Source organism: Pleionea mediterranea (assembly GCF_003148745.1).
Classification (GTDB): domain Bacteria; phylum Pseudomonadota; class Gammaproteobacteria; order Enterobacterales; family Kangiellaceae; genus Pleionea; species Pleionea mediterranea.
On the sequence record NZ_QGGU01000007.1, the window covers coordinates 1 to 57,671 of the forward strand.

General features: G+C 41.6%; 50 protein-coding genes, 2 tRNA genes and 2 pseudogenes (1 of these 54 running past the window's edge). 42 read left to right on the top strand and 12 right to left on the bottom strand.

Annotated features, from left to right (window positions below):
- From C8D97_RS09945 to C8D97_RS09975, 7 genes and pseudogenes are all read left to right on the top strand, one after another.
- A pseudogene (locus C8D97_RS09945) lies at nt 1-87 on the top strand (IS5/IS1182 family transposase); the annotation flags it as partial.
- Nucleotides 88-451: 364 nt separating this feature from the next.
- Nucleotides 452-3,058, top strand: a complete 2,607-nt coding sequence (alaS, locus tag C8D97_RS09950; RefSeq protein WP_109763633.1) for an alanine--tRNA ligase — start codon at nt 452-454, stop codon at nt 3,056-3,058.
- A gap of 412 nt (nt 3,059-3,470) precedes the next feature.
- On the top strand, nt 3,471-3,662 hold the full coding sequence (gene csrA / locus C8D97_RS09955; protein WP_109763634.1) for a carbon storage regulator CsrA: 192 nt from the start codon (nt 3,471-3,473) through the stop codon (nt 3,660-3,662).
- A 57-nt stretch (nt 3,663-3,719) separates the two neighbouring features.
- Nucleotides 3,720-3,811, top strand: a tRNA-Ser gene (locus C8D97_RS09960).
- 186 nt (nt 3,812-3,997) lie between these two features.
- Nucleotides 3,998-4,074, top strand: a tRNA-Arg gene (locus tag C8D97_RS09965).
- A gap of 163 nt (nt 4,075-4,237) precedes the next feature.
- Complete coding sequence (locus C8D97_RS09970; protein WP_109763635.1) at nt 4,238-5,701, top strand: DNA recombination protein RmuC; 1,464 nt, start codon at nt 4,238-4,240, stop codon at nt 5,699-5,701.
- 160 nt (nt 5,702-5,861) lie between these two features.
- Complete coding sequence (locus tag C8D97_RS09975; protein ID WP_170115208.1) at nt 5,862-7,250, top strand: HDOD domain-containing protein; 1,389 nt, start codon at nt 5,862-5,864, stop codon at nt 7,248-7,250.
- A gap of 9 nt (nt 7,251-7,259) precedes the next feature.
- Here C8D97_RS09975 and C8D97_RS09980 read toward each other — a convergent pair whose 3' ends face one another.
- Nucleotides 7,260-8,492 (bottom strand): GNAT family N-acetyltransferase, encoded by a 1,233-nt coding sequence (locus tag C8D97_RS09980; protein WP_109763637.1) that lies wholly within the window; start codon nt 8,490-8,492, stop codon nt 7,260-7,262.
- A 302-nt stretch (nt 8,493-8,794) separates the two neighbouring features.
- Here C8D97_RS09980 and C8D97_RS09985 point away from each other — a divergent pair, with 302 nt between their 5' ends.
- From C8D97_RS09985 to C8D97_RS10030, 10 genes are all read left to right on the top strand, one after another.
- Nucleotides 8,795-9,073, top strand: a complete 279-nt coding sequence (locus C8D97_RS09985; protein ID WP_109763638.1) for a PepSY domain-containing protein — start codon at nt 8,795-8,797, stop codon at nt 9,071-9,073.
- Nucleotides 9,074-9,084: 11 nt separating this feature from the next.
- On the top strand, nt 9,085-9,759 hold the full coding sequence (locus C8D97_RS09990) for a response regulator transcription factor (protein WP_109763639.1): 675 nt from the start codon (nt 9,085-9,087) through the stop codon (nt 9,757-9,759).
- 4 nt (nt 9,760-9,763) lie between these two features.
- Nucleotides 9,764-11,143 carry an ATP-binding protein gene (locus tag C8D97_RS09995; protein ID WP_109763640.1) on the top strand — a complete coding sequence of 460 codons (1,380 nt, stop codon included), beginning with the start codon at nt 9,764-9,766 and terminating at the stop codon, nt 11,141-11,143.
- Nucleotides 11,144-11,189: 46 nt separating this feature from the next.
- Nucleotides 11,190-12,248 carry a DNA polymerase IV gene (dinB, locus tag C8D97_RS10000; RefSeq protein ID WP_109763641.1) on the top strand — a complete coding sequence of 353 codons (1,059 nt, stop codon included), beginning with the start codon at nt 11,190-11,192 and terminating at the stop codon, nt 12,246-12,248.
- Between the two features lie 176 nt (nt 12,249-12,424).
- Entirely contained in the window at nt 12,425-12,646 is a 222-nt protein-coding gene (locus tag C8D97_RS10005; protein WP_109763642.1) for an OadG family protein, read from the top strand.
- Between the two features lie 38 nt (nt 12,647-12,684).
- Complete coding sequence (gene oadA / locus C8D97_RS10010; RefSeq protein ID WP_109763643.1) at nt 12,685-14,493, top strand: sodium-extruding oxaloacetate decarboxylase subunit alpha; 1,809 nt, start codon at nt 12,685-12,687, stop codon at nt 14,491-14,493.
- A gap of 122 nt (nt 14,494-14,615) precedes the next feature.
- Nucleotides 14,616-15,914, top strand: coding sequence for a sodium ion-translocating decarboxylase subunit beta (locus C8D97_RS10015; RefSeq protein WP_109763644.1), 1,299 nt, complete (start codon nt 14,616-14,618; stop codon nt 15,912-15,914).
- Between the two features lie 145 nt (nt 15,915-16,059).
- Entirely contained in the window at nt 16,060-16,398 is a 339-nt protein-coding gene (locus tag C8D97_RS10020) for a pentapeptide repeat-containing protein (protein ID WP_109763645.1), read from the top strand.
- A gap of 196 nt (nt 16,399-16,594) precedes the next feature.
- Nucleotides 16,595-18,262 (top strand): alanine/glycine:cation symporter family protein, encoded by a 1,668-nt coding sequence (locus tag C8D97_RS10025; RefSeq protein ID WP_109763646.1) that lies wholly within the window; start codon nt 16,595-16,597, stop codon nt 18,260-18,262.
- A gap of 99 nt (nt 18,263-18,361) precedes the next feature.
- Nucleotides 18,362-20,119: an acyl-CoA dehydrogenase family protein gene (locus C8D97_RS10030; RefSeq protein WP_109763647.1), complete on the top strand. Its 1,758-nt coding sequence runs from the start codon at nt 18,362-18,364 to the stop codon at nt 20,117-20,119.
- A gap of 133 nt (nt 20,120-20,252) precedes the next feature.
- Here the strand turns inward: C8D97_RS10030 and C8D97_RS10035 are convergent, their stop codons facing one another.
- The 3 genes from C8D97_RS10035 to bufA2 all read right to left on the bottom strand — a co-directional run bounded on the left by C8D97_RS10035 (nt 20,253) and on the right by bufA2 (nt 22,446).
- Nucleotides 20,253-21,029 carry an HvfC/BufC N-terminal domain-containing protein gene (locus tag C8D97_RS10035; protein ID WP_109763648.1) on the bottom strand — a complete coding sequence of 259 codons (777 nt, stop codon included), beginning with the start codon at nt 21,027-21,029 and terminating at the stop codon, nt 20,253-20,255.
- A complete protein-coding gene (gene bufB / locus C8D97_RS10040) occupies nt 21,026-21,904 on the bottom strand; it encodes an MNIO family bufferin maturase (RefSeq protein WP_210204911.1) in 879 nt (292 codons plus the stop codon). Before bufB ends, C8D97_RS10035 begins: the two co-directional genes overlap by 4 nt.
- Nucleotides 21,905-21,987: 83 nt before the next feature.
- The gene (bufA2, locus tag C8D97_RS10045) at nt 21,988-22,446 is read right to left on the bottom strand and encodes a BufA2 family periplasmic bufferin-type metallophore (RefSeq protein WP_109763650.1); all 459 of its coding nucleotides are present in this window, start codon (nt 22,444-22,446) and stop codon (nt 21,988-21,990) included.
- Nucleotides 22,447-23,197: 751 nt separating this feature from the next.
- On the opposite strand from bufA2, the gene C8D97_RS10050 reads away from it, so the two are divergent.
- The 3 genes from C8D97_RS10050 (at nt 23,198) to C8D97_RS10060 (ending at nt 27,858) form a co-directional block, all read left to right on the top strand.
- Nucleotides 23,198-24,460, top strand: coding sequence for a GspE/PulE family protein (locus C8D97_RS10050; protein ID WP_109763651.1), 1,263 nt, complete (start codon nt 23,198-23,200; stop codon nt 24,458-24,460).
- A gap of 415 nt (nt 24,461-24,875) precedes the next feature.
- Nucleotides 24,876-26,069 carry an FAD-dependent oxidoreductase gene (locus C8D97_RS10055; protein ID WP_109763652.1) on the top strand — a complete coding sequence of 398 codons (1,194 nt, stop codon included), beginning with the start codon at nt 24,876-24,878 and terminating at the stop codon, nt 26,067-26,069.
- Entirely contained in the window at nt 25,999-27,858 is a 1,860-nt protein-coding gene (locus C8D97_RS10060; RefSeq protein WP_210204912.1) for a flavin monoamine oxidase family protein, read from the top strand. Before C8D97_RS10055 ends, C8D97_RS10060 begins: the two co-directional genes overlap by 71 nt.
- A 713-nt stretch (nt 27,859-28,571) precedes the next feature.
- Here C8D97_RS10060 and C8D97_RS10065 read toward each other — a convergent pair.
- The 4 genes from C8D97_RS10065 to C8D97_RS10080 are packed head-to-tail and all read right to left on the bottom strand — an operon-like array spanning nt 28,572 to nt 30,631.
- The gene (locus C8D97_RS10065; RefSeq protein ID WP_109763654.1) at nt 28,572-29,141 is read right to left on the bottom strand and encodes an NUDIX domain-containing protein; all 570 of its coding nucleotides are present in this window, start codon (nt 29,139-29,141) and stop codon (nt 28,572-28,574) included.
- Entirely contained in the window at nt 29,134-29,412 is a 279-nt protein-coding gene (locus C8D97_RS10070) for a hypothetical protein (protein WP_109763655.1), read from the bottom strand. The genes C8D97_RS10065 and C8D97_RS10070 overlap by 8 nt, the downstream gene beginning before the upstream one ends.
- 17 nt (nt 29,413-29,429) lie before the next feature.
- Nucleotides 29,430-30,098, bottom strand: a complete 669-nt coding sequence (locus tag C8D97_RS10075) for an NUDIX hydrolase (RefSeq protein ID WP_109763656.1) — start codon at nt 30,096-30,098, stop codon at nt 29,430-29,432.
- Nucleotides 30,095-30,631: a nicotinate-nicotinamide nucleotide adenylyltransferase gene (locus C8D97_RS10080; protein WP_109763657.1), complete on the bottom strand. Its 537-nt coding sequence runs from the start codon at nt 30,629-30,631 to the stop codon at nt 30,095-30,097. Before C8D97_RS10080 ends, C8D97_RS10075 begins: the two co-directional genes overlap by 4 nt.
- A 159-nt stretch (nt 30,632-30,790) precedes the next feature.
- Here C8D97_RS10080 and C8D97_RS10085 point away from each other — a divergent pair, with 159 nt between their 5' ends.
- The 7 genes from C8D97_RS10085 to C8D97_RS10115 are packed head-to-tail and all read left to right on the top strand — an operon-like array spanning nt 30,791 to nt 37,961.
- Nucleotides 30,791-31,429 carry an isochorismatase family protein gene (locus tag C8D97_RS10085; RefSeq protein WP_109763658.1) on the top strand — a complete coding sequence of 213 codons (639 nt, stop codon included), beginning with the start codon at nt 30,791-30,793 and terminating at the stop codon, nt 31,427-31,429.
- 8 nt (nt 31,430-31,437) lie between these two features.
- The gene (gene pncB, locus C8D97_RS10090) at nt 31,438-32,619 is read left to right on the top strand and encodes a nicotinate phosphoribosyltransferase (protein WP_210204913.1); all 1,182 of its coding nucleotides are present in this window, start codon (nt 31,438-31,440) and stop codon (nt 32,617-32,619) included.
- An 11-nt stretch (nt 32,620-32,630) separates the two neighbouring features.
- Nucleotides 32,631-33,461 carry an ammonia-dependent NAD(+) synthetase gene (gene nadE / locus C8D97_RS10095; RefSeq protein ID WP_109763660.1) on the top strand — a complete coding sequence of 277 codons (831 nt, stop codon included), beginning with the start codon at nt 32,631-32,633 and terminating at the stop codon, nt 33,459-33,461.
- A 25-nt stretch (nt 33,462-33,486) separates the two neighbouring features.
- Nucleotides 33,487-34,506, top strand: coding sequence for an SPFH domain-containing protein (locus tag C8D97_RS10100; RefSeq protein WP_109763661.1), 1,020 nt, complete (start codon nt 33,487-33,489; stop codon nt 34,504-34,506).
- The gene (locus tag C8D97_RS10105) at nt 34,506-35,435 is read left to right on the top strand and encodes a sugar kinase (RefSeq protein ID WP_210204914.1); all 930 of its coding nucleotides are present in this window, start codon (nt 34,506-34,508) and stop codon (nt 35,433-35,435) included. The genes C8D97_RS10100 and C8D97_RS10105 overlap by 1 nt, the downstream gene beginning before the upstream one ends.
- A 37-nt stretch (nt 35,436-35,472) precedes the next feature.
- Entirely contained in the window at nt 35,473-36,333 is an 861-nt protein-coding gene (locus C8D97_RS10110; protein WP_109763663.1) for a phosphatase domain-containing putative toxin, read from the top strand.
- A complete protein-coding gene (locus C8D97_RS10115; protein ID WP_109763664.1) occupies nt 36,330-37,961 on the top strand; it encodes an isochorismatase family protein in 1,632 nt (543 codons plus the stop codon). Before C8D97_RS10110 ends, C8D97_RS10115 begins: the two co-directional genes overlap by 4 nt.
- Nucleotides 37,962-38,336: 375 nt before the next feature.
- Here the strand turns inward: C8D97_RS10115 and C8D97_RS10120 are convergent, their stop codons facing one another.
- Nucleotides 38,337-39,119: a SprT-like domain-containing protein gene (locus C8D97_RS10120; RefSeq protein ID WP_109763665.1), complete on the bottom strand. Its 783-nt coding sequence runs from the start codon at nt 39,117-39,119 to the stop codon at nt 38,337-38,339.
- A 280-nt stretch (nt 39,120-39,399) separates the two neighbouring features.
- Here C8D97_RS10120 and C8D97_RS10125 point away from each other — a divergent pair, with 280 nt between their 5' ends.
- The 10 genes and pseudogenes from C8D97_RS10125 to C8D97_RS18030 all read left to right on the top strand — a co-directional run bounded on the left by C8D97_RS10125 (nt 39,400) and on the right by C8D97_RS18030 (nt 50,977).
- Nucleotides 39,400-42,474 carry a Tn3 family transposase gene (locus tag C8D97_RS10125; RefSeq protein WP_109763666.1) on the top strand — a complete coding sequence of 1,025 codons (3,075 nt, stop codon included), beginning with the start codon at nt 39,400-39,402 and terminating at the stop codon, nt 42,472-42,474.
- Nucleotides 42,475-42,718: 244 nt separating this feature from the next.
- Nucleotides 42,719-43,054, top strand: a complete 336-nt coding sequence (locus tag C8D97_RS10130; RefSeq protein WP_109763667.1) for a hypothetical protein — start codon at nt 42,719-42,721, stop codon at nt 43,052-43,054.
- Between the two features lie 76 nt (nt 43,055-43,130).
- Complete coding sequence (locus tag C8D97_RS10135) at nt 43,131-43,325, top strand: hypothetical protein (RefSeq protein ID WP_109763668.1); 195 nt, start codon at nt 43,131-43,133, stop codon at nt 43,323-43,325.
- On the top strand, nt 43,322-44,560 hold the full coding sequence (locus C8D97_RS10140; RefSeq protein ID WP_245411427.1) for a TolC family protein: 1,239 nt from the start codon (nt 43,322-43,324) through the stop codon (nt 44,558-44,560). Before C8D97_RS10135 ends, C8D97_RS10140 begins: the two co-directional genes overlap by 4 nt.
- A 15-nt stretch (nt 44,561-44,575) precedes the next feature.
- Nucleotides 44,576-45,886 (top strand): efflux RND transporter periplasmic adaptor subunit, encoded by a 1,311-nt coding sequence (locus tag C8D97_RS10145; protein WP_109763669.1) that lies wholly within the window; start codon nt 44,576-44,578, stop codon nt 45,884-45,886.
- 15 nt (nt 45,887-45,901) lie between these two features.
- The gene (locus C8D97_RS10150) at nt 45,902-49,099 is read left to right on the top strand and encodes an efflux RND transporter permease subunit (RefSeq protein WP_109763670.1); all 3,198 of its coding nucleotides are present in this window, start codon (nt 45,902-45,904) and stop codon (nt 49,097-49,099) included.
- An 80-nt stretch (nt 49,100-49,179) separates the two neighbouring features.
- On the top strand, nt 49,180-50,076 hold the full coding sequence (locus C8D97_RS10155) for a cation diffusion facilitator family transporter (protein ID WP_109763671.1): 897 nt from the start codon (nt 49,180-49,182) through the stop codon (nt 50,074-50,076).
- Nucleotides 50,077-50,084: 8 nt separating this feature from the next.
- Entirely contained in the window at nt 50,085-50,453 is a 369-nt protein-coding gene (locus C8D97_RS10160; RefSeq protein WP_109763672.1) for a DUF3703 domain-containing protein, read from the top strand.
- 2 nt (nt 50,454-50,455) lie between these two features.
- A pseudogene (locus C8D97_RS10165) lies at nt 50,456-50,774 on the top strand (YnfA family protein).
- Nucleotides 50,771-50,977, top strand: coding sequence for a hypothetical protein (locus C8D97_RS18030; RefSeq protein ID WP_146196130.1), 207 nt, complete (start codon nt 50,771-50,773; stop codon nt 50,975-50,977). The pseudogene C8D97_RS10165 and the gene C8D97_RS18030 overlap by 4 nt, the downstream one beginning before the upstream one ends.
- Nucleotides 50,978-51,138: 161 nt before the next feature.
- On the opposite strand, the gene C8D97_RS10170 is transcribed toward C8D97_RS18030, so the two are convergent.
- The gene (locus tag C8D97_RS10170) at nt 51,139-51,318 is read right to left on the bottom strand and encodes a hypothetical protein (RefSeq protein ID WP_170115210.1); all 180 of its coding nucleotides are present in this window, start codon (nt 51,316-51,318) and stop codon (nt 51,139-51,141) included.
- 217 nt (nt 51,319-51,535) lie between these two features.
- On the opposite strand from C8D97_RS10170, the gene C8D97_RS10175 reads away from it, so the two are divergent.
- From C8D97_RS10175 to C8D97_RS10185, 3 genes are read left to right on the top strand one after another with little or no spacing between them, the layout of a single operon-like run.
- Nucleotides 51,536-52,105 (top strand): hypothetical protein, encoded by a 570-nt coding sequence (locus tag C8D97_RS10175; RefSeq protein ID WP_109763674.1) that lies wholly within the window; start codon nt 51,536-51,538, stop codon nt 52,103-52,105.
- Nucleotides 52,102-52,515, top strand: coding sequence for a hypothetical protein (locus C8D97_RS10180; RefSeq protein WP_109763675.1), 414 nt, complete (start codon nt 52,102-52,104; stop codon nt 52,513-52,515). Before C8D97_RS10175 ends, C8D97_RS10180 begins: the two co-directional genes overlap by 4 nt.
- Entirely contained in the window at nt 52,508-53,287 is a 780-nt protein-coding gene (locus C8D97_RS10185) for an ImmA/IrrE family metallo-endopeptidase (RefSeq protein ID WP_109763676.1), read from the top strand. Before C8D97_RS10180 ends, C8D97_RS10185 begins: the two co-directional genes overlap by 8 nt.
- Nucleotides 53,288-53,329: 42 nt before the next feature.
- On the opposite strand, the gene C8D97_RS10190 is transcribed toward C8D97_RS10185, so the two are convergent.
- Nucleotides 53,330-54,472 carry a tyrosine-type recombinase/integrase gene (locus tag C8D97_RS10190; RefSeq protein ID WP_109763677.1) on the bottom strand — a complete coding sequence of 381 codons (1,143 nt, stop codon included), beginning with the start codon at nt 54,470-54,472 and terminating at the stop codon, nt 53,330-53,332.
- Between the two features lie 187 nt (nt 54,473-54,659).
- Between C8D97_RS10190 and C8D97_RS10195 the strand changes: the two genes are divergently transcribed.
- Entirely contained in the window at nt 54,660-55,640 is a 981-nt protein-coding gene (locus C8D97_RS10195) for a DNA-binding protein (RefSeq protein WP_109763678.1), read from the top strand.
- Between the two features lie 256 nt (nt 55,641-55,896).
- Here C8D97_RS10195 and C8D97_RS10200 read toward each other — a convergent pair whose 3' ends face one another.
- Nucleotides 55,897-56,973, bottom strand: coding sequence for a Vgb family protein (locus C8D97_RS10200; RefSeq protein WP_109763679.1), 1,077 nt, complete (start codon nt 56,971-56,973; stop codon nt 55,897-55,899).
- A 277-nt stretch (nt 56,974-57,250) separates the two neighbouring features.
- Between C8D97_RS10200 and C8D97_RS10205 the strand changes: the two genes are divergently transcribed.
- Nucleotides 57,251-57,671 carry the 5' portion of a hypothetical protein gene (locus tag C8D97_RS10205; RefSeq protein ID WP_146196131.1) on the top strand. It continues 194 nt past the right edge of the window, so 421 of the gene's 615 nt are visible here — the first part of the coding sequence; its start codon is at nt 57,251-57,253; the stop codon falls past the right edge of the window.

A 57,671-nucleotide genomic window follows, 5' to 3' on the forward strand; every position in this document is an offset into this window, starting at 1 on the left:
GCTACTCGATACGACAAGTTGGCAAGAAATTATCACAGTATGGTCGCTTTGGCATTTGTTATGGTCTGGTTGCCTATCTATTGTTGAGCAAATTACAAACAAAGATCAACACGCTCTAGGTCTCTTAATAATAGGTTACTGAAAATACTAGGCCATTTAAATTACAAGCCACCACTGGTTTCGCCGACAGAACAACTCCTAAACTCTGCTTTTTACGGCCTTTATCCGCTTGATAAACCAAATAATGCCCAGAAATATGGAAAGTGGTTATTAAACGCGGCAAAATCACTCAACAAATGTGTCAAAAAACGTATAATGCGATGCCTTGTAGCTGGGTTAGTCAGTAGCTATGCGTTAAATTACTCAACTTAAAGTGCATAGATTAAAAGCAGACAGAAAATAACCAGTCATCTGGTTAAGTGTTAAACAAATCGGTCAGATAAGGTGAATCATGACATTCATGACGAGCAATGAGATAAGAGAAACATTTATATCCTTTTTCGAAAAGAGAGGGCACCGTCGTGTAACCAGTGGTTCACTGATCCCATCAAATGATCCAACCTTATTATTCACCAATGCCGGAATGGTGCCGTTTAAAGACTGCTTTTTGGGCACCGATAAGCGTGATTATGTACGTGCAACGTCATCGCAGCGTTGTGTTCGAGCCGGTGGAAAACATAACGATTTGGAAAATGTCGGCTATACCGCCAGACACCATACCTTTTTTGAAATGCTGGGTAACTTCAGCTTTGGTGACTATTCAAAGCGCCAGGCCATCGAGTTTGCCTGGGAGTTTTTAACCAAAGAGTTAAAGCTACCGCAAGAGAAGCTTTGGGTGACTGTTTATAAAGATGACCAGGAAGCGGAAGACATCTGGTTTAATGAAATCGGTATTAACCAGCAACGGTTTTCACGACTGGGTGAAGAGGATAATTACTGGTCCATGGGCGATACAGGACCATGCGGACCTTGCTCTGAAATATTTTATGATCACGGTGACGATGTAGAAGGAGGCCCACCAGGCTCACCGGAAGAAGACGGTGATCGTTACATCGAAATCTGGAATTTGGTCTTTATGCAATTTAATAAAAATAAAGACGGAACCATGGAGCCTTTACCTAAGCCTTCAGTTGACACAGGTATGGGACTTGAGCGTATCGCCGCAGTGATGCAGCAGGTCCACAGTAACTATGAAATTGACCTGTTTGATGCTCTTATTAAAAATATCGCAAAAATTTTGAATGTTACCGACATTAACAATAAATCACTGAGAGTGATTGCCGATCACATTCGGTCCACTGCCTTTTTGATCATAGACGGTATTGTACCGGGTAATGAAGGCCGGGGTTATGTGTTAAGACGCATTATGCGTCGTGCGATCCGCCATGGTCATAAGCTCGAAGCTAAAGGCAGCTTTTTCCATAAGCTAATTGCGCCTTTGATCGAACAAATGGGCGATGCCTATCCAGAATTAAAACAACGTCAGTCTGAATTGGAGTCCACCATTATCCGCGAAGAAGAACAGTTCGCTCGCACTCTGGATAAAGGCATGAAGATTCTTGAGCAAGATTTAAAATCCCTGTCTGGCTCTGTCATTTCTGGCGATACCGTATTTACACTTTATGATACCTATGGCTTTCCGGTCGATTTAACCGCAGATATTGCCAGAGAAAATAATCTGTCTATTGATGAAGAAGGTTTTGATCAGCGTATGCAAGAACAAAAGCAGCGCTCTCAAGCGGCAGGAAAATTTGGCGTCGACTACAACGAAAACCTGGCCATCGACAGTGAAACTCAGTTTGTGGGTTACGACTCGCTTAAAAACAGCAGTAAGGTTGAAAAGCTGTTCAAAGAATCCAATCCCGTAGAACAACTCAATGAAGGTGAGCAGGGTACTCTGGTTACTGAAAGCACCGCCTTTTACGCAGAAGGCGGTGGTCAGGTGGGTGATAAAGGTATCATTCGTAGCGCCCAAGGTGAAGCAGAGGTTCTGGACACGGTTAAAGTTAATCAGGCGTTTGTTCATACGGTTAAAGTAACATCTGGTGTGTTTAAAACCGCTGATCAGGTTGAAATGCTGGTCGATACCGAAAAACGTGAATCTACGGCAGCTCACCACTCGGCAACGCATCTGTTACATGCCGCGTTACGAGAAGTTCTGGGCAGTCATGTGATGCAGAAAGGCTCTTACGTGGATCATGAACGTTTACGATTTGATTTTTCAAGCCCGGAAGCGGTCAGTCAGAATCAGTTAGATATTGTTGAGCAGCGGGTTAACGACGAAATACGACGAAATCACCTAGTTTGTGCAGAAAATATGAGTATGGATGAGGCTCAAAAGCAAGGTGCCATGGCATTGTTTGGTGAAAAGTATGGTGACAATGTACGCGTGTTGTCCATGGGACCATTTTCGGTAGAGCTTTGCGGCGGAACACACGTAGAGCGCACTGGTGATATCGGCAGCTTTAAGATCATTCAGGAATCTGGTATTGCTTCCGGCGTTCGCCGAATTGAAGCCCTGGCTGGTAAAAGGGCTACCGATTACATTCAGTCACAGAATGCTTTATTAAATAATCTGGCCAAGCAGTTAAAATCTGAGCCTGCAAAAGTTGATGAAAAACTTGAGCAGCTTATTAATAAAAGCAAAGAGCTCGAAAAGCAAGTATCCCAATTGACTGGCAAATTAGCGTCAAGTCAGGGCGCTGACTTGCTCAATGAGGTTGTTGAAATTGCAGGTGTTAAAGTGATTGCGAAATTGCTCACTGGTGTTGAGTCTAAATCATTACGTGACCTGATGGATCAAATCAAAAATAAACTGGGTTCGGGCATTGTTGTACTTGGCGTAGAAAATCAGGGAAAAGGAAGCTTGATTGCTGGTGTCACTAAAGATCTGGTTGGATCTATAAAAGCGGGGGATCTGGTTAAACACGCGGCCAGTCATATAGGTGGTAAGGGAGGTGGCCGACCGGATATGGCACAAGCGGGCGGACCGGATGCGGATAAACTTCCTCAAGCCATAGAATCCGTCGCACCTTTTATTAAACAAACGCTTTCTTAAGCTATAAAGTCAAAAATATAAGTCAATAAATTGCTTTAAGTAATATAGCTAACTTATTGACTTATATGTATTCTTTATTCCGTTACAATTAAAGTTTGCGAGCATCGGTAGTTCGACTACTCTATAAGATAGGTCGATTATCTAACGGAGCCTCTGAGAGCAGATGAATTATCCCTACCTTTATAATCCTCTTTTGGTGAATAAATAGGCAGCTGCTCCCATAGAGTTTGCGCAGTTTAAGATGACTAAATTTTATACAAAACAGTGATCTATTCTCTGTAAAAGCTGGTTCCTGAACAGGTATCGACAAAAATTAAACAATATTAAAAGTTGCTGCTATAATGCGGCGCCTCATATCAAGTGCTGAAAAATAACTCTTTCTTATTAAGAGTGAGATTAAGGAGAAAATTGGATGTTAATATTAACTCGACGAGTTGGTGAAACTCTTATGATCGGTGATGAAGTAACCGTGACTGTTTTAGGAGTAAAAGGTAACCAGGTTCGTATAGGTGTAAACGCACCAAAAGAAGTTTCTGTTCACCGTGAAGAAATTTATCTAAGAATACAGCGTGAAAAAGAAATGTCTGGAAATTCAGCAGAATAAGTTTCAGATAGGGCTTGCATTTTAATTCTAATAAGGTAATATTTGCCGCCGCTGAGAGGAGAGATGGCCGAGCGGCTGAAGGCGCTCCCCTGCTAAGGGAGTATACGGTTTATCCCGTATCGAGGGTTCGAATCCCTCTCTCTCCGCCATTATTTTTTGCAACAATATTTAATGGCTAAAATTACTTTTAAGTAATTGAGAATGCTCAGTAAATGACTCGCTAGAGTGCATCGAAATTTGTTGACAAGTAATTTAGGTGTACGCATAATAGCGCCCCTCTTCACGGAGGCCGATAAGAAAGAATTTAAATTTTAAATTGTTACTTATCACACAACGCGCACGTAGCTCAGCTGGATAGAGTACCTGGCTACGAACCAGGCGGTCGGAGGTTCGAATCCTTCCGTGCGCGCCATATTAAAAAAACCGCTTTTAAGCGGTTTTTTTATGCCTGTAATTTACTGACAGTCTCTGTTCCCGAGTTTAATTTTATTGCTCTATTGACCTTATATGGTTTACATTCGTAAGCCTTATTGATCATATCCTTCATTCATCGGATTAATTTTATAATCGACATTATGATACTTGCTGATTACCACATACAGATCACTCTTGCTGCTTTAGTCTTGTTGTTTATAGTACTTGTTTTATTAATCGTTGTGTTCAGACAATTAAAACAGTTAACTACTAATGAGCTGAATCGAAATCAAATGGAAGAAAAAGTCTCTTTACAGCTTTCTCAGTTGCGTGAGTTTCAAGTTGAAAAGTTTAGTGAGTCAAATCATCAGGCGGATAAAGCAGCAGCATCAACCAAAGAAGTTTTGATAACGGCGTTTAATGAGCTAAAAGAATCAATTATTAATCAGCAAAATCAGTTTCAATCTGTAATCAGTGGTAAGTTTGAACAAAATAAACAAGCGCTGGCTGATAAACTATCTGATGCGCGTTTTGCTCAGCAATCCTCATTATCGGAGTTTAAAGAAAGTTTATTAAATTCATTAAAGAAAATTGATGAACAAAACAAACAGGCGCAATTAGAATTACGCGACAAGTTGATTCAGGAGTTGAGACAGTCTATTAAAGATATTCGTCAGGAGCTAACACAAACGCTCACGCAAAACTCGGAAAACCTTTTAAAAGGAATAAACAGTTTAACGCAATCCACCGATGAACGACTTAAAGATATTAGCGGGCAAGTTGAAAAACGATTAAGTGATGGTTTTGAAAAAACCACTCAGACATTCAATGATGTTTTAAAACGACTGGCACTGATCGACGATGCGCAGAAAAAAATCACCGAGTTATCGTCTAATGTGGTCAGTCTGCAGCAAGTGTTAGCCGACAAACGTTCAAGAGGAGCTTTTGGAGAGGTACAGCTCAATGCATTAATAAAGAATGTGCTACCTGAAAACAACTTCTCTATTCAACATCGACTATCGAATGAAAAAATTGCTGATTGTATTTTATTTCTACCGGATCCCACGGGTAATGTGGTCATCGATGCAAAGTTTCCGTTAGAGTCGTACCAACGTATGACCGATTTTGAAACATCTGATTTGGACAGAGTCGCTGCTTCCAAACAATTTAAACAAGATATTAAAAAACACATCAAAGATATTAAATCGAAATACATTATAGAAGGCGAAACAGCGCCCGGCGCCATGATGTTTATTCCGGCAGAAGCGGTGTTCGCTGAAATTCATGGGCATTTTCCTGAGCTGGTTGAGCTGGCGCATAAAGAAAAAGTATGGATGGTGTCGCCAACCACTATGATGGCAATCTTAACAACGGCAAGTGCTGTAATAAAAGATGAAGCGACCCGAAAGCAGGTACATATTATCCAGGAGCATCTTGGGTATTTATCGGAAGACTTTGGTCGATTTAAAGTGCGTATGGATAATTTATCTAAACATATAGGCCAGGTCAGTAAAGATGTGGATCAAATTAACACGTCGGCGCAAAAAATAACCAGTCGCTTTAAGAAAATTGAGCGGGTCGATCTTCCAGAAGAAAAAGCGCCTGAACTGCTTAACAGGGAGTAATTTTGATTATCCTGTTTTGTTCAACCTGTATAGCCAACTTTATTCATAATAATCTCAACGGTTAATTTTATGGGACCTATGTCTAGCTTTTATAAAGTGGTTAGGTGTATCTCATATATTTGGCTATAGTTAAAGCAATGATTTTTATTTGGAGTACTGCGTGACTATACCTTCGTCATTAAAAACATTATTGAGTGAACAAAATATCGCCTATGAAACTATAGAGCATGAAGAAGCTCACTCTCTGAAGCAGGTGGCAAGCGAATTGAACCTGTCTGAAGCAAGTATTTTGCGGTGTGTTTTATTAAAAGGCCCATCACAGAAATTTATGGCTGTATTGCCCAGTCATTTTTTACTCGATTTTGAGGTGCTTAAACGGCTAAAAGATCAGGCGTTTGAAATCATTTCTGCGCGTGACGCAGATAAGCTGTTTAATCATTGTGAACCTTGCTGTCATCCTCCCATTCCTGCTTTTATCAAAGTAAATGGTCTTATTGATGAGTCAGTTTATAAACTGGACGAACTGTATCTTGAATCGGGTAATCCAAAAATTCTGTTGAAGATAGCAAAAGCAGACATTGCTAAACTGTATGTTAATGAGGAGCGTTTATCCTTTGCTTGTGGCCCAGAACGACTCTATTCGGGACGCAATGCTCAGCAAGATTTAACGGAAGCTGTTAATCAATTTACCCCCATTCGGATCAAACAACGGATCGATGAGACCTTTGATCTACCGGCAATGCCAGAAATTGCACAAGATATAATGAAACTCAGAGTCGATCCCAGTGCCGATGCGAAAAAACTGGGCGCCATTGTTGCCAAAGATCCAAGTCTGGCTGCGCAAATCATAAGTTGGGCAAGTTCGCCTTATTACGGCTATAAAGGCACCATCGATTCTGTTGAAACGGCTATTTCAAGAGTTCTCGGTTTCGATCTGGTCATGAATCTCGCACTTGGTATATCCATCGGAAAATCCTTAAATGTGCCAGAAGAGGGGCCTTTAGGCGTGCATAACTTCTGGCGGCAAGCGGTTTATTGCGCCAGTCTGGTAGAAAAACTGTGTCTAATGATGCCGCCTAAGCACCGTCCAGAGCGGGGGCTCGCTTATCTTTCCGGCTTATTGCACAATTTTGGTCATATTTTATTGGGCCACTTATTTCCGCCACAGTTTTATCTGATTAATCGTTATATTGAGGCTAATCCGGGCATTCGAGTGGAAGATGTCGAGCACTTTGTCATGGGCGTGACTCATCAGGAAATCGGTGCCTGGTTAATGAAAAACTGGCATATGCCCGATGAGCTGATTGTGGCTGTGCGGTGGCATCATCAGGAAGAGTTCTGGAGTAAACATTCGGTTTATTCGAATCTGGTTCTTTTAGCCGGTCGTTTACTCAAACGCATAGAGCTAGGCGATGCTATTAATCATGAGCTTCCCGAGTCGGTTCTTGAGCTACTGAATCTTGATGAAGAGAAAGTAAACGAAAGCTTTAATCAGTTGCTAGAAGAGCGTGAAACCCTTGATCTTATGTCGAAGCAGTTAGTGGCATAAGCCGACTTATTAAGCGGTTGGCTTAAAAGGCAATTTTTGCTGCAGGTATTTAAGATAATGCTGGGTTTGGTGGTTTTCGTCGGTAATATAATTACCCACTTGCTGGTGCAGTTGAGGGTGATGATAAAAGTAGGCTGACTGTGCCAGATAAGGTTCAAAACCCCGAACGACTTTATGCTCCCCCTGCACACCAGGATTAAAGAAGCGTATATTTTGCTCGATACAAAACTCCATGCCCTGATAATAGCAACACTCAAAGTGAAGGTGTCCGTATCCACAGTCCTTGTCGTCATCCCGGCAACCCCAGTAACGACCATAAAGCGTTGAACTATCAAACAGAAACAATGCTGCGGCAATATCCTGTTGATCACGCTGGGCTATTACAATAAGTGCAGACTGCTTCTCCTGCGTTAACCAGTCTAAAAAGAAAGCCTCGTTTAAATAACCGCTGTGGCCGGAACGTTTTAGATAAGTGTGCCGGTAAAATGGGTAAAAGCGCTTGATGATCTCATCAGTTATTGTTTCACCTGAATAGCGGTAAAACTGGGTGTTCTGCTCACAGGCTTTTCTGCGTTCCCGCCGTATTTCTTTCGCTCGCTTTTGTGTTAACTGAGTTAAATAATCGGCAAGCTCGTTAAAACCATTGTTATGCCAGCGAAAAAATATACTTGAGCGCAACAATGCACCTGACTTTTCAAAAGCGCTCTGCCAAGACTCCGGAATGTATAAAAACTGATTGGTTACAGGACTCTCTGGTTTTAACTGAGCGTTGATTTGATGAATATCGTCTACTGTTATTTTATAGTCACTGAATGGCAGTTCGATGGGTGTAAATGGCAACTGCATCACCCATTTAGGATAATAGGGGATCCCCGCCTGATTAACCGCACTGGCAATATTCCAGTCAAAAACATATTCGCCGTATGAGTGATGCTTCAAATAACCCGGTATAAATGGATACTGATTTTGTTGGTTGGCAATTTGAATATGTCGAGGGAGCCATCCCGTGTCGTCAGAAGTTGAACCCGATGATTCTAGTGCTTGAAAAAATGCCAATGAGGCAAAAGGGGATTTTGTTGTTGAGTCACCTGTTGGGAGATTCAAATCTGAATGTTCCTGTAGGCACTCCTTCTGAACATGCTGTCCTTTAGCCTGAAGCTCAGGTGCCTGACAGCTTTGCACTTCGCTCGCGTCTGAAAAGGGGCCAAAAGCCGATGTGATTATATTATGTTCAGATTGCATTCAGTTAATGACACCTACAATATCCGAAAGTTGAAATAACTCGTAACAAAAGCGCTCCAGTATATTAAACATACATCGAAATCTAGCGCGAGAGGTTTAGGTAATTAGTGGGTTAGAGTAGCCGGATGTTGAAGTGAAATAAAGCCATAGTGCCCGTCAATGTTCTTTAACCAGGCGGCTCAGAGGTAAGGCTTCCGTAAACGATGTATTCAACCCACATTAAAGGTACAAATTGACAACCATGATCGAGTGTAGCAAGATGCTTTTCATATTCAGTAAATCATTGATATCACGATTAATCCATGTTTATTAAGATAAATTTTTTCATTCTATTAACCGCTTTATTGCTTAGCTTATCAGCCTCGGTATCGGCCGCTGAGAAGCAGGCTCCTTGTAAAGTCATTTCAAAAAGCAAAGCGGTTGATATCACACAAAAAGCGATAAAAGGCCGAATATTGTCTGCGTCCTTAATCAAACGACCATCATCACATATCTATAAGGTTAAAGTGTTATTAACCAATGGGCGTGTCAAAACCATTCTGGTCGATGGCTGTAAAGCAAGAATCATAAAAGTTAATTAAGGAAGCAGTTGATGAAAATTCTTGTTGTTGAAGATGAACAGGTGCTTCAGGAGCATCTTAAAACAGCTTTGAATAAACAGGGCTACGCGGTTGATCAGGCATTCGATGGCGAGGACGGCCTCTATTATGCGACAGAATACCCACTGGATATGGCGATTATTGATTTAGGATTACCTAAGTTAAATGGTCTTGACCTTATTAGTAAAATTAGAGAACAGGGTAAAGAGTTTCCCATTCTTATTTTAACCGCCCGATCCCGCTGGCAAGAAAAGGTTGAAGGCTTATCTCGTGGAGCCGATGATTATTTGGTTAAGCCTTTTCAAATTGAAGAATTATTAGCCCGCGTCAGCGCACTGCTTAGACGTTCTTCCGGGTTCGCTTCACCGGTTATTTCCAAAGGACCTATAGAACTTAATTCAAACAGCGGACAAATATCTCTGAACGGTGACGAGCTCGACTTAACCGCTTATGAATACAAAGTCCTCGAATATTTATTAATGAATCAGGATAAGGTCGTCTCAAAAACAGAATTAACCGAGCATATCTACGAACAGGATCACGACAAAGACAGTAATGTTCTTGAAGTATTTATACGAAGACTTCGTAAAAAACTGGATCCTAATGGCGACTTAAAGCCCATCGAAACATTAAGAGGTCGAGGTTACCGGCTAAATCCTGAGCTTTAGTCTGATGCACTATTCATTAAAAACCCGACTGATTATTGTTCTATCATTGTCATTGATTGCACTGGTGAGTGGGGTTTCAATTGCTCTAGAAAGAGCCTTCGATCGCAGCCTTACCAGTCAACTAAACGAACGCCTGAAAACTCAGTTATTTATGTTATTGACTGCGGCGGAAGAAGAAGCGCCGGGTCAGTTGTACCTGCCAGAAGTTGTACGCGAAGGTGTGTTTAATCAAATTGACAGTGGTAGCTATGCCTTTGTCTACGGTGGTGGCACCAATGAAATTTGGCGTTCGTTCAGTGCGGTTGATTTAAATTTAAATCTGGCAGAAACTTTGCCAACTGGTGAGTTCTTATTTGATAAAGCCGATATCAACTCACAAACTTTCTACAGATTACGCTACGCGGTGATCTGGGAAAGTGAAGACGGCACAGAAAATTACTATCAATTTACTTTGTTGCACGAAGCACAGTTACTCAATGCCGTGGTCAATGACTTTCGATTTACTTTATTAAGCGGATTGGCATTTGTGCTTGTAGCAATGTTAATTATTCAGTTACTGGCTCTACGGTGGGGCTTATCGCCGCTTAACTTAATAGCCAAGGATCTTAAATTTATTGAAGCCGGTAGACAGCAAACATTATCAAAGGATTACCCTGCGGAATTGCAGCCATTAACCCGAAATTTAAATTTGTTAATCGATGCGGAAAGAGCGCAACGGGAAAAGTATCGCAACACATTATCCAATCTTGCGCACAGTTTAAAAACCCCGTTAGCCGTAATGAAAGGCGTCACTGATCAATTAAATAATTCAAACGAATTGAGAACACAGTCGCAAGGCAGTGAAACATTGGCTCAACAAATTGAGCGAATGGACGAGATCATCAAGTACCAATTATCGAGAGCGGTCTCTGGCGCTCAAGGTCATATGCTGGCATCCGTTAATGTGAAAATAGGCATCGAAAAAATTATTTCTGCACTTGAAAAAGTGTATCAGTCGAAGTGCATAGACTTCCACTTTGCATGTGATGAGCAAGCGCGCTTTTATGGCGATGAAGGCGATTTTATGGAAATTATGGGTAACCTTCTGGATAACGCCTGTAAGTGGACCAGCAGTAAGGTGGAAGTAGAAGTTACTTATCAAACCACAAAGGATGCGTACTCCCTGATGCTGAAAGTCTCTGACAATGGACCCGGCATTAAACCTTCAATGTATCAGGATATTTTATCGCGAGGCCAACGGCTTGATGAAAAAACCGAAGGGCAGGGTATCGGTTTATCGGTCGTCTCAGAACTTGTTCATCAATACGATGGTAGTATTACGATCAGTGAAAGTGATGATAATGGAGCAACATTTACCTGTTACTTCGACTTTAAGCGGCTTTAAAGCAGACGCTTTTATATAACTGGCTAAAACAAAAGAGCTAAATAAGATGTCTCGTAAAATTATCCATATTGATATGGACTGTTTCTACGCTGCGGTGGAACAACGAGATAATCCTTCTCTAAATAATTTACCAGTAGCCGTTGGCGGACGACCAGAGCGTCGTGGCGTTATTGCAACATGCAACTATATCGCCCGAGATTTTGGTGTTCACTCGGCACTTTCGTCAGTCATTGCCAAACGCCGATGTCCGGATTTAATTATTATCCCACCCAATCTGAATAAATACCGAGATGTCTCAAAGATTATTCGTTCCATCTTCTTAAATTATACAGACGTTATTGAACCACTGTCGCTTGATGAGGCCTACCTTGATGTATCGGACTCATTACATTTTTCTGGTAGTGCCACCCTTATTGCCGAGCAGATAAAAAAAGAAATTAAAGAGGCTGTTAATCTGACTGCATCGGCAGGCGTCGCACCGAATAAATACTTAGCCAAAATCGCCAGCGACTGGGACAAACCCGACGGACTTAAAGTTATTACCCCCGAGCAAGTGGATGACTTTGTGTTTAACTTGCCGGTTTCCACCATTCACGGTGTAGGAAAAGTCACCGCCAATAAACTTAAAAATATGAATATCAGAACCTGTGGCGAATTGCAGGCGCTTAAAATGCCCTTATTAAATGAAAAGTTTGGGCGTTTTGGTAAACGACTTTATCAATACGCAAGAGGGATAGATGAACGAGAAGTAATCACCCAAAGTATTCGTAAGTCCGTTAGTGTTGAACGAACCTTTAACACTGATTATGACTCCATCGATCAGCTTTACGAAAAACTGCCCGATTTAATTGAATCATTACAAACGCGAATTAGCCGAAATAAACAAAGCAACTTTAAAAGTGTGTTTGTGAAAATCAAATTTAATGATTTTTCAACAACAACCGTAGAAAGACGAGCCGAAATTATTTTTCTCGATGTTTTTCAGCAATTGGTAAAGCAAGCTTATGAACGACAATATAAGCCTGTCAGATTGCTTGGTGTCGGTGTGCGTTTAGCAGAAACGGCGAATGACGAAGTGAGTCAGTTGGAATTACCGTTTTATTAAAGCTTGCTTCTTATGATTTTTACCCCTGATGTATATTTGACAAACGTTTTCGCAACTGATTTACTGCATTGCACAAAATATACAATAAAAGCCTGTCTAGGCAACTTATTGCGCGTACTAGATTAACGGGGCATTAGCGTCTATATTCCGTTAATACGTTATATAAAAGGGCTCCTATGAATGAACTAATAAACGGTTTGTCGCTAATGCTGGTTGGCATGGTAACGGTGTTTTGTTTCCTAACACTGCTGGTTTTTTGTATCAGTATTTCCTCTAAAGTCATCAATCGCTTTTGGCCAGAAGCGCTTCCGTCAACACCTCAAAGCAGCCCAGAAAACGACGACATTATTGCGGCGATCACCTCCGCCGTTCATCAATATCGCAACAAGCATAAATAATTTGTACGCTCCGCTAATTCGAAAGGATATACAAAACAATGAATGATAAGCCATTAAAAGTTACCGATGTTGTTTTAAGAGACGCTCATCAATCGTTATTTGCTACCAGAATGCGTCTGGATGACATGCTGCCAATTGCAGAGAAACTGGATCAGGTTGGATTTTGGTCATTAGAAACCTGGGGCGGAGCTACCTTTGATTCATGCATTCGTTATTTGGGAGAAGATCCCTGGGAACGCTTGCGACAGCTGAAAAAAGCAATGCCAAAAACGCCCATGCAAATGCTGTTTCGTGCACAAAATATTCTTGGCTACCGACATTACGCTGATGATGTGGTGACTGCATTTGTTGAGCGAGCGGCAGCCAATGGCATGGATGTATTCCGTATCTTCGACGCAATGAATGATACCCGAAACTTAAAAACCGCGATTAAAGCTGCGGTCGATTGCGACAAACACGCTCAAGGAACTTTATCCTACACAGTTAGCCCTGTGCACAGTATTGAGAAATGGCTCGACATGGCCAAGCAAATTGAAGATATGGGCGCCCACTCTATTTGCATTAAAGATATGGCCGGCTTATTAAAACCTTTTGTTGCCGAAGAGCTGGTGAGCCGTTTAAAAGAAACCGTCAATGTCCCTATTGCATTGCATTGTCATGCCACTACCGGATTAAGTACTGCAACCATAATGAAAGCTGCCGAAGCTGGGGTTGATATGGTGGATAGCAGTATTTCTTCCATGAGCATGACCTACGGTCACTCTCCAACCGAGTCCGTTGTATCTATTTTTGATCAGACTTCCAGAAGCACCGGTCTTGATTTGGCGCTGCTTGAAGAAATAGCCGCTTACTTCCGTGGCGTGCGTAAAAAATACGCCAAATGGGAGGGCAGTTTAAAAGGCGTTGATTCGCGTATTTTAATGTCGCAGGTTCCTGGCGGGATGTTGACCAATATGGAAAGCCAGCTAAAAGAGCAGGGCGCTGAAGATAAGTTTGATGAAGTATTGGCCGAAATACCAAAAGTACGAAAAGATCTGGGGTATATCCCACTCGTTACTCCAACTTCACAAATTGTTGGCACACAGGCTGTACTCAATGTGTTAACCGGCGAGCGTTATAAAAGCATCAGTAAAGAAACCTCTGGTGTGTTAAAAGGTGAATATGGAGCAACTCCAGCGCCTGTGAATGAAGAGCTACAACAACGTGTACTCGACGGCAAAGAAGTTATTACTGAACGTCCTGCCGATTTATTAGAACCTGAACTCGAAAGACTGAGTGATGAGTTGGTCGAAATCGCCGAAAAAGACAATATCAACCTTGATGGTGAGTTAGTCGATAATGTTCTTATATATGCTTTATTCCCACAAATAGGCCTTAAATTTTTGAAAAACAAAGGCAATCCAGAAGCCTTTGAACCAGCGCCAGGTACTGAATCTGAATCTAAATCTAAAGATAAACAAGCTCGTCAGCCATTAACCTCTGGTTCGTCTTCCTCAGGCCCCGAGTCTTATCAAGTGACTGTAAACGGTAAAAATTATTCGGTCACGGTTGCACTGGATGGTCAGGTTGCCGACATCAAAACAAAGTCTCAATCCACACAACAGAATACCGAAACAAAAGTACCCGAAAAATCAAACGGGGAGACACTCGAAGCCCCGCTTGCAGGGAATATCTTTAAAATTAAAGTTAAAGTGGGCGAGCAAGTTGAAGCTGGTCAAACACTGATTATTTTGGAAGCCATGAAAATGGAAACCGAAGTGAAAGCTCTAAACGCTGGTGTGGTGTCTGAACTACTGGTTGCAGAAGGCGATGCAGTTAAAGTTGGCACGCCGCTTATCGGCTTATAAAAACGCCTTGTAAAAAGCGCTTTGTAACAGCGACCGTTAAAAAGTGAATTTTAAGCAATAACTTAAAAGACGGCAGCAAATAAAGCAGTAGCCCTATAAATAAAAAATAAACGAGCGTATTAATGGATGGATTATTAAAACTTTGGCAAGACACGGGTATTGCAAATTTTACCTGGGGCCAATTGATCATGATTGGCATCGGGTTTTTATTACTCTATCTCGCAATCGCTAAAAACTTTGAACCGCTATTGCTGGTCACCATTGGTTTTGGTGGGATTTTGGCAAACATTCCTAATGCTGGATTAGCATTAGACGCCGTTGAAAATGCCATTTATGTGGCACAACCGGAAGTGATGCAAGCCATAGCCGGAGCGCTAAATGTAGAGTTTCAAAATACCAGTCAATTGCTCGACGACTATCACCATGCCAATCAGGCGGGTAACCTGGCCAGTATGCAGGTGGCAAAAGACGCCGGTTTTAACAATGGCATGCTGTATAACTTTTATACGGTTGCCGTGGCCAGTGGTGCTGCGCCCTTACTTATATTTATGGGCGTAGGTGCCATGACTGATTTTGGTGCGCTTATTGCCAATCCGCGAACGCTCTTTTTAGGTGCCGCTGCTCAGTTTGGTATTTTTGCAACACTGCTGGGGGCTATTGGGCTTAATTTTGTTCCCGGTTTCGAGTTTACCCTTCAAGATGCCTCCGCCATTGCCATTATTGGTGGGGCAGACGGGCCTACTGCAATTTTTTTAGCGTCGCGTCTGGCCCCTGAACTGCTTGGTGCAATTGCTGTTGCGGCTTATTCATACATGGCGTTGGTTCCCATTATTCAGCCGCCAATTATGAAACTCTTCACCACCGCTGAAGAGCGTAAAATTGAAATGAAGCAGCTACGTCATGTCAGTAAACAGGAGAAAATAGTCTTTCCCTTGATTGTACTGGTGCTCTGCGCAGTATTTTTACCGTCGGCTTCACCGCTGATAGGTATGTTCTGCTTTGGCAATTTAATGCGTGAATGTGGCGTGGTCGATCGACTGAGCAATACGGCGCAGAACTCACTAATTAATATAGTCACCATCTTTTTGGGCTTAAGCGTTGGTTCCAAACTGGTGGCAGAAAAGTTTCTGGCACTGGAGACCTTAGGTATTTTGGGATTGGGAGCAGTGGCTTTTTCAATTGGCACCGCATGCGGTGTACTGATGGCAAAGCTGCTGGGTAAGTTCAGTAAGCATCCTATCAATCCATTAATCGGCGCGGCAGGTGTTTCAGCTGTACCCATGGCCGCTCGAGTGGTCAATAAAGTCGGGTTACAGGCCAATCACCATAACTTTTTATTAATGCATGCAATGGGCCCCAATGTCGCAGGTGTTATAGGCTCTGCAGTAGCGGCAGGAGTATTACTGGCGCTTGTTGGTTAAAACACTGTTTGTTATAGCTGTAATTTATCTGAAGTTTTCAATACAAGCTGACGTTAATTAGCTAACGTCAGCCAGCACAATCGCAAATTTTATTAAGCCTCGTCTATACTTAGGTTATTCATACTTAAACCAAAAGAGACACATTATGGCCGTTCGAATTATTGACGATCCCTTGTATCAATTACTCAGAAATGAACAAGTTGAAGATTTCAATAAACAGCGAGAGTCACTGAATACTCTGGATTTTAGCGACTGCGATTTTAGAGGGCTTGATTTACGGCGCTTAAACGCATCAGGCATTAATTTCAGTGGGGCTTATTTTAGAGGCGCCGATTTACGGGGCATCGATTTTTCACAAAGTAATTTACGCGGTGCAAGTTTAGCAAACTCGCAAGTATCGGGTTGTTTGTTCCCTGTAGAATTATCAGCAGCAGAAATAGACTTGTCGATCCAACAAGGCACACGAATGCGCTATCAGCGTTAAAACAACCCTAACTTCTCATTATATCGTTTGACTCAAACAACCGCAGCGGGCAAGTTTATCCATGCTTGCTCTCTGGTGGTCGATAACGCCTTGTGGTATTGTAAGTGTCCCGAATAATAGCTTAAGAAAAGCCCGTAAGAGGCTGTTTTTTAATCAAAAAAACTAAAGCATAACAATAATTGTTGGAGACAAGGGTTTGGACGCAATCAATAATTTTCTGCTATCGCTGGATACCTTTTTAGGATCTGCGAAATATTTCCCGGTTTTGTTATTAGGCACCGGTTTATTTTTCACCATTTACCTTAAATTTCCGCAAATTCGATTTTTTGGTCAGGCCACTCGAATTGTACGAGGTAAATATGACAAGAAAGACGCACCAGGTGACACCTCGCATTTTCAGGCGTTAACCACTGCATTATCCGGTACGGTTGGTACCGGTAATATTGGTGGGGTTGCACTAGCTCTGTTTTTAGGAGGCCCTGCAGCTTTATTCTGGATGTGGCTTACCGCCTTTATGGGTATGACCACCAAGTTTGTGGAAGTTACGCTGTCCCATAAATATCGTGTTAAAACCAAAGATGGCACCATGGCTGGTGGCCCCATGTACTACATGGAACGCAAATTAAACATGAAATGGCTGGCGGTAATCTTTGCCGTGGCAACCGTTATCAGCTCGTTTGGTAGCGGCAATATGCCTCAAATCAACAGCATCGCCAGTGCGATTGAAACAACCTTTCATATTGAACCCTGGATCACCGGTGTAGTGCTGTCCGTATTGTTAGGTTTGGTCATTGTGGGTGGCATAAAGCGAATTGCGAATGTTGCTGAAGCGATTGTACCAACTATGGCCATTATTTACGTAATCGGTGCCTTGATTGTTATTTTCAGCAATGCAGAAAACATTGCCCCTTCCTTTGTTGCCATTTTTTCCGATATCTTTACCGGTAGCGCAGCAGTCGGTGGTTTCTTAGGTGCATCGGTCGCTTTTGCCCTTGAAAAAGGTGTTGCCAGAGGTTTGTTCTCTAACGAAGCTGGACAGGGTTCTGCCGCTATTGCTCACGCCAGTGCCAAAGGAAAAGAACCTGCTTCGGAAGGTATGGTTAGTTTGCTTGAACCTTTCATTGATACCATCATCATTTGTACCATTACTGGCCTGGCGATTTTATCCTCCGGTGTCTGGAACAAAAAGATGGATAATACCTTTGCGCAGGCCGATATGACCTATATTGCTGGCCAGTACACAGAACAAAATCAGCAAGATTTGGACAGTCTGTTTGCCTACTTAAATAATGAAACTAATGAAGTAAAGCATTACGATGGCAAGCTCATCATAAAAGAAGGTAAAGCAATCAATACTGACTTTACTTTAATAAACGCCAAATCGATTGCCGAAGATGTAATTTACACCAAAGATGATCAACCTTTTACTGGCGAATTAATGGTTATCGATGGACGGCCAGATACCTCTGCTGATGTTGAGATCTCTGGAAAATCCTTGATTCACTCTGTTCCTCTGACGATTGCTGCATTCAGTAGCGCCCTTGGTGACTATGGTGAGTATATTGTTGCTATTGGATTGATGTTGTTTGCATTCAGTACTGCGATTGCCTGGTCTTATTATGGCGATCGTGCCGTAATCTACCTGGTTGGGGAAAGAGGCGTGCTACCTTATCGTCTACTCTATGTTAGTGCATTTTTGGCGGCATCAATGATTGATACCACTATTGTCTGGAATCTTGCTTATGTAACCGTGGCACTCATGACCATACCCAATCTGTTCGGTATTTTAATGCTGCACAAAGACATGAAGGGCACGGTAAATCAGTACTGGAGTGATTTTAAGAAAGATTCAACTGACAGTTGAGCATAACCACTACTGATTAGACCAGTTTACAATAAAACCAAAGGGCCTTAAACTTAACACAAGTTTAAAGCCCTTTTTTTGACCAGTCAGGAAGTTACTATGAGTTATAAAGCACCTGTTGATGATATGTCGTTTTTATTAAAAAACGTGTTTGATGTACAACAACAGTTTGACGGCATCAGCCAATACCAAGATTTTGATTATGATCTTTATAATGCGGTACTGGAAGAAGGCGCCAAGTTTGCCGAAAATATACTGTACCCACTGAATCGTGACGGTGACGAAGAGGGTTGCCAACACGAAGGTCACGATGTGACGACACCAAAAGGCTTTAAAGAAGCCTACCAGCAATTTTGTGAAGGTGGCTGGCAAGGCATTAATGGTGATCCTGAATACGGTGGGCAAGGCCTGCCTAAAGCGCTTCATGTATTGGTTGAAGAAATGCTCTACGCTTCAAATACGTCATTTACGCTTTATCCAAGTTTAACTGCAGGCGCCTGTTCCGCTTTAGCCGCTCATGGTTCCGATGTATTAAAACAAACCTATCTTGAGAATATGCAGTCAGGTGTCTGGTCGGGCTCAATGTGTTTAACTGAGCCTCACTCTGGTTCAGATTTGGGTATTTTAAAATCAAAAGCCGAACCAAATGAAGATGGCAGCTATAAAATCAGTGGTACAAAAATCTTTATCACTGGCGGTGAACACGATATGGCCGACAATATCATTCATCTGGTTTTAGCTAGACTGCCTGATGCGCCCAAAGGCCCTCGTGGTATTTCACTCTTTTTAGTACCGAAATTTATGGTTAATGACGACGGCTCCTTAGGCGAACGCAACCCGGTTTTCTGCGGTTCTATCGAGCATAAAATGGGCATTAAAGCGTCGTCTACCTGTGTGCTTAATTTTGATGAAGCCACTGGCTATTTAATTGGAGAGCCCCATCGTGGCCTGGCCTGCATGTTTACCATGATGAATAAAGAACGGTTGTCGATTGCCTTACAAGGTGTTGGTTTAGCCGATGTCTCTTATCAGATTGCTCGCCAATATGCAGAAGAACGTATACAAGGTCGAAGCAGTCGAGAAGGGAAGCAGGGCGCTTCAATTTTAGAGCACGCCGATGTTCGACGTATGTTGTTATCCATGCGTTCCGTTACCGAAATCAATCGTGCTCTGGCGGTTTATCTTGGCATGAATATCGATCTTGATGAACACGCTACAGATATCGAAACAAAACAAAAAGCCGCTCGAAGAGTTGCACTATTAACCCCTATTGCAAAAGCCTTTTTTACCGATTCTGGTTTTGAAAATTGTAATCATGGTATTCAAGTACTGGGTGGTCACGGTTATGTTCGTGAATGGGGACTTGAGCAGTTCGCAAGAGATGCGCGTATTGCCCAAATTTACGAAGGCACCAATGGTATTCAGGCACAAGATCTTGTTGTTCGTAAAGTTTGTGCCGATAAAGGCGCCGCCATTACAGAATTGTTCGACGATATATCTGAAACCATCAAGCAATCATCGGACAGTGATTTTAAACACGTGGGTGTTAGCCTAGAAAAACATTTATCAGTGGTAAAAGAGCTGGTCAGTGTTTTGCTTCAACAAAATGAAGAGCAGGGCGCAGCCATGCAGGGCGGAGCGGTTGAGTTTCTTAATGCTGTGGCATATGTGATTGGCGGCTGGTTATGGTTGAAACAATTACTTGCCTCAAACGCACTGACCGAGTTGGAGCAAAAACGTAAATTAGCCGCTTCTGAATTTTATTATGACCATTTAATGCCACGGATCGAAGGCTACGCTCAATCGATCAAAAACGGTTATCATCTTACGTTTGCTCTGGATGACGAGCTGGTTTAATTTTTAGCTTTTCAACTATAAATTCAAAGGCGGTTTTTACCGCCTTTTTTACACTCCATTTTTTAAGAAACAGATAAAGCTATAGTTCTGCTATCTAAAAAACATCTAAACATTTAAAATTGTTAAGCAATATTTATTCAGTTATCAAGGAACGGACAATACCTTTATCTAACCAGTTGATTAACCGTTGAACAGAAAACAAACTAACTTCATCTTCAGCCATAACTGTTGCCAGTTCATTACAAATGTTGGCAAACGTTTCTCCTGTAAGCATCATTTCCAACATTTGGCGTTCCATAGCTTCTAATGAAACAAATTCGGTCAATTGATCATGATTACGCCAAATTAACCAGGAATGAAGTTGATTTATTGGTTTAGGAGGCGGTTGATTGGCTTTGAGCGCCTGCCAACATTCAACACAGTTGTATTCAGAAGTGAACAATTGAGCACTGGGGTGTAGTCGAAATTTCATGTCAGCCCAGTCGTGCTCTGGTATAAGCTTTAAGTATTCCAATGTTGCTCGCTCTGCATCTGCGGCATCGAAAACATCTAGTAAATAACGTTCAAACCGAGCCAATTCGGAAAGGACTGGGTGCTCTTTAAATGGATGTGTAATTTTTAAGTATTCAGGAAGTTGATTAGAAAAGTGTCGAAGCGAACGATTATTAGATGGCTGCGCTTTAATATAACCTTGAGCCATTTCATCAAATAGATGGTCACCTAAATAGTAACCTAGAATTTCATGATCTGTCTCAATACTTTCTATCAAGCGAGCTTTATAAGCATTTTGATAAATGTTTATTCGTTGTTCAACGTTTAATGCACCCTGATCAACAACATAATTTTTAAAGTTATTTTCTTGATTTAAAAGCGCATTAAAAAAGTGCTGTTGTAAGTCACTGAGCTTCACTCTATTAGCCCTGCAGGTTTTGTTGTAGGATTTTCACTGGAAAGGTTAGAGAATACGTTTCTGTAAATATTACGAGCCTGATCCAGCTCTGAAATTAGTTCATTTAGCTCGGGAATATTGTCATCACGCTCTATCATGGTACTTACTGGCCCAAAACGTCGTAATGTTCTTTCATACAATTCCCACACAGAATCACATACGTCATGATCATGAGTATCGATAATATGTGATCCGAAGTCATGGTGACCAGCCAGATGTATTTGTAAAACACTGTCTACATCAATTCCATTAATGTAGTCCATTGGATCGAAATCATGATTTCTGGAACTTACATATATATTGTTTACATCAAATAAAATAAAACAACCTGACTCTCGTCTAATTGTATTTAGAAATTCCCATTCTGTCATTTCAGAGTCTTTAAAGCTTAAGTAACTCGATACATTCTCGAGAAGCATTGGTTTCCCAATAAAGTCCTGAACAATTCTAATTCTTTCAGACAGATGCTTAATAGCCTCATCTGTATAAGGAAGAGGGAGTAAGTCATGACTGTTGATTTGCTTAAAAGATGTCCAACATAAATGATCAGAAAACCATGGCGGGTCAACATGATTAATGAGTGTTTTTAGTTGTTTGAGGTAATTCCAATCAAGTGGATCTGTGCTCCCAATAGATAATGATACACCGTGCATTACTATTGGATAGCGCTCTTTTATCCTATCTAAATAATAACGGGGTTTACCACCAGCCACCATAAAGTTCTCTGATAAGATTTCAAACCAGTCAATATTGGGTTGGTTGGTTATTACTTCTTGAAAATGTTGAGTTCTTAAACCTAAACCAAACCCAAGAAAATTATTTGTTTGCTGAAGCATATCTAATGTCATTTTTTAAAAGCGTTTAGCAAGCAGAGCTGTTCTGGCTAAACGCTTATTTTGATTTTAACTAAACACTTATACTAGCTTGAACTTCCACCAATATCGGCACAGGCTTTTGGCGGTGTAAGAACAAAACCAGTACCTTTACAGCTAGCTTTACCTGAGCAAGCGTTTTCAGCGGTTTTGCAATCATTATGACCTTTACAAACGTTAACACCATTACAATGAACTAGATCTGCAACATTGATCTTACCAACCCACTTATCTTCAATACTCCCACCAACGTCTTCGCAAGAATCAGATGGCATAGCAACAAAGCCCGTACCTTTACAGCTGGCTTTACCTGAACAAGCATTTTCGGCAGTTTTGCAGTCATTATGACCTTTACACACGTTAACGTTATAGCAATGCACCAAATCAGTCGTTGCAGTGGAGGCAGATGTTGAATTTCTATTTTCCCCATTTGTTGAGCAGCCTGCTACCAATGCCGCTGCTGCGACTGCCATTGATATACCTGATGGTTTAAGTTGTGATTTCATAGTTATCTTCTCCTTGTACTTCTCATATTTTAGTTAGATTTCATCGTAAGCTTCTGTCTCTTCGTGGAGCTATATAAACGGAGTAACGGAGAGCATATATGTTACAAATCAATATTGAGTATAACTATTTAGCTGCTTGAAACCAGAATTTAAGTCATCATTTAGTAAAGGTTTAAAAGCGACATCTTTATATAAGTTGCAATATCAAGCTAAATCAATAAACTCAGTAAGCTTTATTTATGCTGACTCAATAAAGTCTATGCCTTTACTTTGCTATAGCGCTCGCTGGCATATTTCAATATGCAATAATGTCGCAGTTTTATATTACTACGTAAGATTGAATGGTCGTCTGCATTAACTGAACGACTCTGTAAGTGGAAATATATATAAATCATATCTACCTTATTACTAGAGCGTGTTTATCTTCCGTTCTTTGAAATGCAGACGATTATTTTATGGCACAACAATACAGAGGGAGTGATGAATAGTTATTCTCGACTTCGTCTCCTGAGTCGTTCTACCTCCTACGTACTGTAGTCGTATTTGAATGACCGATAATGCGGTTGTGTCATAAAATAACCCCTGCCCAATGGGTTGGGTTGTTGAGAATTTTTTATTTAGAATAACTAAACCTAAAAATTCACTCGCGACTGGCTTAGTTTTAGCTTTCAACATCTCAAAGAACGAAAGATAAACACGCTCTAAGGAGAATCCATATAATATTACTTCACGATAATAAGTTGAGGAGTGTATGTCAGAATTTAACACTGGTCGAAAACTTCATCCTAATTTACTCCCCCAATTCACAGAGCTTGAGGAAAATTTAGATGACTTAGATAATAAAGCGACTATGACGCTGGAAGCTGAAACCATCATACGTGATGCTTATCAGTCTAAAGCCACTGATATTCATATTGATCCTTATACAGAAGGTTTTTTAATCCGTTTTCGAATAGATGGTATGCTTCACGATTGTTTACAATTATCGACTGAACGCGGCCAACGCATAACCAATCAGTTTAAAACCCTGTGCAATCTAAACCCATTACCATCGGTTAAAGTAGAAGAAGGCAGCTTTTATTTTGACCAAAATGAACCTCATCTCGATTTAAGAGTAACCGCGGTGCCTTGTATTAGTGGCGTAAAACTTGCCATCAGAGTGTTAGCACCACCCGATGCCGTTACCAGTTTGACTCAGCTTGGCCTCGAAGACAGTACCGATATACGTAGCTGGTTAGATGCAACGTCGGGTATGTTGTTGGTAGCGGGTCCCACTGGAAGCGGAAAAACAACTAGCCTGTATGTATTGCTACATTTATTAAAAATTTCGGAAGCTCATGTAGTCACACTTGAAGAGCCGGTTGAATACCAAATTCCTGGTATTAACCAAATTCAAATCGATGAAGATAATGGATTAGACTTTGAGAATGGTACCGAAGCAATGCTTCGTCTCGATCCTGACTATGTTTTACTTGGTGAGTTAAGAAATCAATCATCCGCAGTTGCTGCTGTTAATGTTGCCAGTAGTGGTCGCTCTTTAATGGGTACTTTACACAGTAAAGATGCAGTAGCGACTATATCTTCACTGCGCAATATGGGACTCGATGATTATGAAATTGCCGCCAACCTTAGCATTGTTATCGGGCAACGATTAGTTAGAAAACTATGCCCTGAATGTCGGGCTGAAGAAAAACCTGGCAAACAAGTTAAGTTGTGGCTGGATGCTGCGGGAGTTAAAACACCAAAAAAAACGTGGACTGCCAAAGGTTGTGAGGCTTGCCAACATATTGGTTACAAGGGTCGTACAGGCATCTTTGAAGTATGGCGACTGACTGAAGAAGATAGAGCGCGTATCATTCGTAACGATGATGAGTTTTCAATTCGCCGAAGCTTACTTGATAGAAATCAGTTGTTAATGCTCGATGATGGCAAAAACAAAGTGGAAGAGGGAATAACCAGTTATGAAGAGTTAATACGTGTAGGAGCACTCGCCGCAGCAATACAGAATCACTAACATCTGTGATTACAAGTAATTATTTCGATGAGTTATTCTTTACATAGATCTCGAATGTTCTTTTACCTTTTCTTTACCATCTTTTTCTCCCTATGCATGACTGGATGACTTTAACCAGTACAGTTTACGGTAGTTTATAGTTAAGTTTATCCTTCCTGCTTTCATCTCATAAATAAATATAATTTTATATATCTCAAATTAGCTACATATTTCTGAGAAGTATGCGTTTATGTTTATCATTAGTATCTGTTGCTAAATTAAATTTAACAAGGAGAGGTTTAAATGATCAGGTTTTGGCAATTAAAAAATAGCTCAACTGACCTAAAATCCCTCCCAAGTTTATCAACTCAACACATTCGATTTAGATTTTTATGAAAGTTTTCATGGGATAGTAACAATGCTTTAAGAGGCAGTTATGAGTAAAAAATATGATTTAATTGTGATTGGTGGTGGCCCCATGGGTTTGTCCACAGCTTATCAAGCTAGTAGTCGTGGTAAAAATGTTTTAATTATAGAAAAGCAGGGCTTTTTGAATGAGAGTGGCAGTTCTGCAGGGGCTTCTAGACAGTTTCGATTACAATACGCACAGCAATATATGTCTGAACTGGTTTTATCGTCACAAAACTTTTGGGCCGATTTACAAAGTTACACCTTCAAGACTCTTATCAAACAATGTGGAAGCTTATGGTTTGGTGATCCCAGTCTATCTTCACAAGAGGGCGGGATTAAAGCAGCTGAAAAAGTCATGGATCATTTAAATATTCCTTACAAACCTTTAACTGCCGAGCAAATAGAACAAGAGTTCGCGTTTAAAAATCTACCATCAGATTATCGTGGCTTTTTTCAGCCCAGTGGCGGGATCATTAATTTAAAGGCAACAGAAGAGGCCTTGTTTAATGCGGCAATTAAGACAGGTCGCGTTGAATTTCTTGAGTACGAACCGGTTAATAATATAGATGCCGAAGTTGAAAATGCTATAAAAGTTTCGACAGCCACATCGACTTACCAATCAAGTCAATTAGCCATTTGTGCCGGTCCCTACACGAATGATTTGTTGTCACTTTTTAACTTAAAAGTAGGTATTAATATCTGGCAAATGTCTTCGGCCTATTTTAGAAAGACCAAAGCAATGAATAACCTCCCAACCTGGTTCGTATTTCAAAAACCACAAAGTAGCGCTTTGTTTTACGGCTTTCCAGAAGTTGATTGGTCCCACCCAGGATATCTGAGGGTCGCAACCGACTTCCCAGATAAGATCATTGATAGTCCAAAGGAGCGAACTTATACACCCAGTCCGGAGAGCCTGAGTCTGGATGCACAATGGGTTGAAAAGCATATGGATGGGTTAGATTCTACACCTCAATTTACATCGACCTGTTTAATATCGTTATCACAAGACTCAAGCAAAGAGTTATTGCTCGATTATTTACCAAAATCACACCCAAACAGTCGTAATATTGTTGTGTATACCGCGGGTTGGGCAGCAAAATTTATCCCCATTCTTGGTGACATGATTAATCAGATGCTGGATGGTCCTGTTGAATCATTTGATTATGGAACCTACAGCATTGATCGATCAAACTTTACGATCGAGTGGCAAAAGCAATAATAAAAATTATATTGGCGTAAGGAGACTTATAATGGCAAAAAAATATTGTATTTTTGGAGCTGGTCCATCCGGTTTGTACACAGCATGGCGACTCATCAACAGTGGCAAACTATCTTCAGACGATACGTTGCAAATTTACGAGTGGGGTGACTATGATTTTTCTGATACAGGAAAAGGTCGTAAACCCGCCGGTCGAATTTGTAGTCACTTTTATCAAAACAGTAAAGAAAATAGTTATATTGAAATTGGCGGCATGCGTTTTTTAGAGTGGGACGATACAAGCCATGAAGGGCACCAGCTGGTTACCAAAACCATCCAAATGCTGGGAATGGACGATCAGGTCATTCCTTTTAACACCACGAAAAATCCACTGTTTTATTTGAGGGGTAAACATTTTTATCAAAATGAGCTCAAAGGTAATGGTGGTAATTTAACAGCTCCCTATGGCACACCAGGAAATAATGAAAACTCACCCGATAAACTGTTTGCTGAAATTTCGAAGCTCATTACTCAAGATAGTAAGTTAGAAACTCGAAAAGATCAGTGCGAATTTTATGCAAATGGCCAATTACCCGGAAGTTTTAATTCTTTCGTTTACAATGGAAACGATGTTGCAGGAAACATTGGCTACTGGAATTTATTTTATGACCAAGCTGGCAATGAGGGGTTTAACTACGCAGCAGATGCAGGAGGGTATAGTTCTAATGTGATCAATTGGAATGCCGCCAATGCAGCCATCTATAACGGAGAGTTTGCGCCTGGTGGAAAATTTAAAACGTTAAAGACAGGTTATTCCAGTTTATTTGTTCAGTTGCTTCAACAAACCTTAGATGAAGCGAAGAAAAAAAATATCACCGTAACACTAACAGCCAAAACTCGTTTGCATTCTATTTGGCTCGATAATGAAAAACCGGTTTTTCGATTAGCTACGGCCGATGATCCTGAGCAAGCTAATGGTAAGCCGAAGACCGCTGATTATGTTTTTCTGGCTATGCCGCCTCAATCCGTTGAGTTAGTTGCACAAGCGACACGCTATAATCAACCTGAAAATGGTATAGACTTTCTTAATAACAATAAAGTAAGGAACTACCTAGATTCGGTAGAGGAACAGCCTTCATATAAAGTAGCAATGTTTTTTGATTCGCAGTGGTGGCTCGATAGTTCTTATCCACCTAAACTTGATGCTGACAATAGCGAAACCAATATATTTGGTCCAACAATTACGGACTTGCCACTTCGACAGGTGTATTACTTTGGCAACAACGCCAATGCGACTTCAACCCCTGTATACGGCATTTTAGCGTCCTACGATGACATGAGATTTACCGGCTTTTGGAAAGAACTTGAGCTTTCTGTTAATGAAAGAAGAGAACAAGCTTACTCGCAAGACTTACAACCACTAAAAGGTGGAGAAGTCGCCACAGAAACAATGTCTAAAATGTTACTTCTTCAACTGGCAAAATTGCATTATGGTGATCCTGATTCCGCTTATAAAATTCCAACGCCTAAAGAGACGGTATTTATGGATTGGGGTCTTAATCCGTTCGGTGCGGGTTATCATGCCTGGGCACCGCATTACGATATTTGTGATGTGATGCAGTCTATAAGAGCACCCAGTAAACTTGCCGGAGCAAGCAACAATGTTTTTTTAATAGGCTCAGCATTTTCAAATGATCAGGCCTGGGTGGAAGGTGCTTTTTGTACCGCTGAATCAGTATTAAATGATTACTTAGATATTCCATCAATTGCTGACACGTCTAATTATCCGTTAATTTGTGGTTGTCATTAAATTAGGTATAAAGATTCAGGTGAGCTTATTATTAAAATACAGTTCAAGACTTGGACCTTCACCTAATTGTGCGTAACTTACCTTGACTCTAAGTAATTGAAATATTTGTTTTAATTTGTATATTATTTTAATCAATATTATGAAGTTTCAAGCTTTGGTTCGATCTAAAGATATAATTTGGTTTTTTTAACTAAAAGTATAAAACAAATAATGATCATAGAGTAAAGAAAGGGGGCTCCAATAAGAGTTCCCGAGAACGTAGGTTGCTGTTTAACTGCTCCAGCCATTCCATGGGCCATATTTTAAACCCCCTGTCTTGTTGAAGGGTTATGGTTTCTAGCCAAAGTATATCGTAGGATATATTCCACGCTGCCGATAGAGGCGATAAACCAAACTTCTGACAATCATTCGGTGTAACTAATGGACTGTTATTAGCACAATGTTCACTAAGATGAATGACGAGTTTGGGCTTGCCTAGTGACTACAACGTTTGTTCCCGCGCATCAAGAATTAATTCGGTTTTTATGAACTTTTTAACGTTACCAAATCATTTTTTTCATTAATTAAAAGTCGATTCCTGAATTACGATTAGAGACATGATTACCATCGAGCTCAGAGCCTAGTTGAAATTGTTCTAATGTAGTCTGAGTGTATTCAGGGAAAACCACCTTAGCTTCGATAATTTAAAACTTCTTCGGTAATTACTATCTGGCTTAAAAGTTTAAATTACTTTTAAGCCAGAAAGCACCAATCAAACTTGAGCTGGTTCTTAAACCGCCATTTTCTGCTAGTGTCAGAAAATCTTCAATTGAGACGGTAACGACCTCGATATCTTCATTTTCACATCCGCCGTATGAGGGAAGATGCTCTGCATTGATCCACGCGGCATATAATTCGGTTGTTTCAGTACATGTACCTGCAGAATTATAAAAGTTGCCGATTCGGTCAAAGATTTCGACTTGCCCACCAACTTCTTCTTCCGATTCACGTAGGGCTACATCACGTGGTGATTCATCAGGCTCAATCATCCCGGCGATCAAGTCATAAAGCCAGGGATCATCATCAAATGCTGCACCTGAACGGAACTGTCGAGTAAGAACCACTTTTTTTGTTGATCTGTCAATCGCCAAAACCGCTACAGCATGGCCTTTATCCATTACGATACGCTTCAAGACGTTTGACCATTCACCATTGTGCTTTTTGTGACGCAAATTAAGCACTTTTATTTGAGCGAAGGCAAAGTCTGTCACTTCTTCATTGATAATTTCGACGTCTTTATGCATTACAGGCTCGTTTGCTGAGTTGATTAATTTTTAAGGGGATCACGGGCTTTTCCTGTAGTTTTTGGCAATCAATAGTGTCCATTAATTCATTTAAGATTTGATTACCTTCTGCTTGCAGACCTGGTCGACCATAAGCACTATCGGCGGCTTGGTGGATCCAGCTGGGAACCACCTGTCCTTTCATCTGCAGCAAGAACCTGATGGCCGTGAATGTTTCTGTGCTTTCAATTTCTTCGAGTGTTGGAACTTTAAGAATATCGTTGTTAAACATGATTGCCTCCTTTGAGGTTATTTTGCTTTACCGTACATCATGCGATCGAAATTGCGGGGTTTATCTCGGTCAGCCAAGCGAAACAGCTTGGCAGGACGCTTGCCTGTCTGGCGTGTCATCTTAGCGTCCACTAAGGCATTGGATTCCTCCAATCGTATTCGAAGACCTCGATCATTTAATTTACTGCCAATAACTTGCTCTGCGACATTTTGATAATCTTTCATGGAAAAAACGTCTTCACATAAGAAGCCGGGCAGGGTTGTGTACATTGCCTTACTTCGTAATCGCTCCATGGCTAGTGCTACCAAGTCTTTATGATCGAAAGGCAGGCTGAACTCATCAGAAAGAATCTTGTTTACTTCGACCCACTTAACGTCTTGTTTGTTTTCTGGCAGAGGATTGCTTGAGAACAAGCAGAGGTAGACCACTGTTACCGACCAGTCTCGAGGATCTCGCTGACTGTTTCCGATAGTATGAACCTGCTCATAATAAGACAGTTGATGATTAGTTTTGGTTTTGATCACACGCTCGACTGCGTCGCTCAGGTTTTTATCCTGATCTTCAAAGACCCAACCACCGGGAAGGGCGTACTCTCCTTCATAAGGATTTTTATCGCGTCGTGACAGTAAGATTTGGACCGTATCGTTTTTGAATCGGACGCCTACGGTGTCAATCGTATTGATCATGCTGCCGTTTCCTCTTGATATAATTTATGTTGTTTAATTAATTCAGCGACGCTTGTAGACGTCATACTTGAGATAGGTTCGCCAATTGAAACAGCCTGCCTGATATATGTTGATCGTATCGCTTGTCGTTCTTTACCAATAAATACTGACCAACGCTTTTGAATTTGTTTTGCCTTATGAAACTTACTCCAGTTTTTCGCATTATCTGGACCAATAATAAAATGTAATGAGTCATAAGCATATTGGCACTCAAGCCAGTTCAGGACATCATAGGTATAAACCGGACCATTACCAGCCAGCTCATGCTCACACAGTAATAATGAGACGCGTTCAAGTTTGTGATCTGCAATAAAGGCTCGCACCATATCTGCTCTCAACTGGTAGTCTGCCATTTGCTTCCCAAAGGCGTGGGCGAAGCTCGGTACCAGGTAAACCCAGTCCAGCTCGTTTACTGCCTGCCTGATTAAATCCAAATGCCCGAGAGTGGGTGGATTAAATGCAGAACCCAAAATACCAATATTTCGTGATTTCATATTAATAATGTACTAACTACGAATATAAATGTCAATTTAAGAATATATAAAAATTAACTTGCATTTATAAAGTGTTAAAAGTATATTTGCACCAGATGCGGAAATAAATATATTTTTTGCCTTTTTAATAGTAGTAACTACGAATATGAGGAGATAATAATGAATAAGATAGCGAGCTTTGATGTGGATCCTCAATACGGCTTTACCGAAGAGTGCCCAAAAGAGCTTCCTGTTCCAGGTGGCCTGGAGATAGTTGGTCCTCTGAATGAACAGGCAAAACTGACCGATTACCGCTTGGGATCTAAAGACGCACATTCTCCTAAAGCTGAATGGGTCGCGACCGAAGAAGAACCACAGCTGACAGCTATTACTAATAAAGGAGCTGACATTGATTTACGCTGGAATCTTCACGCGGTACCTGGTACTCGGGGGTTCGAGTATATCGAAGGGCTGCCTAAGCCAGCAGAATATGACTTCTTTGTCTGGAAGGGTGTTGAGCCCACGATGCACCCCTACAGTGCCGTATATCACGATTTGGCTAAGAAGCGCAGCACCGGTGTAATTGAGTGGCTGCAGTGTAATGACGTTACTACCGTTATTGTCGGTGGCCTGGCTACTGACTTCTGTGTCAAAGAGACAGTTGTTGATCTGTGCAATGCTGGTTTTCGGGTCATTCTCAATATGGCGGCCACCCGAGGAATTGCCGATGAAACGGTGGCAGCTGCGCTAAAAGAAATCGCCCAGGCGGGTGCCGAAGTTGTATGTAACACAGACGAACTAAAAGCCGTGCTGGCATAGGAGTCATTATGAAAGCCGATAAGCCAATTATTACCTCTTTACTCGATAACGATCTCTATAAATTTACAATGCAGCAGACTATGCTACATCACTTCGGGGATGCGAAAGGTGAATATGCTTTTAAGTGCCGTACACCAAGAATAGATTTTAAACCGATAATGGCTGCTTTGAGAGAAGAGTTGCAGGCGCTGGGCCAACTTAAGATGCAATTTTCTGAATTGCAGTATCTGAAAACACTGCCATTCATAAAACCAAACTATTTGAGCTTTCTGGAAGATTTTCGGTTGAACCCTGAAGATCTATCAGTCGACATTAAAAATGGCGAGCTTTCAGTAAGAGCAAAAGGTCCTATTACCCGAGTAATGATGTTTGAAATCTTTGTTTTGGCAATTGTGCAAGAACTTTGGATGCGGCATACCCACCCGGAAGTAACTGAAGCAGAAGGGCGTGGACGACTGGCCGATAAGATAGACTTTCTTGAGCAGTCAGATGTGCCTGATTTCAAATTTGCAGATTTTGGTACCCGTCGAAGATTCAGCAAGCATTGGCACTATCAGGTGGTGCGTACATTAAAGCAGCGTGTGCCACAGCATTTTGTCGGTACCAGCAATGTTTATCTGGCAAAGGAATTTGGGGTTAAACCCATCGGTACCATGGCGCACGAGTATTTGCAGGCATTCCAAGGATTTACTCATCCTGAGCAGTCTCAGACTATGGCGCTTGAAACTTGGGTTCAGGAGTATCGTGGTGATCTGGGAATTGCACTGACTGATGTACTCGGAATGGACATGTTTTTGCAAAGCCTCGATCTTTATTTCGGCAAACTCTTTGATGGCTTTCGTCATGATTCAGGTTGTCCAAAAGTGTGGTGCAAAAAATTACTCAATCATCTTAAAAATCATCTTGGAATCGATCCTAAAACTAAAACTGCGGTGTTCAGCGACGGTCTTGATTTTCAAAAAGCAATTGATTTACACAAGGCGTTTCATGAGCAGATTAATACGTCTTTTGGAATTGGCACTTACCTGACCAACGACATGGGTGTTAAAGCACTCAGTAATGTTATGAAGTTGGTTGCATTGAATGGCCGACCAGTGGCCAAGATGCCTGACAGTGCCGGAAAAACCATGTGTGAAGATATGGATTATGTGGCTTATTTAGAAAAACTAAAAATGCGTCATACGGCGTAAGGAGTGGAGTAATGTTTACTCAAAAAATGATTGTTAATGCGATGAAAGTTGATCCCAAGGCTAATCTGGAAGTTGAGCTGCGCAAGCGAATTGATTTTATTAAAAATATGCTTGAGAACACAGGAATGAAGCACCTGGTGTTGGGGATAAGTGGCGGCGTCGACTCTCTTACGGCAGGTCGTTTGTGCCAACTGGCTGTTAACGAACTTAATTATGAAGTCGGTGTTGGCCATGAATTTATCGCAGTGCGACTGCCCTATGGTAATCAGCTGGATGAGGACGATGCGCAAACGGCGATTAAGGTCATCGAACCGACTCGTGTGGTTAAAGTTGATATAGCTGCAGCGGTAATAGCAGCAGAGCAGGATGTAATCGAGGCACTGAATGCAAGTGGCATTAATGCCAATAATCCTGAAAAGAATGATTTTGTGAAAGGTAATATAAAAGCCCGCACACGCATGGTGATCCAATATACGATTGCGAATCAGGTTAACGGCCTTGTTGTCGGAACAGATCATAGTGCGGAAGCGACTATGGGCTTTTATACCAAGTTCGGTGACGGTGCTTGTGACTTAGCGCCTTTGTTTGGTCTCAATAAACGTCAAGTACGTGGGCTTGCGAAGATGTTGGGAGCCCCTGAGCAACTTTATGGAAAACCCGCTACAGCCGATCTGGAAGAGTTAGCTCCACAAGCGCTGGATGAAGATCGACTTGGCGTAACTTATGACGAACTCGATGATTTTCTTGAGGGAAAAACAGTTAATGAAAATACAGCAATGCGAATCAAAAATCAGTACGTATTAACTGAACACAAAAGAGCGCCAATACCCACACCTGCGTAATCACATTTAATAAAGGAGTAAAATTATGGCCATTATCCAGTTTTATAAATCACAGCCTACCGATTATGTCATGTTATTTAAAAGCGGGAGGCTTAAAAAGAAAGGCGAAGGTTTAAGCTTTTTCTATTACGCACCCACAAGCAGTATTGTAGTTGTTCCTATGGGCAATCAAGATCAGCCATTTATTTTTCGTGAGCACACACGAGATTTTCAAGAACTTACTGTTCAAGGTAGTTTAACTTATCGGATAACTGATCCTGTCGCTATTGCAAAAGCAATGAACTTTTCACTGAATGAGCAGGCCACAGCTTACCGTTCTGATGATCCTGAAAAATTAGCAAATCGAATCATTAATCGATTGCAGGTGCTGGTTCGTTCGTACACGCAGTCCCTGCCACTGGGTGAAGCTCTAGAGATGAAGCCGGCAACCTTTAGCACCATTCAAAAACATCTTGCAGAGTCTGAATACCTAAAGACTCTTGGGATTAATGTTTTGGAGTTAAGCATTACTGCAATTAAGCCAAATCCAGAAACTGCAGGAGCGTTACAAACACGTGAGCGAGAACGATTATTACAAGAAGCTGATGATGCAATTTATCTTCGTCGGAATGCATCGGTTGAGGCCGAGCGTAAAATTCGCGAAAACGAGTTGCAGACAGAAGAAGCTGTGGAGCAGAAAAAACGTCGTATACAGGAAGTTAAACTTGAAGCTGTGCAACAAGAACAAGTCAAACGACAGGAAATGCACAATCAGCAAATGCTTGCGGATATTGAGTTGGCCATCAAGCGGAAGGAACTAGTTGTACAAAACCAGGAAAACGAACGTATCGAAGCGGATGCTTTGTCCTATAAATTTGCAAAGCAACTTGAACCCGTAAAGCAGTTGGAACCTGAGTTAGTAAAAGCGCTGGCCAATATGGGAATGCAACCTGCTCAACTAATGGCCAAGGCCTTTACCGACTTCGCCAACAATGCAGATAAAATCGGTAATCTTAATATCAACCGAGATGCTGTTGAGGGTATTATCAATGGCGAGGTAGCATAATGAATGGTCTGGACCCGCGTGTTGTTCTGGTACACAGGGAAACTCGATTGGATGGGTTAAAGCGCCGATACAATACGATAGAACAAGCGAAGTTTTATGTTGAACATCTTGGTGCAGACTTCGATGACTACATTGATGAGGATCGTCAGTATAAGCAATCTCTAAAAAGTGTTGAGGCCAGTTATCGAAAGTTTGCACGGGTTCAAAAAGTAGATCGAAGCTTCTTACCTAACTTTGTATTTAGTGGCGATGAGACAGTGGTTGTTGTTGGTCAAGATGGACTGGTCGCTAACACACTAAAGTATGTTAAATCGCTTCCTGTGGTTGGCGTCAATCCAGATCCAGCTCGGTACGACGGCGTACTTTTGCCTTTTAATGTCAAAGAAATTGGTAGTCAAGCCAGCGATACTGTTTTCCAGCGTTGTTCCTTTCAAAACGTTACCCTCGCTAAAGCAGAATTATCCAATGGACAAGAATTGGTTGGCGTCAACGATCTCTTTATTGGTCCAAAACTGCACACCTCCGCTCGTTACATTTTGCAGTGGGGAAGTGAACAAGAGCTTCAATCCAGCTCAGGTATTATTGTCAGTACAGGCCTTGGCTCAACTGGCTGGTTTCAAAGTTTAATCGCAGGGGCTGTTGGGATAACCGGCAGCTGCTCTGACGAATTATTACGATTGAAAAGAGGTTTTGCTTGGGATGAAAGATATTTGTATTTCTGTGTTCGAGAACCATTTCCGAGTCGACGGTCACAAACCAACCTGGTGTTTGGTAAAACTTCTTCAACCAAATCATTGATTGTCGAGTCCCAAATGCCGGAAAATGGCCTAATATTTAGTGATGGTATGCTCGATGACAGTCTTAACTTTCATGCTGGTCTCAAAGCCAAGATAGGCCTTGCTGATTGGCAAGCGCGTTTGGTTGCCTGACTGCTACTAATATGTTTTTTAAGTGAATATTTTTTCTATGGTTAACTTCAAATCTTTGTTAAAAGCAGAGCTGATAAAGCCCGGGGATGAGTTGCGATCAATGTCGAGTCGATTCAACGCAAAAGCCGTAATATGTTCAGATGGTTGTCTATTAGTTAATGAGCAGAAGGTTGCTACTCCTGAATCTGCAATGACAATAGCGGTGCAAGATCGTTCCGAACCACTTCCATCCGGATCAGCTTGGCAGTTTTGGGGGTGTTACAACCAAGATCGTCAGTCGTGGACACCAATAGAACACCTTAGGGCAGAGTTTCACACTAGCCAGACAGAAGATCAGATCAAAACGTCTTCAACACATCCTTTGAGAGTCGACTATGTTAAATTGGATTGCGGCGGTCGAATTGGCATGACCTTGTGTCCAGGTAAGCAGGGGCGTGGACTCTATAGTGGCCAATGGCAACGTGATTTGGATCAAGATATTAATCGGATAGAAGAGCTGGGATATAGAACAGTAATCAGTTTGATGGAAATGCATGAGTTTGATCGATTGGGGGTTGGAGAGTTTAGCGTTTCTATTCAATCTCATGCTGTCGAATGGATTCATTTACCCATCAAAGACATGTGTACACCAGATTTCGAATTTGAGCAGTCATTCTCAAAATATTTGCGACAACTTCTTAACTTCTTAGCAGCAGGTGGCTCAATTGTATTGCATTGTCGCGGCGGACTAGGGCGAACAGGTATGATAGCAGCCCGGTTATTGGTGGAAACAGGACAATCACCGCAACAAGCCATCGAGCAAGTCAGAAAACAACGACCGAATGCCATTGAAACCTTTGCTCAAGAAGAATATATTCTGAATCAAAACTGGAAATTAAATCTTAAGGGAACATTTTGACAGCTTTATTAATTACCCAGTGTTTGCAAAATGATTTTGTTAAACCGATCAAAAAGAATGAGTCTTTACCAAACTTTCTTCACATAGGTTACGAAGAGTCTAAACGGTTGCTGGGCGATAACCTGACAATTAATCCTTTAACTCAGTTTATGAGTTGGGTTGAGAAGCAATCACGTAAGCAACTGTATACAGTGCATATTCGTGATTGGCATGACAGTTCCGATCCAATACAAAAAGGACATCTGGCACAATTTGGCGATCACTGCCTCAAAGACAGCAATGGTGCTGAGTTCATATTTGATTTTAAAGAGTCATCATCTAGTAAAATTATCAATAGTACGACACTCAACGACTTTGAAAGTACTGAGCTTCAAGTTGCGCTAGAACCTTTTGCTGATCAACCGGTTAATGTTGGCATAATAGGCGTATGGACCGAAGCAAAGGTTTTATTTCTTGCGTATGAATTAGCGACTCGCTACCCAAACTTCAACCTTTATGTGTGCAGTGCACTTACGGCCAGTTCTTCTAGAAGTCACCATTTTGCTGCTTTGGAGCAATTAAAACGAATTGTTGGCATTCGAGTAATTGATTCTGTTGGTGAGTTTATTGAATGCCTTGGGGGGCAAAGCAATGAGACTCCATTAAGTTATTCTTCATCAACTGAAATGACTGGGCTGGAACATGCTCAAATTGAGCAGAGTGACTACGAGCTTTTACGGTATTTGTTTAGAGACTGTAAAAAAGTCACTTTCAAAGTACTTGAAGGCGGCTTCTCTGGAAATTTTGTGGGTAAGGCGACCAGTATTGATAGTCATGGTTATGAACAGGTACCCCATGTCATTAAAATCGGTGAGCAAAAAGAAATGGCACAAGAACGTACTGCGTTCGAGCGTGTTGAGGCTTTACTGGGTAATACGGCCCCACAGATCGCTGACTTCGCAGATTTTCGTAAAAGAGGGGCGATAAAATATCGCTACGCCTCAATGAACGGCGGAAAAGTTGAAACACTGCAGTCAAAATGCGAAGCGTTTATTCGAGGTGAGTTACCAGAGAAGCATTTCTTACCTTATCTAGATTCAGTATTTTCGAAACAGTTAGGGCGTTTATATCGCTCAGCAATTGAAGATAAGCACAATCTTCTTGAGTATTATCAGTTCTCCAGCAATTGGGCTGAGTCAGTAAAGCAGAAAATTGAAGGGTTAATAGGGCCCATTTCATCGCACGATACATTGAATCTACCGGGTCAAGTTCAAGCATATAACTTATATAAATTTTATAAAAATGATTTAAGTAAGCTTCAAGATCGATTTCAGAAGGATTATCTTTTTTCTTATGTTCACGGTGATCTTAATGGTGCTAATGTCATCATTGATGAAAATGACAATACTTGGGTTATTGATTTTTTTCATACTCACCATGGCCATTTACTGAAAGATTTTATAAAGTTTGAAAACGATCTCTGCTTTATATATACGCCAATCGAAAACCAGCAAGATCTAAAGTTAGCGTTTCAGTTTACAGATTTTTTATTGCTGCAGGAAAGCCCAGTAAATCTCAGTGAATTACCAGATATTTTTTTAGGAAGGGTGTCCGTGCATATTCAGGGAAAAAATACGATAGGCCAATAATATCTAAATAAATCATATAGTTAGAGCTCCATGTCTTTGTAATTCCTATTGGTAATAGGGAATATAAGCAAAAAAAGGTGCTGTCAAGAATACTTAAAACCTCATTAACACCAAAAACTGAGAATTAACGGTTAATGGATGCTCTCTACCATTTGTCCACTTATAGATCTAATGAACTGGCTATGAGTACGGATGAATCGACATTTACTGTGTTTTATATAACCAATGATCACTTTATATTTTGTGTTCTCACTTTCAATGAGTTTGATTATGTCCGGGTGAATAGGTGAGTGATTTTTACAAAAGTTAATGCAAGATCTTTTTGATAGTCACTCGATAGATCTTTATACATTCTTCTCGTTCTATGGAGAGGTTTTAACGACTAAACTCAAAGGGGATTTCACAATCCAAACACATAATATTTAAGTTGGCCTTACCCCAAACCTTTGCGTGACAACCTGGACATTCATAACTTTGCTTTTTCCTCTGGGACTCAGGAGGTGAGTAAAATGTATCTTCAGGAAGGAGCTGTTCAAAAGTATTCTCCAGTAGCTGAAGCTCACCTTTACTGATTTCTAATTGACTATCACCAAAATCTGACTCAGGTAATAAATATTGAGTATGCTTCGATTGATTTGACTCGTCATTCAGTGGTGATAAACGAGGCTCAACGGTTAGTCGGTCAATCCAAGGAATATTGTATTTTTCATTGCCAAGCAATTGATGACAGGCTTTTAGGAATCGACCATTTTTAATTGGGTAATCAGTCATGCTTTCACCGGTTATCGCACCACCGGGCTTTCCTGTATTGGTCGGTTGTAGTCCAATCTCCATCATCTTCTCAGCCCATTCAATATTGTGGTACATGCGTCTGCCTGGTTTTCCGAAGCAATATTGCCAGCAATGAACCATTTCATGAACAAGCGTTTCAAGCACATCTATTATTCGGGATTTACCAATATGTGTCGGATTAATAGCGATTTCGTGGCATTGCTTACCTTCTATAGAGGTCCATCGATCTGGAGCGAAATATCCAAGCACACCTTTTTGTCGTTGTACTGTGAAAATAACATCTGGCAGCGTCCCACTGAATAGGCTCTGATTGAAATGCTCATAAGCAGATTCTAAAGATTGATATAACGCATCCGTAGGTTTCATTCGTTCTCTCAAAGGATATTTACCTTGAATATTAGTCGAATTGGTTACGCTTCTCAATAACCTTTACCAGCCTATTTTAAACCGTACGAACAAACATAAATAACAATTAAATCATATAGATAGCGTTAATTTCTGAGTGAATTTCTATTTTAGAATGCTAGAGAGGTGTATGTATTTTGACCATTATTTTGGATCGTACGATCCAAAATCCAACAGTCTATTTGAAAAAAGCGAGGGGAATCGTTAGATTCAACAATAAAAATAAAGGAAAAAGAACAGCATGGCAACCAGCTTTCAAATTCTTACTAAGGGAGAAATCGATAGTATAGAAAGCCCACCAAACTTCTCTCATGAAGAACGGATCCGATATCTTCAACCCTCAGGAGCGGCAAAAACCTATTATGACAACCTGAGAACCGACAAAAGTAAACTGAGCTTTTTATTGCAGCACGCCTATTTTCTCGCAAAAAGTCGTTTCTTCGACTCAAAGCTATATCGCAGTAATGATATTCGGATAGCCATTAAACAATACCGTCTTTCTAAGCTTTATAACCTTAAGTCCGCAGAAGAATTAGAGAAGTTAAAACAACAATTAGGAGGCGATACAGCCAATCGTCACCGTACACCATTACTGGAGTATTTCGGTTGGCAGGCTTGTGATGATGACGAATGGCATCGCATTGAACATCACTGTAGTTGGCAAGCGCAAAAAAAGATTGGCCCTAAAGAGATGTTTAAGACTGTCTACGATTTTTGTTTGGAACAAAAAATTGCAGTTCCCTCTTATTATCGGCTTCAAGGGCTAATCTCCAGAGAGTATCGACGCGTTGAGAATGAACTTTTAGAGCAAATAGGGCAATACCTGACAGAAGAAGAAAAAACTAATATAAGCTCACTGGTTTATAAGACTGGTAAACATTACACGTTATTGAATGAAGTGAAATCGATTGATCAGTCATTAAAAACAACATCACTGAATGAAAATGCTGAAAAAATCAGGTTGTTAGGTTCATTATTTTATCCATATGTTTCTGTGCTCGAAAAAATGAAGCTAAACGATCAAGCAATTGATTACTATGCCAACTGGGTGATTAAAGCGAGAACCAGTCAAATACGACAAATGAAAGACGATAGAAAAAAGTGTCTCTATCTTTTAGCTTTCATAAAAATGCAGTTTTGTTTGCGACAAGACGCAGCAGCTCAGGCATTCATAAAAGAAGTTCGTTCAAAACTCAATGCAGCAAAAAATATGTTATTGGAAAAATCTCTTGAGCAGAGACGAAAAGATTTTGATGCCATTAAAGGCGCGGTTGATTTACAAAAGCAATTCCCGATTTTTTGCCAGTCTTTATTGGGTATCGTTGAAGATTCGACCATGTCGGATCAGCAGAAGCTTCAAAGGATCCGAAATCAGCTCATCACTGTTATTGGTCAACAAGATGATGAGTTTGATAAACGCACCAAGCGTTTAGACTCCATGGTTGAACGAGAGTCGAAGGAGGCTTTGCGGTATGAGTTGCTAGAGCAGGTATCTCGAAAGCTTCAACTTAAGCTAACGCCCTTAATTAAAGTGATGGAGTTTGATTATGAGTTCACCCGGCCATCTTTAAAACTCGCTATAGAAACTTTCAAAACAGACTCGGGGTTCCCGACAGGATTTCTAACGAAAAAAGAAAAGGCCGTCATTTATCAAGGTGAAAATAAGCTTCGAGTCTCACTTTATAAGACGCTTTTATTTTCTCATATGCTCGATGCCTTAAAATCAGGTGAGTTAAATTTAATATGGAGTTTTCAGTTCCGTTCGCTTAAACGTTATTTAATTCCACAGGAGGAGTGGAAGAAAAATAGAAAACAATTTTTGTCTGTGCACGGTATGGAAGGTATGCTTAACGGTCAAAGATATTTGGATGATTTGGCGAAGAAGCTTACTGCTACCTATCTCCGGGTCAATAAGCATTATGCTAATGGCGATAACGGTTATTTAAAAATGAATCCCAACGGGAAATGGAATCCAAAAACCCCGCCAATTGACTCACTCAGCAAAAAGTTTGTCGGCGAGCAGTTAATGCAAGAAGGGAGCATTCCTGTTCTACGTGTATTGCGAGAAATCAATCAATTTAATGACTTCGTTACTCTTCTGACCAGTCACAACCGGAGAAATAAAGTACTTCAAGCCAACCCTGACGTTGCATTTGCTGGGATTATTGGTCTTGGATGCAACATTGGACCGAGACAAATGGCCGCTCGTTCTCAGGGGATTGAAGAGCACGAATTGGTTGACTTGGTGCAATGGCGATTGTCCATCGAAAATTTGCAGAAAGTAAATGACAGTATTACTGATGCTATAGGGGAACTGAAATTACCGATCGTTTATAAGATCGAGGAAAATAAAATTTACTCAAGCAGTGATGGTAAGAAAGTTCCTGTATCCGTTGAATCCTTAATTGCCAATCGTTCGTTTAAATACCTCGGCAAAGGTTCGGGCGTTTCTGTATACAGTTTCGTCGATGAAAAACAACGACTTTTCCATTCCATGGTATTCAGTCCTGGTGATCGTGAAGCAACCTTTATGATAGATGGGTTAATGAATCAACGATGCTCTACACCGCGATTACACACCACCGATACGCACGGTTACACAGAAGCGGTTTTTGCGACCACTCATTTACTGGGTTTTGCATTTGCTCCGCGTATTCGAGATATCGGTTCTCAAACATTATCCTCGTTGGATCCGCTGAATTGGTTTAAAGGGGATAGAGAGCACATTCGGCCCAAATATAAAATTAACCGAAAAATAATAGAAGACCAATGGGATGACATTTTACGGTTTATAGCAACAATTAAATCGGGCCGAGCAACAGCCTCTCAATTATTCCATCGACTTAACTCTCATGCGAAAGATCACCCGTTATACCGTGCATTAAAGGAGTTCGGAAAGGTCATCAAGAGCAACTTTATTCTTAATTACTTTGACGATCTTGAATTTCGACAAAACATCCAAAAGCAGCTCAACCGAGGCGAGCTCATTCAAAAGTTTCACAGTGATGTATTCTGGGACCGAGGCGGAGAATTTCATGTGGGTACTATGGAAGAACAAGTTAAATATACGCTATGTCGATCAATCATTGAAAATGCCATTATTTACTGGAATTACCTTTATCTCACCACTCGAATTGTCGAAACTAAGAATAGAGCTGAGAAGGAGGCTTATATCGATGAGCTGACGAAGGGCTCCGTGATTACCTGGCGGCACATCAATTTCCATGGAGATTATGATTTCACAAAACATGTGAAATCCCGTATGCCATTTAATAAACATAAAATAGGAAGAGCTTGGATTCCAAGCATGAAATGACACATGTAATGAGAATATAGTTTCACCATTGATCTCGTTATAGTGCGAATGCGTGGCTACTCTGTAAATTGCGAGGCCAATTGGAATAGAAGGCCTTTTCATTTCAGGTTTAAAATAAGCGGAATTATGATTGAGGAAATCTATGAAACTTAACGCAATTTTGATAGTCTACTGACTTCACCAAAATCGTTATTCTTTTCTAAGTAGAAACTCTGAGATGTTATACAAGGCCTTGGCATACATAATGATTCTTCTGATTGCTGTGCAATCGGTTGTAGCCGTTGTGGACTCTCATCAACTGCATCAATCAGGCAGTGAGCATCTAAGTTTTGAACATTCTCATGACCAGCCAGGTAATAAATCTACACCTGATAAAATTCGTATTCAAGCTTTGCAACAAAGTGATCTAAACAATTTTGACTGCCATCACTGCTGCCATTGTCATGGTGTTGCTCAGCTTTTCCTCCCAACAGTTAATGATAATTCTTTGCTCGCCCATTTAGGCAAAGAGGTTGTTGGCTACCTCAATATTTACTTATCATTTCGAGGCTCTCCCGATAATCCTCCTCCTATTAGCTAATCGGTAGTTTACTTTTTAGTAATCGTCAAAGCGGCTCGTTTTGACGAATCGATTCGTTTGATAAAGAGGAATTCTTATGAAGAAACATCGTGTTTCTCAGTTAACGTTCGCCTGCGTGACGGTTATTGCGTGGGTTAATGATCAGTTGGCTGTAGGTCTTACATTGGTGCTGCTTAAGGCACCTATGCAATTGCAAAAAAACATCAAATTTTCTTACTTCCAACAAGTGATAAGTACGATCCACACACGTTTTACAGGAGCATCACTATGATTCGGTTTAATAGGCCTCTCCGGCTGTTTTTAGCCACCTGTATGCTTACGTTTCCACTGCTTAGCCATGCTAAACCTTCTGAATGGGAGGTTTGGCTGGCCTCCCAAATACAACAACACCCTGAGGTGATCGCTGCTAAAGAGCAATGGCTCGGCTCCAGCGCCAATGCCGATGCAGTGGAGCAACCACTCTACAATCCGGAGTTATCCTCCGACGTGGAGCGAATAGGTGAAGAGGATAATTACCGGTTGGGTATTCAGCAAACCATTGACTGGAATGACAAGCGCGGGATCAGACAGCAACAGGCGAATTATTTACGCAAAGTCGCACATGCGTTGTTCCAGCAACACTTACTGAACAAGACTTCTGAAGCAGTAGTTGCACTGATTGAATGGCGTGCTGCTAATCGTGCAGCCGCTATTGCGCAGTCTCAGGTTGAGCAACTTAACGCTTTGCTTGAGCTGGTAGAAAAACGCCAGCAAGCCGGTGATCTGGGCAGTATTGATGCAGAACTCACTTTTTTATCCTTATCACGCCAGTTAGCACAGGTAGCGGAAGTGGAAGCTGAATTACAAAAGTCTGAATCAAGAGTTAGAGAACTCCTGCCACAATGGTCGCCAGAGCGCGGGGGGATCCCTGATGATTTTTGGACGTCTCAGCCAAACACAACGACCGAACAATCCTTACTTAAACATCCCATTGTCGCGAGCGCTCATGCACGTTGGCAAGAGCTTAAAGAAAAAGCCAAAGCGACACGGCTCGACGCAAAAGCGGATCCCACCGTTGGTTTTAATGCAGGACAAGATGGTGGTGAAAGTATGATCGGGCTGACTTTTTCCATCCCACTCAATGTGCGGAATGATTTCAGTGCTGAAACCCGAGCCGCAGATCGCACCACGCTTGAGGCGGAAGCTCTTTTTCAGGCGAAATACCGCAAACAACGTTATGACTGGCAAGCCTCACTGGCAGCCTGGCAACGCTTTGAACAACAATATGAGCGGTGGCAATCGGTCGTACAGGGCCGTATCGAAAATAGCGCAAAATTACTCGAACGCCAGTGGCGAAGTGGTGATCTATCCACCACAGATTATCTGCTGGCGCTGAGTCAACGCTCCGAAAGTCTTCTCGCAGGTATCAAGCTAGAAAAACAGACGCGACTCGCATTTACTGAAGTATTGCAGCAATCGGGTCAACTTTTGGATGTGACCATGCCTTCCAAAACGTCAACGAATTAAACAGGAACAATGAATATGAACAAGTCAATTATAACGGTTGTCATTTCAGCAATTGTAGCAATCGCAGCGAGTCATGCCGCGGAGCATAAACATGTAAAAGCAAGTTCGGACGTGCCTCAAAGTGAAAAAGAGACTCTTCACGATCATCCTAAGAAAAACCAGACGGATGCAAATGTGAATACGCCAAATACAGAGCATAAACACAATGAAGAATCAAAGAGTCTTCACAATGAAAAACACGATGATCATGACGATGAAAACCAAGATCAGCACAACGAAGCAAATCAAAGCAGTGAACATGATGAACATTCAGAATCCGCTTCTGCATCGCTAAACCCGGCACAAATGACCTTGGCGGATATTCAGGTGAGCCGGCTCACTCCTCAAAAAGTTGATTATCAGTTGTATGCGCCTGGTGAAATTCTATCCAATGGTTATACCAGCTATCGGGTTTCTCCACGGGTTGCGTCCGTCGTATTGCGTCGACATGTTGCGTTGGGCGATCACGTTTCAAAAGAACAACCTCTTGTCACTCTGTTTAGCGAGAGGGTTGCACAAGCACAAGCGGCTTACCGTACCGCTCAACCGGAATGGATAAGAGTGCAAAAACTCGGCCGTAAAGCGGTTGGCGAGCAACGTTACATCAGCGCTAAGGCTAACTTGGAGCAAGCCAAGGCGACGCTATTGGCTTACGGTTTATCCACGGCCGATCTGGAGTCACTTTCATCACAACAGTCTGTGGCGTTGGGAGAATATACTTTGCGTGCCGAAATCGATGGTGCAGTACTGAACGATGATTTTGAACAGGGCCAGCGAATTGAAGCCGGGGGATCTTTAATTGCTCTGGCAGATGAGAAACAGCTATGGGTAGAAGCTCACCTGCCGGCCAATCTTGCGCTAACTTTAAGCGCGGGAACACGGGCTGAAGTCGTCACCGGAGAAACGCGTATGACCGCTTTGGTTACACAGGAAGCACACACCATCGATCCAGTCACTCGTACCCGCACCGTAAGACTTTTAATGGATAACCCTGAACACCGTCTACATTCCGGCCAGTTTACTGAAGTTTATTTCCGTTTTCGCACGGAAAAACCTGTATTGGCAGTTCCTGAAACGGCTTTGATGCGAGGAGCGGACGGGGATTGGACCGTTTTTGTTGAAGATCATGACGGTGAATTTCAGCCAATGGAAGTCGAGTTAGGTCGAGCATTGGGATCGTTACGTGAAATCACCGGTATTGAGCCGGGAGCACAAATCGTCACTCGAGGGGCTTTCTTTGTTGCTTCACAGATCGCCAAAGGCGGCTTTGATCCACACAACCACTAAGCAGTAGGAGACACCATGTTTAATCGAATTATCGATTGGGCGGTTACCAACCGATTGCTGGTGGTATTAGCCCTTATTACATTAACGGTCAGTGCCGTTTTTATTATTCCCAGACTGAATCTGGATGCATTTCCAGATGTGACCAACGTGCAAGTATCCGTTAATACGGAAGCACCCGGACTCGCCGCAGAGGAGGTGGAACAACTCATCACTTATCCGATTGAAGCGGTGATGTATGCGCTACCCGATGTACAAGAAGTGCGTTCCATTTCCAAAACAGGACTGTCGGGTGTCACTGTGGTTTTTGAGGAAGGTACCGATATCTATTTCGCCCGGCAACTGGTGTTTGAAAGACTACAGGCCGCCAAAGAGCTTATCCCGGAAGGGGTTGGTACGCCAGAGATGGGGCCCAATACGTCTGGTCTCGGTCAGGTTTACCAATACCTGCTCGTCGCTGATCCCGATGCCGGCTATGGCGCTATGGAGTTGCGCAGTTTGAATGACTGGGTGGTTAAGCTGCTTTTAATCCCGGCTGAAGGCGTGACCGATGTACTTTCTTTTGGCGGTGAAGTTCGTCAGTACCAGGTCAATCTGAATCCCTCCCGACTACTGGCCTACAGTCTGACTCAGGACGACGTTATGGCTGCGCTGGAACGCAATAATACCAACGTTGGCGGCTGGTATATGAACCGGGGTCAGGAACAACTGGTGATCCGGGGAACCGGTTGGCTGGATCATGGAAAACAGGGGTTAGATCAACTTCGTCAGGTTCCACTAAAAACGGTCGACGGCACCACCATCACCGTATCCGATGTGGCGCAAGTGATGTTAGGCAGTGAGATCCGCCAAGGTGCTGTAACAATGACACGAAAAAGTGCCGATGGCACAGTGAAAAATCTTGGCGAAGTGGTGTCTGGGATCGTACTCAAACGAATGGGGGCCAATACCAAAGCCACCATTGATGGCATCAAGGCAAGGATCGAACGAATTAACCAGGCACTACCGGAAGGGGTGAGTTTTGAAGCTTATTATGATCAGGCCGATCTAGTCAGTAAAGCCGTTGCGACGGTAGCCAATGCCCTGTTGCTGGCATTTATCTTTATCGTCGTGATCCTCATGTTATTTCTGATGAATTTACGCGCGACCTTTTTGGTATTGATTTCCATACCGATCTCCATCGGTATTGCCTTGATGGTGATGTCGTGGTTTGGACTGTCGGCCAATCTGATGTCCCTGGGCGGGATCGCCGTCGCCATCGGCATGTTAGTGGATGGCTCTGTGGTGATGGTTGAAAATATGTTCAAACATTTAACCCACCCGGATGCCGAACATGACGCCCATCGACAAGCAATGGTGACTTCCAATAATAAAGATCCGGTTGATGCAGAGCGTGATCGTCATGGTATCGCCCTACGTCTGCAACAAGCAGGCAAAGAAGTTGCACGTCCGATATTTTTTGCCACAGCCATTATTTTGGTGGTGTTCATGCCATTATTCAGCTTTGAAGGTGTTGAGGCAAAAATGTTTCAGCCCATGGCCATCAGTATTATGTTGGCTATGCTCTCCGCGGTATTAGTGGCGTTAATTATCGTGCCGGCTTTGGCAACCTACCTGTTTCGAAGAGGTGTACGTCAACGCGAGAGCTTTGTTTTACAACCACTCGATCGGCTCTATCGCAAAGGGTTAACCTGGGCCATGAAAAACCGAAAAATGGTGGTGATTGTTGCTGCTGTCATGGCCGTCTCTGCCGGGCTGGTTCTGCCACAGTTAGGTACTGAATTTGTGCCGGAACTGGAAGAGGGGACCATAAACGTGCGGGTTACACTTGCGCCATCGTCCAGTTTAGATACCGCATTGGAGGTAGCCCCCAAACTGGAGGCTATGCTGATGGAGTTCCCAGAAGTAACCTACGCACTATCGCGTATTGGCAGGGCCGAAATTGGCGGCGATCCTGAACCAGTCAATAACATTGAGATTTACATTGGTCTCAAACCAGTACCGGAATGGACCAGTGCAGACAATCGTTATGAACTTCAATCCTTAATGGAACAAAAACTTGAGCAACACCCTGGATTACTGTTCAACTTTTCACAGCCCATTGCAACCCGTGTTGACGAGTTGTTATCCGGTGTTAAAGCACAGCTTGCGATCAAATTGTTTGGGCCTGATCTTCCCGTGCTGGCCGAAAAAGGCCAGGCTATAGAGACGGTGGTTAAAACAATCGAAGGTGCCCGAGATGTGGCCATGGAACAAATTGCCGGTGAATCGCAACTGGTGGTAAAGCCAAATCGACGTGCATTGTCGCGCTATGGACTGGCGGTGGGCGACGTAATGCAATTGGTACGCGAAGGTCTAGGTGGAGCGAGTGCGGGGCAAATTATTAATGGTAATGAGCGATATGACATTTATGTTCGACTTGCCGAACGGTTTCGTGCGGATCGTGAAACCATTGCTGATTTGCGGTTACAGGCACCCAATGGCGCTTGGGTACGATTGGGAGATGTAGCCGAAGTGGACATTACATCTGGACCGCCACAGGTACGCCGTGATGATGTGCAGCGCCGAGTGGTGATTCAAGCTAATGTTCAGGGACGAGACATGGGCAGTGTTGTCGCTGATATTCGGCAAGCAATAGGCGAACAGGTTGTACTCCCCACTGGCTACTCGGTTGATATCGGAGGCCAGTTTGAAAACCAGCAACGCGCGCAAAAACGTTTGTCGTTGGTGGTGCCAATATCCTTAGGTTTGATCGCTTTATTGCTTTATTTCGCCTTTAGTTCCGTTGGCCAGGCCATGCTGATTTTGGTGAATGTTCCTCTGGCCGTCATTGGCGGTGTCTTTTCACTCTGGATTTCAGGACAGTATCTGTCGGTACCCAGTTCAGTAGGCTTTATCACGCTTTTCGGAGTGGCCGTACTGAATGGTGTCGTAATGGTGGAAAGCATCAATCAACGAATTAAGGACGGCCTAAAGGTTGAGGAAGCTGCATTTGATGGTGCCGTTTCAAGGTTACGCCCTGTGTTGATGACTGCCATCACTTCGGCGCTCGGTCTGATCCCCATGTTACTGTCCAATGGTGTTGGAGCTGAGATCCAGAAACCGCTGGCCAGTGTGATAGTTGGTGGTTTGGTAACGGCTACGTTTTTAACCTTATTTGTCTTACCAGTACTGTTTGCCTGGTTTTCAAAAGGTAAATTAAAAGACATGGCATAGCTGTTGAAAGTGCAGAGGAGCCTGCGCCTTTATTAAATGAGGCCAGGCTCTTTTAAATAATAAAACTTTAAGGAATTCTTATGCATCAACACAATCATTCACACTCTCACGTGGCAAACTCCCGTATCGGTTGGGCATTTTTCCTCAATGTCACCTTTACCATTATTGAGTTTATCGGCGGAATACTAACCAACAGTACCGCAATTATGGCGGATGCGGTTCATGATTTGGGAGACAGCCTATCTATTGGATTTGCCTGGTTTCTGAGTAAAGTCAGTGAGAAAGGTTCAAATTCAGAGTTCACCTATGGTTATCGACGTTTATCTTTACTTGGCGCTTTAATAAATGGATTAGTTTTAATTGCTGGCTCAATTTGGGTTTTAACGGAAGCGATCCCAAAACTATTGCAGCCAGAAATGCCGGTTGTTGAAGGTATGTTAGGTTTAGCGGTATTGGGCGTGATAGTGAATGGCGTAGCGGCCTACAAACTCAGTGAAGGTAAAACGCTTAATGAACGGGTACTAAACTGGCATCTGCTGGAAGATGTGCTGGGCTGGGTCGCGGTATTAATCGTATCCATCGTCCTTCTTTTTGCTGACTGGCCGATTTTGGATCCTGCACTGTCGATTCTTTTCACTCTCTATATTCTAATCAATGTAGGAAAAAACCTATGGCACACTATTAGATTATTTTTGCAAGCTATCCCCGATAAAGAGCTGTCAAAATCTGTTTATGATAATTTGAAAGAGCTCGAAGCCGTAAACAGTATCCACCACTTACATCTGTGGTCACTGGACGGAGAGCATCACGTGCTTACAGCGCATCTTGTTTTACAAGACGCTCTGTCGTTAGAGCAACAAGCCGAGCTTAAACAATCCATAGCAGAGCGACTTGGTAAATTTGAGCTAGAACATACGACCATTGAACTTGAATTGAGTGACGAACAATGCCGCGATGAAAACAAAAGCCAGGAATAAAATATCCGATGAAAAACTTTACCAAAAATATAGCACCCTATGTGCAGCAAGAGATCCAAAAGTCTGTTGATGCTCTCAAAAGTGGACCCCCCGAGGAAGCCTTTTCTTATCTCGAAAATGCGCACGTACTTGGGCAAGCATCGACCTACTGGCATGTAAAAGTGCATTACTTAATGCTCAAGTGGGGCATCAAACAAAAAAGCGCTCGTGAAATATTTGGGCAAATATTTAGGATTATTGGGGCAGCATTATTAACAAAGCTCAAGGGCGTTCCTGAAGGTAATACTGGAGGGAGTAATGTGAGCGCTGTAAAACCGATGCCAATAAATCCAAAATTTTCAGAAATAATTGCGAAAGCAAAAAGGAGAGGGCACTAAAAATAATAACAACACTTGGGTTATTCATTATTACAGCAGTGGCTGAAATTATAGGGTGCTACCTACCCTACCCTATTTATGGCTCAGAAAAAGCGGGTCGGTATACTTACTCATTCCTGCTGCGGTGAGTTTGGCTTTGTTTGCCTGGCTGTTAACGTTACACCCAGCCGCCAGCGGACGCATATACGCCGCTTATGGAGGTGTGTACGTAGCAACGGCGCTTGTCTGGCTTAAATCGAGCTGACAAAGACGGACTGGTTAGGGGCAGGCGTTGCGTTAACCGGGATGGTCATCATTGCTTCGAATTGGCACAGTGAATGAATTTTCTTAGGTGGAGAAATAACATCCCAAATCGATACAGTCAGCAGTGGAAACAGGCAAAAGTCTCTAAGTCAGAACTTAAACGAGTTGAGTATCGAAATAGCTGGATCATTACCTATACGTCAGGCGATAACAAGTCGCTGGACATAATAATGACCAGCTCGGGTGACTTTATTCCACATGAAGAGCATAAGGTAGAATAATTGATAAAGGCCCATTCGGGCCTTATAAATCGGCACCAGGCTCTTTAACTGCTTCAATTTCTCGAATGACATTACGTCTTGGAATACCTTTACGACGACCAATGTCATAGTGTTCGCTGCGTCCGTCCACCATCATTGCACTCTCTGATTTTTAGTCATATTTACTCCTTATCTTGCATGACAAGCATTTGAACAATAATAACAACCATCAAATTGGTGACCTGGAAATCGGCGTTTTGCTTCAATGATTGCGCCTTGGCAATTGTAATGGAAGCCAAGATCAATTCTATTTGATGGGGTTGGCATATGAGAGCAAGTACAGTCGTTTCGATGTACTTCATGTTCTCCCGTACTTTGGGGATTTCTGTTTACAATATAAAAGGGCATATTTATTACTCCTAAGTTTATGAATTTCGACAATTTTGATATTGTCGAATAATTTGCTTATATATATAGGCGGATGGTAGTGCTTTTTTGGACAGATGAACGAAAAAAAGTTAAGTAATGTCCAGAACAAGGTGGAACGCCGCCTACTTATAACATCAAGGAGGTTAACCTGTGGAAGCGAGTGACAATGATTTTTATTCGGTGGAGCATGCCGCTTCAGCAATTGAAAATCTTACAGTTAAGGATGTTCTTAAACTTCGTCTTTTTATTAGAGCTAGATTATTTGTCGGTTCAAGAGAATTAACTGAAGATGAACTGATTTCTGAAGCCGTTTCAAGGACCCTAGAGGGAGTCAGACGCTGGAATGGTAAATATACGATTGTTCAACACTTGATCGGTGTTATAAAAAGTATCTCCTCTGATCAACGACGTAAGAAAGGAGCACAGGTAGAAGTGATGGTAGAAGACTTGGGAAGTGAGATGGCTCTTATAGAGTCAACGGTTTCTGATTCCGATAATAATACTTTCGATATGCTTCACCATCAAAAAACCATTGAGGCCATTTTCAATGAATTTAAATGCGATGAGGTTGTTCGGTCAGTATTAACTGGATGTCTTAATGGAGAAAATCGAGCAGAAACGATCATAAGTGCGAATTTAAGCGAAAAGCAATATGATGCAGCAAAAAAAAGAATCACAAGAAAAGCACTACAGATGAATAGAGAAGGTCAAATACTATGAGCAAAGAAAAATCTTTTGAAGAAGCCCTGCTAGATTTGCTCGAGGACGAAATCTTATCTCTTAGTGATAGTGAGCTTAAAGAGATATATGGCAGTGATAATCTGCAGGCTACTGCCGATTATCAATCAACTACAGCCTTAATTGATGAAGAGTTGACAAAGCATAAAAAAAATAAGCTGGTTCAGGCTCGAAGAGAAATCAATAAAAATAATGAGCGTAAAGTAAGGTTAAAGAGCAAATCTAAACGATTATCTGACGCAAAGGAGTTTATTATTCAACTTATGTTGAACAATAAAGTACCTGAAGGTCTAACACTTGCATTTCGTGAAGGAGAAGATATACCAGATGAAGAAATTGAAAGTATCATTGAAGACCTTAAAGATCTCGGTATAGATGTAGAAGATGAGTAGAAAAGAAATTGAAAATCTGTATCAAAATGAGTTGGCGATCACCGCTCCTTCCGAAATTGACATTGAAGCCATCGCCTATTTCAAAGGAGCGGTAGTCAAATGGCGCCCCTTAAAAGGATGCGAAGCTAGAATTGTTGGTTTTGAAGATCGAGCAATAATCAGTGTCAACTCAAATTCGAGCTTGGAGAGAAACAGATTTTCGATTGGACATGAGCTTGGACACTGGTTTAAACATAGAGGTTCTGTCGGAAATTTATGTCAAAAAAAAGATGTTCAGCCTAATCGAACATCACTAACAAAGTCCGTATCTGGAAAAGAAAAGGTTGCTAACGAATATGCCGTAGAATTTTTAATGCCTTCCTATCTTTTTTTGGAGCATATTCGAGGCAGTGATATCTCTTTCGATATAATAAAATCGATTAAAGATACATTTAAAGTTAGTCTGACTGCTGCTGCTATCCGCTATATAGGCTTTTGTGAATTTCCTGTTATTCTTTGTTGCTATGGGCCATCAAAAAGAAAGTGGTTTCACCGGTCAAAATATGTACCCGATTACTTCTTTCCAGTTCGTGCAATGCCAAAAACAATTTCTGGAAATGATTTTTCTCACTCGCAGCAAACTTCCCAAACGCCAGTTGAAGTCGATGCCGATGTGTGGATTGACGTTAATGGTGCCGAACAGCACGAAGTTATTCAGGTAATCTGGCCGATAGGCAGAAGTGAAAAAATGGTTTTTATTTGGTGGAAAGATGACTGGCATTCGTCTTCTTAATGCGGTGCTCTAACAACATAATTTGTATTAATACTCATCAACCTAAGGGTTATGACTTTTTACGGAGTTATGCCATAGCTCTTCATCTGAGTGTACATAGCGAGAAGTAGTGTTGATATCCGAATGTCTAGCTGTTTGTCGAATATGGTGTAGATCAACTCCCTGATCTGCAAGGTGAGTCATGGCAGTATGGCGCATCCAATGTGTCGAGGCTTTTCTTAATTTAAAAGCATATTCAGGCTTTTCGAACTCAAGTGAATCGGCAGCTTGACCGAAAATCTTTTTAACGATTCGATAAATCATATTAGACGATATACCCTGACTTCCTTTAACGCTCCTTAAAACAGAAGCGTGTTCATCCAACTTGGGTAAATCTGATAAATCTAAGAATCGACGATAGTCGATAAGTGCAGAGAGCATTGAATCATTAACGGGTACTTTATCGCGCTTGTTGCCTTTACCCAGAATATAACACCACCATTTGCCTCGACTTTCTCGAAAGTCGCTCATTTGCAAGTTCGCAACTTCGCTGACTCGTGGGCCGAGCAGATAGAGCAAATGAAACAAAAATCGGATACGGGCTTTATGTTCTCGCTCGCGCAATGATTGTTCTGGAAGGCCTTCAATAAACTCCCAAACATAATTCCAGAGCTCTTGTTCAAGGAATCGCTCGACCGTGTTTTTATTCGTAGACTTCGCTTTTTTCCGACGAAGTAACTTAACCGGGTTACCTAATAAATAGCCGGCGTCCGACAAATATCCAAATGCAGCGCCAATGACGACTAATGCCTGGTGCCGACTGGATTCGCTCAAAGGCCCTAAAAACGGCCGCCATTCATCGGAATGCCTCGGTCGCCGTGGACCACACCATTGATTAGTGGGAGTAGGGGAGACAAGAAATTCTTCGTATGCTCGCAAATCATCACGACTCAAACTCGAAAAGGGTTTATTCAAGACCAACAAGCTCCATAGTAGAAGCCTCTCAATCTCTTTACGGTAGTTACGGTAAGTTTGGGGGGAGTCTTTGAATTCCTCGAGCCAACTGTTGAGTGCTTCTAAGTCGTTATGCGCATCAATCAATAGCCCATTACCGGTATTACGATTGGTACCATAGGTACCATCGAGCTCGGTACCCAATTGTAAATGCTCTAAGGGTAGGGGGCGTGTAACAGATAACTCGCTCATCTTATTGTTTTTACTCAGAAAAATAGTCTCGTTGTTTCAGTATATAGGATTCTTCATTTAATTCAAGATTAGTAGAATAATCATGAATTATTGGTATGTATCATATTATTTTATACGTATTACGTAACATGATATATAATGATAAAATAAGCATTATAATCTATTTAAAGTGTTCAAAGGATTAATTATGGCTCGCCCTGGCGTCAGTTACGAAGAAGCTAAACAAGTATTTACCTCTATCCTGATACAGGGAGAATCTCTGAGTATCCAACGAGCACGAGAGTCATTCGGCTCTGGCAGTAATTCAACCTGGCAGCAACACTTGACTAAATTTCGTGAAGAGCAAAAAGGGAAATCCATCCGTACATTACCGGAAAGTTTTCCGGAAGAGCTCGTTCCTATGTTTGAACAGTTGTGGATGAAAGCAAACGAAGCCGCTGAAAAACGGTTTGAGCAAGAAAAGGCTGATAATAAAGACAATGAAAACGCTTACAAAGCTGAAATCTCTGAGCTTGAGTTAAGGATTAAAAAATCACAGGACGATTTAGCGAGTGCTCAAGAAACAATAGACACTTTAGAAGAAGCCCATACACATCTCGATCACACGCTAAACGAAAAGGAACAGCAATTCATACGCATAAATACGAAGAATAATGCTCAAATTGATTCATTGATGGAGAAAAACGAAGAACTATTAAAGTTACACGATGAACAGAAAACTATAAATAAAAGCCTAGTATCACAGCACAAAAGCTCAATTGCGTCTCTTGATTCAAAGTTAAGCAAGGATATTAGCCGATTGGAAGCAAGTGAAACTAAATGGATGAATCTCTACGATGAAGCTAAACAAGAGACCAAGCAACTGAACGAGAAACTAGAGCGATCAACTAAAGAAAATACCGCGCTTAAATCCATCGAAAAGCAAAAAATCCAACTTGAAACGTCACTAAACAATACCGAACGACAGCTCGAAAAACTAGAGTCCAAACTAGCCAAACTAGAAGATAAGCACATCCAATTGCTCAGGGATAACGAGTCGTTAAAGATCCAACTCAACGCTGCCAATGAGTCGAATGGAAAGTTACTTTCAGAGAATACGGACATTCGATCTAAATTAGCAACGTTAACTCAGGAAGTCTCAAAGTTTAAAAAGAACTCTTCAAAATAAAATACAAGTCAAACCTCTAAAACAACTAAATCCACAATTTAGAAGATCTAGGTAAATATATTTAAATCAAATAGTTATCGCTAACTGTAGTAAATTTTCCCTGAATATGCACGGACAGCCTAATCTAGACTAAGGCTACTGCGTATAATGCATATTATGTTAAATTGAACACATTTAAATAAACCGAGCTTAATCAGTTAGTTACCCCTTTTAGCTCGGTTTTGCTTTATTACGTCTAATATTAATCAAACAAAATTCAATCAGTAACCTTTTCTGACGGCTTTGCTTTCATAATGTAACCGATATCAACACCAAACCAGAAACTGTTAGTAGCCGGATTAAAATAAGTGTGCCGTATATCACCGCCTTCTTTTACTACTGTATGACTAACGAATGATTCTTTATTGGTATCAAACCCAACCAGGTTATTCGGATAAGGTCCGGTTTCAGCAAACCAGACAACGTCATTTTGATCCAACGCTGTCGCGTATGGTTGTGACTTGTGACCTGCAGGTGTCAGCCATTCTTTAAAGGATTTTTCCTCGGGATTATATCGACCCAGATAGCCTTTTGCGTAATCCACATACCAGATATTGTCGTTTGAAGTAATTTCGAGTCGGCGTGGTCTGGCTTCTTTACGTGGCAAGTCAAACTCAGTTAACGCCATAGTCTCAGGATTTACGGTGGCTATTTTATTGGTGCCCACCAGCACTGACCATGGAATGCCTTTTGAGTTAAGTTTAATGCCATAAGGTCTTGAGCCGGATTCCGTCATAGCAACATAGCGAACATCACCGGTTTTTGTATTGAGGTGCCCAATAACGTTACTGTGTTGTGCAGTAAACCAGATGTTTTTCTCATTATCGAAAATAAGTGTGTGGGGATCTTTAATGGCCTCGGGCATTGGATATTGCTTAATTTCACCACTGTTCGGATTAAGCTTACCAATATGTGCGTTTCTATTTCCGGCGTACCAGACAAAGCCAGCCTTATCGACAATAAGGTTATGAGGATGACTGCCATCAGGCACTTCAAACTGGGTCATTTTTCCAGTTTTAGGATTTAGCCGGCCAATATAATTGTCGGCCTGACCACAAAACCAGACCATGCCATCTGGCGCGACAAAGGGATCCCGTGGCCGACCGCCCCATTCGACTTTATAACTGGTTAACTCAACCAGTGAAGGTAAAGAATCTGGATTTACTTTATCATTTATAAGAGTTGGTTCTTTTGCGGATATTGGATTTAAAACAAGCAATAAAAAAATTAAGGGGGCAGTGATGGCTGTGATACGCTTTACCCCAAAAGGGTAATTTGAACGTTGAGAACACATACGACTTAACTCCTTTTTTAGTTTATAAACATGCAGTTACCTACTCTAGTTAAAGTAAAGTATTAACCATTGTTAGCACTCTATAAACAACATAGTGAGGTAATTTAATGTAACAATCAATAGTCCTATTGTCGCCCGATAACAGAAGTTAAACTTAACTGAGATAGAGATAAATAACATAGTGAAACAGATATTTTTAGTCATTTGCTTGATATTGACACCGTTAACCGGTGCCAACGAATCGACACACAAAGCAAACTACCTGGGTACTCATGGGATGGTATTATTAAAAGGCAGTGGTGGTGAGTTAATAGTAAGTCATCTGCCCCTTTTTCACCGGCCACATGACTATCAAATAATCTACCGAGTAGAAGCCAGCAATAATCAATTAAGACAACTAGATTTTTTAAGTGCCGAACAAGACGATTTAATAACGCTGGTACCCAATAAATTTGATCTGATGCGATTAATTAATAAAGAACAATTCAACATTACTGTGGATGTCTTTCGAGGACACTTTGAACGTGGTGGAACAAAATTATTTCAAACAAACATAACCTTTAAGAGTCCACTTTTTATTCGAAAGATAAATGCATTCACAGGCAAAGACAAACCAACATCACCTTTGTCAAAAGAACAATTCAAAAAGGTAACCATCAATAACAATCAAGAGCTCTGGGTTCATCTTATTGATCGTC

What these genes read in the sequence shown, in the direction of transcription:
- alaS (WP_109763633.1), top strand. Translation starts at nt 452, where the DNA reads ATGACATTCATGACGAGCAATGAGATAAGAGAAACATTTATATCCTTT.
- csrA (WP_109763634.1), top strand. Translation starts at nt 3,471, where the DNA reads ATGTTAATATTAACTCGACGAGTTGGTGAAACTCTTATGATCGGTGAT.
- C8D97_RS09970 (WP_109763635.1), top strand. Translation starts at nt 4,238, where the DNA reads ATGATACTTGCTGATTACCACATACAGATCACTCTTGCTGCTTTAGTC.
- C8D97_RS09980 (WP_109763637.1), bottom strand. Translation starts at nt 8,492, where the DNA reads ATGCAATCTGAACATAATATAATCACATCGGCTTTTGGCCCCTTTTCA.
- C8D97_RS09985 (WP_109763638.1), top strand. Translation starts at nt 8,795, where the DNA reads ATGTTTATTAAGATAAATTTTTTCATTCTATTAACCGCTTTATTGCTT.
- C8D97_RS09990 (WP_109763639.1), top strand. Translation starts at nt 9,085, where the DNA reads ATGAAAATTCTTGTTGTTGAAGATGAACAGGTGCTTCAGGAGCATCTT.
- C8D97_RS09995 (WP_109763640.1), top strand. Translation starts at nt 9,764, where the DNA reads ATGCACTATTCATTAAAAACCCGACTGATTATTGTTCTATCATTGTCA.
- dinB (WP_109763641.1), top strand. Translation starts at nt 11,190, where the DNA reads ATGTCTCGTAAAATTATCCATATTGATATGGACTGTTTCTACGCTGCG.
- C8D97_RS10005 (WP_109763642.1), top strand. Translation starts at nt 12,425, where the DNA reads ATGAATGAACTAATAAACGGTTTGTCGCTAATGCTGGTTGGCATGGTA.
- oadA (WP_109763643.1), top strand. Translation starts at nt 12,685, where the DNA reads ATGAATGATAAGCCATTAAAAGTTACCGATGTTGTTTTAAGAGACGCT.
- C8D97_RS10015 (WP_109763644.1), top strand. Translation starts at nt 14,616, where the DNA reads ATGGATGGATTATTAAAACTTTGGCAAGACACGGGTATTGCAAATTTT.
- C8D97_RS10020 (WP_109763645.1), top strand. Translation starts at nt 16,060, where the DNA reads ATGGCCGTTCGAATTATTGACGATCCCTTGTATCAATTACTCAGAAAT.
- C8D97_RS10030 (WP_109763647.1), top strand. Translation starts at nt 18,362, where the DNA reads ATGAGTTATAAAGCACCTGTTGATGATATGTCGTTTTTATTAAAAAAC.
- bufB (WP_210204911.1), bottom strand. Translation starts at nt 21,904, where the DNA reads ATGCTTCAGCAAACAAATAATTTTCTTGGGTTTGGTTTAGGTTTAAGA.
- bufA2 (WP_109763650.1), bottom strand. Translation starts at nt 22,446, where the DNA reads ATGAAATCACAACTTAAACCATCAGGTATATCAATGGCAGTCGCAGCA.
- C8D97_RS10050 (WP_109763651.1), top strand. Translation starts at nt 23,198, where the DNA reads ATGTCAGAATTTAACACTGGTCGAAAACTTCATCCTAATTTACTCCCC.
- C8D97_RS10055 (WP_109763652.1), top strand. Translation starts at nt 24,876, where the DNA reads ATGAGTAAAAAATATGATTTAATTGTGATTGGTGGTGGCCCCATGGGT.
- C8D97_RS10065 (WP_109763654.1), bottom strand. Translation starts at nt 29,141, where the DNA reads ATGCATAAAGACGTCGAAATTATCAATGAAGAAGTGACAGACTTTGCC.
- C8D97_RS10070 (WP_109763655.1), bottom strand. Translation starts at nt 29,412, where the DNA reads ATGTTTAACAACGATATTCTTAAAGTTCCAACACTCGAAGAAATTGAA.
- C8D97_RS10075 (WP_109763656.1), bottom strand. Translation starts at nt 30,098, where the DNA reads ATGATCAATACGATTGACACCGTAGGCGTCCGATTCAAAAACGATACG.
- C8D97_RS10080 (WP_109763657.1), bottom strand. Translation starts at nt 30,631, where the DNA reads ATGAAATCACGAAATATTGGTATTTTGGGTTCTGCATTTAATCCACCC.
- C8D97_RS10085 (WP_109763658.1), top strand. Translation starts at nt 30,791, where the DNA reads ATGAATAAGATAGCGAGCTTTGATGTGGATCCTCAATACGGCTTTACC.
- pncB (WP_210204913.1), top strand. Translation starts at nt 31,438, where the DNA reads ATGAAAGCCGATAAGCCAATTATTACCTCTTTACTCGATAACGATCTC.
- nadE (WP_109763660.1), top strand. Translation starts at nt 32,631, where the DNA reads ATGTTTACTCAAAAAATGATTGTTAATGCGATGAAAGTTGATCCCAAG.
- C8D97_RS10100 (WP_109763661.1), top strand. Translation starts at nt 33,487, where the DNA reads ATGGCCATTATCCAGTTTTATAAATCACAGCCTACCGATTATGTCATG.
- C8D97_RS10105 (WP_210204914.1), top strand. Translation starts at nt 34,506, where the DNA reads ATGAATGGTCTGGACCCGCGTGTTGTTCTGGTACACAGGGAAACTCGA.
- C8D97_RS10110 (WP_109763663.1), top strand. Translation starts at nt 35,473, where the DNA reads ATGGTTAACTTCAAATCTTTGTTAAAAGCAGAGCTGATAAAGCCCGGG.
- C8D97_RS10120 (WP_109763665.1), bottom strand. Translation starts at nt 39,119, where the DNA reads ATGAAACCTACGGATGCGTTATATCAATCTTTAGAATCTGCTTATGAG.
- C8D97_RS10125 (WP_109763666.1), top strand. Translation starts at nt 39,400, where the DNA reads ATGGCAACCAGCTTTCAAATTCTTACTAAGGGAGAAATCGATAGTATA.
- C8D97_RS10130 (WP_109763667.1), top strand. Translation starts at nt 42,719, where the DNA reads ATGATTCTTCTGATTGCTGTGCAATCGGTTGTAGCCGTTGTGGACTCT.
- C8D97_RS10135 (WP_109763668.1), top strand. Translation starts at nt 43,131, where the DNA reads ATGAAGAAACATCGTGTTTCTCAGTTAACGTTCGCCTGCGTGACGGTT.
- C8D97_RS10140 (WP_245411427.1), top strand. Translation starts at nt 43,322, where the DNA reads ATGATTCGGTTTAATAGGCCTCTCCGGCTGTTTTTAGCCACCTGTATG.
- C8D97_RS10145 (WP_109763669.1), top strand. Translation starts at nt 44,576, where the DNA reads ATGAACAAGTCAATTATAACGGTTGTCATTTCAGCAATTGTAGCAATC.
- C8D97_RS10150 (WP_109763670.1), top strand. Translation starts at nt 45,902, where the DNA reads ATGTTTAATCGAATTATCGATTGGGCGGTTACCAACCGATTGCTGGTG.
- C8D97_RS10155 (WP_109763671.1), top strand. Translation starts at nt 49,180, where the DNA reads ATGCATCAACACAATCATTCACACTCTCACGTGGCAAACTCCCGTATC.
- C8D97_RS10160 (WP_109763672.1), top strand. Translation starts at nt 50,085, where the DNA reads ATGAAAAACTTTACCAAAAATATAGCACCCTATGTGCAGCAAGAGATC.
- C8D97_RS18030 (WP_146196130.1), top strand. Translation starts at nt 50,771, where the DNA reads ATGAATTTTCTTAGGTGGAGAAATAACATCCCAAATCGATACAGTCAG.
- C8D97_RS10170 (WP_170115210.1), bottom strand. Translation starts at nt 51,318, where the DNA reads ATGAAGTACATCGAAACGACTGTACTTGCTCTCATATGCCAACCCCAT.
- C8D97_RS10180 (WP_109763675.1), top strand. Translation starts at nt 52,102, where the DNA reads ATGAGCAAAGAAAAATCTTTTGAAGAAGCCCTGCTAGATTTGCTCGAG.
- C8D97_RS10185 (WP_109763676.1), top strand. Translation starts at nt 52,508, where the DNA reads ATGAGTAGAAAAGAAATTGAAAATCTGTATCAAAATGAGTTGGCGATC.
- C8D97_RS10190 (WP_109763677.1), bottom strand. Translation starts at nt 54,472, where the DNA reads ATGAGCGAGTTATCTGTTACACGCCCCCTACCCTTAGAGCATTTACAA.
- C8D97_RS10195 (WP_109763678.1), top strand. Translation starts at nt 54,660, where the DNA reads ATGGCTCGCCCTGGCGTCAGTTACGAAGAAGCTAAACAAGTATTTACC.
- C8D97_RS10200 (WP_109763679.1), bottom strand. Translation starts at nt 56,973, where the DNA reads ATGTGTTCTCAACGTTCAAATTACCCTTTTGGGGTAAAGCGTATCACA.